The organism is Paenibacillus sp. Paensp38, from assembly GCF_059491915.1.
Window position 1 is genome coordinate 4,318,701 of sequence record NZ_CP168516.1, and the last position, 57,671, is coordinate 4,376,371.

A 57,671-nucleotide genomic window follows, 5' to 3' on the forward strand; every position below is an offset into this window, starting at 1 on the left:
CCAGTTTAAATCCGCCTGCGTCTTATCAAACAGTGTCAAGAAATATTGGTTTGTAGCCTCGTCATACTGCCAAGCTGGTCCACCAAACTTGGAAATCCAGTTGTTCGGAGGTCCTCCATCGGGTGCTGGGTCACGCCAGATATAATAGTCCCTGTACTCACTATCCTTAGAAAGCCGCGCCTGCTGAAACCAGACATGCTCTGTGGAAGAATGGTTAACCACGATGTCGATCATCAAGTGCATCCCACGCGCCCGAATTTCCCGGCTCAATTCTTCAAAATCCTGCATTGTTCCATAGTCAGGATTAATCCGGCAATAATCGGCTACATCATACCCGTTATCACGTTGTGGTGAGACATATACAGGCTGCAACCAGACAATATCGACACCCAGTTTTTGCAAATAATCCAGCTTTTGCGTCAGTCCTCTTATATCACCGGTTCCTTTACCCGTCGTATCGTTAAAACTTTTGGGATAAACCTGATAGACTACTGATTTTCGCCACCAGTCCTTATCTTGAGGAATCAAAGTCCTATTCGTTGCTTCCATTCATGCTCATTCCTTTCTTGCGAAATGAAATAGCGTAAAAAATAATATAACGCTTTCAACAACTTGTATATACAAGATTAAGCCATGTATATACAAGTTGTCAACAGCTTTATTTATTAAGGTAATACCCGTTTTGCAGCTAAATGATCAGGAGACTCATCCATTCTGTCCGATTGTATGTTATAACTCGTAAAATAAGCTCAATTCACACGAAAAAAAAGCTCCTGCCTATAGTCAGGAACCTCCCTTTTCTATGATGGATAGGGTATTCATTTACATCCATATCGATAGTGCACTATAAATCAGTAATAAGGCCATTATAATATTGAAGGAGTGCTCATACTTGTTCAAGAAGCGCTGAAACATAGCCCCAAAAACCGCCCAGCACACTACAGCTACAAAACCAATACAGGTCAGGAGTAATGAAATCGTAATAAGCTCTATATACGATACATCATAAGGCATTACAAACGTTGAAATGACCGTAATACCATACAAAATGACTTTTAAATTAATAAATTGCAGCAGCAATCCTGATTTGAAGGTATATCCTTCATTGTGATCATTGTTTTTCGCAGAAGGTTTGCTCTTCGCTATTTTTACTGCCAGATAAAGCATGTACAGACTACCCAGTACATTCATCCAGATTTTAACCCGTGGCAAAAAATGATACAAAGCAAGATTAAAATAGCAGGCTAACAGCATAATAGCGAAACAGCCAGCTGTTACTCCCAGCAAAAATGGGAATGCTTTTTTCAAACCTAACCGCCTGGCACTGTCTAAAGACATAATATTGTTGGGACCTGGCGTAAAGCTGGTAACAAGTGCATAAGAAAGGAACGGAATAAACGGCATACAATAATCAACTCCAGTGTGTTATAATTGAATAAAATGTACGTTGAAACGCACGAATGTACTTCATGATTGTACATTATGTTCTTTATATAGCACAATAGGGAGCGAAGAATTATGGAGAATATTAATCTAATTTTAAGTAAAAATCTAAAACATCTAAGAAATGAAAGAAAATTGAGTTTAGATAAATTAGCTGATCTGACGGGGATCAGTAAAACGATGCTCGGTCAGATTGAGCGGGGAGAATCTAATCCCTCGATTACAACCGTATGGAAAATTGCGAACGGCTTGAAAATCTCTTTCACTGCTCTGATTAACGAACCACCTGCAGATGCGGTAGTCGTTCCTAAAAGCAAAGTACACGTGCTTGAAGAAAATAATCACTATCGGTTGTATCCGTTTTTCCCCTATGAAGGAAACAGAAATTTCGAGGTTTACACCGTAGAGATTGAAGCAGGCGGGGAACTAAGTTCAGCCCCACACCGTGAGGGTACTGAAGAATTTATTACGGTATTTGAAGGTGAAATGGTGGTAAAAGTCAGTGAGGAAATGTACACGGTGAAAGCCGGGGATTCGATTCGGTTTAAAGCAGATCGCCCACATATTTACTATAATCTAGGAGAAACACTAGTACGGATGAATATGATTATTTATTATTCTGTATAGTTCCACCATGTGATCCTAAGTGTCCAAGACTTTAAATTAAATGATCCTATTAAAATTAGGAGCTCTTTTAATAGGATCATCGGTACAAATATTAAATGATTAGCCTGTATGCTGTTTAGGAGATTTCAATTTGTTTAATTATTCGCGCTGGATTTCCAGCTACAACCACATGATCTGGAATATCCTTGGTTACTATTGCACCTGATGCCACGACGACATTATTACCTATCGTAACACCAGGATTGATCACTGCTCTCCCGCCGATCCATACATTGTTGCCAATCTTAACAGGCTTTCCATACTCTGGGCCAGCGATTCGTTCAAACGGATCTATGGGGTGAGTTGCTGTGTAAATATGAACTCCTGGAGCCAGGAAACAATTATCTCCAATGCGCACTTCGCAAACATCCAAAATGGTACAGTCAAAGTTGGCATAGAAATTATTTCCAACATGGATGTTGTATCCGTAGTCACAACGTATGTTGGGTTCCATGCCTATATTTTCACCAGTTGATCCGAAAAGCTCCTTAAGTAACTTTTCACGGTACTCACGATCCGTCTCTGTCGTCTGATTAAAGAGACGGACACATCTTCTCGCATACTCTCTTTCACTCGTTAATTGAGGATCAGCAGCTACATACAGTTCTCCATCTATCATCTTTTGTTTTTCCGTTTTCATAGTCATGCGACAATCCCCTTTATTTTTTAATCTGATTTTTTCTTTCACTCCAATGGGTTGGGCTGCACCCGATATCAAACCAGCGACCATAACGCCAACAAGCACTACAATCAAGGCATGCAGAAGTTCCAACATGTTCACCTAAAAACCCTAAGCCTGGGGGATCTATAAGTAGTCCCGCTAAAGAAATGCAGCTAATCCAAAAATAATGATTCCCATTTCGGCAGTCGAGACATGTAAATTACCCCGTATAGTAGGCGTTCGAGATACCCAGGAAGCAAAAGCTACACCCGGTAAAGCGAACAACAAAAACAAGATATTACGAATTACCCGAGGATTCATGGATGATTCTACTGGCATTTACATATCTACTTATCACCACTTTTTATTAATGTTTTAATAAGTTATATCATAATTAGTCATTCTATTCGTATCCAAACTATTTGTCAAAAAGAGAACTATGGCTGCTTCCCCCCGACAGTTAGGTAAACACAAAAAAACGACCATAAGGTCGTTTTTTGCTAGTCTATGCTCTCTTTGAACGCATCCATAACATGATAGGAAGTAACGCCAGCGCCAGAATTCCTCCCGCATAAGAAAGTATGGAATAGCTTGAATTTGCTACGATCATCCCGGACAGTGCTCCTCCCGAAGCTCCTGCCAAAGCAATAAGTACGTCCACCGATCCCTGTACCTTAGCTTGATTAGATATTGTCGTCGAATCTACAATCAAAGCGGTTCCACTAATCAGTCCAAAATTCCACCCTATCCCTAAAAGAGAAAGCGCCACAATAAGCAAAACCATCGAATCAGTGGGAGCCAACGCAGCTACTACGCCAGCGAGAAGTAGCGTTACAGCTGAAGCCATCGCCATCGCTATACGACCAATCTTATCGACAAGAATACCCGTAACTAGAGACGGAAGATACATAGCACCAATATGAAAACCGATGACTAATCCTACTTCGCCGAGTCCATGTCCATGGTGCTTCATATGTACGGGAGTCATCGTCATAATCGCAACCATGACAATTTGAGTTATTATCATGATTAAAGCGCCAAGAATAATTCCTTTTCTACCATCACGAGTAGCCTCAAGATCAGAAGACGACTGGCTTCCTTGTGCCGCCTGATTCGCAACTGCTTTGGCCACCAATAAAGGGTCAGGATGAAGAAGTAGCAATAATATTATGCCTGCTAATGTATAGGCTACCGCCGCTAAAAGAAAAGGTCCCGCTAAACTGGGAACTCCAATGGATAACGCAAACTCTCCGGTAACGTTAACTAAGTTGGGACCGGCTACCGCTCCGATCGTTGTAAAGACCATAGCCATACTCGCAGCTGTTGCCCTCTGCTTTGAACTTGCGAGATCTGTACCGGCATAACGAGCCTGCAGATTTGTAGCCGTTCCCGATCCATAAACAAGAAGGGAGACTAGAAGCAGGGTAATACTATTCATAAGGGCTGCAACAACGACACCGATCGCCCCAACTCCCCCTGCAATAAAACCGAGTCCCAGCCCCATTCGTCGGCCGAATCTTTGGGAAAACCGACCAACGAGGAGCGCTGCAGCCGCTGAACCAAGTGTAAATAGTGCCGCAGGAATCCCCGTAAATTTATCCGTACCCAGCATATCTTGCGCCAACAACGCACCAACGGTTACTCCGGCAGCAAGTCCGGCGCCTCCAAAAATTTGAGAGAAAATAACGGTGATAAGCGTACGACGATACAGTTTTCTTTGCTTATCTGAAGATTCCGCATAGGAATTGATAAGCGCTTGCCTCTTCTGCGAAGCATTCGTCAAATTCATTAAGGCTAACTTCCTTCCCTGATAAAGTCGTTCCAATCATGAACACTCTTATCCAAGTGTCTAGCTTCGAAACCACGAGCCTGCAACAATGCAATAGCTCTAACCGCCATTAAGCAATACGGGCCTCTGCAATAAGCCACAATCTTCGAGTCGGCTGGCAACAAAGATAACTGCTCCGCTAATTCTTCAATTGGAACGGAAACAGCCCCCGGTATATGAGCAGTTTCATATTCATCTCGCGGCCGTACATCAAGAAGTGTGACCTCTCCTTTTTCCATCCGCATTGCCAATTCTTCCATTGTGACTCCTTCAACATCCGAGAATTGACCCAAAAATTGCTCCTTAATGTGCTGAACTTCAATTAACTGCTTTTCAGACAGGTCATACAGTGAATTTAAAAAGTGCAAAACAGATGAATCAGAAAGTTCATAATACACAAAGTTTCCCTGCTTTTTGGATTGAACCAACTTAGCTTGATATAGAGTTTGTAGATGCTGAGAAACATTGGCAACGGACATCGAAGTCATTTTAGATAGAACTTCAACTGATTTGGGTCCTTGTATGAGAATATCAAGAATTTCCAACCTTTTCGGGCTGGACAAGCATTTTCCGATCCGTGCGTATTCGGTGAAAAGCCCATCTTTGAAATCTCGTTCGTTCACTATTAAACACCCCATCCATTAAACTATTCAATTAATTTCTTTAATAGCGAAATTATAAAACTTTCTTATTTTTATGTCAATTCTGAAACCTACCTATATATAAAAATAAAAAAGACCAGCCCAGAAGCTGGTCAAGAGTAACAATAATACGTAAGCTAAAATACAATGTCTTTACTGAATCAACCTTGAATTGTCATTTATATTCTTGTTCCACTTTCAGCCTGGTTCCTCCCAGTAACCCTCCATCTGCTGATGCTTGAAGCAACAGCTCACCAGCCACATTCCCAGATTGTACAACCACAAGACACCTTCCTCTGTGTGTTCGTCTCTCATTCCCCTTGTAGGGTTCATCACTGGTGAGGTCCCCATTGTCTATTCCAAGGATGCGGCCATCACCATGCAGTTTAAAGGTTAATTCAACATCCTGGTTAGGTACAGTGATCCCGTTTGGGTCTATGACGGTTACTTCCACATGAGATATCTCATGCCCATCAGCAGGTAGAACCGTCCGATCGGCCTCCAACTTTAGAGCATAAGGAGTCCCGGCAGTAGTCAGTTCATGCTCACAAACCTTCTCGTTTCCATTACGACCCACAGCTCGGATTTTGCCCGGTGTATAGGGAAGCTCCCATAGGATTAAATGATTAGGGTAATCCACTAGCTTCCTCTCACCGTATAATTCATCATTCACGATCAATTCCACACTCTCACAATTGGTGAAGGTAACCAACCGTATCAATTTTCCACCGTAGTCAGGAAATGTCCAGTGATCTTCCATGGCCGGAGATTTCCAGTGCATTGTCCATGTCGGATTAAATTCCGATTTCATATGTTCGTTAAATGCGGCTATGTGCACAACAGGCTGATTAGACCATAAGCTTTGTTGGAGATAAGATACTGGTTTGCGGAATCCGCAAGTATCAATCAGGCCCGAAGACCACCCTTTGGAGGGATAGCTCGTTTCTCCCAAATAGTCAATTCCACTCCAAACAAATTGACCGATCACATAATCATGATTAGCGACATCAAACCAGGGATTCATAAGCAAATAACCTTTAACCCGGTTATCCTTGCCCCGATAGTATGGAAACGTCTCGGTTCCAAGGATAAGCATATCCGGCATGGCCGCCCTATAGTGCTCATACCACTGCTCCTGATAGTTTAACCCCAGAACATCCACTCGTTGTGCCAGCTGCTTAGTATGCTCCACTTTGGCCTCAATCGAACCCTCACGCAAGCTGATCGGTGTATTATGCGGCTCAAGCGCATATGTAACCGATCGGGTTGGGTCTTTTTCATGGCAGAAACCCACGAGCTGCTCCAACATTTTTAGCATGGATGGCTGCCCTTGGTTTTCCACTTCATTCCCAACGCTCCACATGAAAACACTGGGATGGTTCCTGTCTCTGAGCAACATTGCCTCCAGATCTTTTTCCCACCACTCATCATATAAATGCTCATAGAAAAGAGATTTCCACTTATCAAAAGCCTCATCAACCACCAAGAACCCCATCTGGTCACATAAATCTAATAATTCGGGCGCCATCGGGTTATGAGCAAAACGGATCGAGTTACAGCCCATTTCCTTCAGCTTTTGCAGCCTTCTTTTCATGGCTGTATCATGGTAAGCAGCCCCCAGACAGCCTAAATCATGGTGAATGCACACTCCCTTTAGCTTTAAGCTGTGCCCATTCAAAAATAAACCTTTTTGTGTATCCAGCTTCACTTCTCTTATGCCAAAAGAGGTACAATAACGATCCACCTCTGTATTGTCGCAATAGATCGTCGTCTGGGCTTCGTAGAGCACTGGGTTGTCCGGTGACCATAGTTCTGGCTCTAAAACTCGCGTTTTTTGCTCTATTTCCCCCGTTTCACAGCTCGAAAGAGTAACTCGGTTTTCCACTTTTCCTTGGATCTGTCCCTGTGGGTCCAGCATTTCAGTCATAATCGTACACTCTACGGCATGCGCGTGTTGATTAGTGACCTGGATTCTGACAGTCACCTTGGCTTCATCTGGCGAAATTTCAGGTGTGGTAATGTAAGTCCCCCATTCGGTTATATGAATATAATCCGTACAAATCAGCCAAACATTACGATAAATACCGGCCCCCGAATACCATCTGTCAGGTGAAAGAATCGTATTGTCCACTTTGACGGCAATCACATTTTCCTCATCCCACCGAATATATGGAGTCAAATCATATTGAAAGCTAACATATCCATAGGGTCGCTTGCCCACAAAATGCCCATTGATCCAAACCTCGCTGTTACTGTGAATGCCATCAAATTGTATGTATACGCGCTGTTTTGGAGAGGAGGGCTTCACATTAAAATGCTTTCTGTACCATCCGACAGACCATCTTGGCAAATAAGCCTGATTGCCACCATACAGCATATGTGGATCAAAGGACTTTTCAATGCTCCAATCATGAGGGACATGAAGGAGCCGCCAATGCTCATCGTTGTAGTCCATTTTCTCAGCACCCGCGTAATTTCCTTCTATAAATCTCCAGTCTGTTTTGAACGGCATAATCACTCTGCTTCCCATGATCTCGCCTCCATTTCATAAAGTGGATGAACGGATATAACAGCAGTGCTGGATGACCATCACAAAAAACGTGTTCTCATTACAATATTTGAAACACCGGGCGATCTTCAATAAAGTGTACGGGAAGCATCGGAAATTGGGCGGAAAGTACATCTGCGAGATACTTCATCCCAGGTGCTTCACTTTCAGCATGTCCCAGCATGATAAGTGCTCTACTGTGCCCTTGATAGACAGCATCTTTAACATATTCTGGTGTTTCCCATTCTGGGCCTTCACCGGCGATGACTACATCTACATTTTCATTTAGAAATAATGGAATGGCTAGATCGCCACCTCCCCTGTATCCTACTGAAATTCCCACTCGTTCACATGGCATGGAAACCTCGCCAGCCACCCGTACATAACGAATATGTAGTTTGGCTTTGATATATTCAGCGATCTCCTTAACTTTCATAGCTGGAATAGTCAAAATGGCGGCCGTCGGCTGCTGTTTCACCATGTAATTGTGCCAGCCAAGCGCCTGAAGAAGCCCAACCATCACTCCATCCGGTTGATAACGATGTATGGTGTCATGAAACCGATAAATGCCTATACCTGCATCGGCAATGAGGCGAGATTTTTGCGAAAAAACCGGATCATGTAGTAGACACTCATGCATCCTCTGATGACTATAAAAAATGCCTTCATGCGTAATGATAAAATTTGCACCTAGAGAAATAGCTTGTTCTATCACGTACTGTGAAGCGGAGAAAGCGGTTACAATTCCTTGCACCTCAGTATCTACAGATCCTGGGTCCAGCAGATCTACGGTGGTGTGGGGTAGGCTTATTCCCTTGGTCAGATGATTCACAATCAGACCCATAGTCATGGTCATACACGTTCCCTCCTCATGGATAATGCATAGCAATTGTACCATTTTATTTCAGCCATAGGCGCTATTCTTTCTAGCAAAACAGCCAGTTCCAGAGGAGCCAGCTGTTTTACGAATAATTCTATTATTTATACAGAACTCCTAAAATGGAGTCGATTCGTTCTTTTGCTCCTTGCCAGGATGTCATGACGGGGAACTCATATTGCTCTCTTGCTCTCAGATTCCATGGATGAGGAATACAAAGCACCTTTTTCCCCTCCTTTAGCGCAGGTACTAAATTATGAGGGCCATCATCAATCAGGAGATCATAGTTAATCAGGTTCTTTCGTTTACATGGGAAAAAGTTCTCGATCGGAATGAATGGCAAATGTCTTTGAAGCCAATTCCATTTCTCTACGACGGTCTTGGGCTCTGCCGCTGTCACAATAATGACATCAAAAGCATTGCAAAGCTTCTCCATTTCTTCTACAACATAATCGTCAAACAGTTCAAGTTCCTCAAACAAACCCGGTCGCCCATAAAATACATCATGCGTGCTTTTGGGATGACGTAGATGATCGGTGTTCCAATCTAACATTTCTTCATAACGAAGCGGATGAGTGGGAAATTCACTATTGTTATGGTATATGGCTCGTTTGACGAGATGACAGATGGTATCGTCCATATCGACTGCAATGATTGGTTTTCTCATCAGCTTGCCCCTATTCACTCTGGTAAAATTTTTCACAAGAATATCATACTATAATTTAATATCGCGGTGAAGCTTAGGTATTGCTGTCCGATAGATCTCACCTTTGTTCAAAATAATTAACCAAGAAAAACGTTAGGTCAACCTACACAAATTCGGAATATCACAGAAATATAGTTAGGTTATTTTTATCAATATAAACTAAATTTTAAACAAACATAAACAATAAATACAATGAAACCACAGAAAATAGCACTTAAATAATACATCCATGTGTTTATACTTCAAAAACACAAAAAAATAACCAAAATAACCGATTGAATAACAAAAACACAAATGATAGAATAACAAAAATAACTTTTTTCATATTTGAAAGCGCTTAATTTTGTGTTTAGCTTACTGCTATTTACACACTTACATACCTAACTTCATCTCTGTATAGCAGGAAGTTGAATAATATATTTAGGGAGGAATAAAAATGAAGGTATTGTTAAGAAAATCACTATTGTCTGGAATGATCGGCTTGCTCATCATGATTGGTTTAGGAGGAGTTTTCTCCAAGGTAGAAGCTGCTTCAGGATTTTATGTAAGCGGTACCAAATTGTATGATTCTACAGGCAAGCCATTTGTTATGAGAGGCGTCAATCATGCTCACACATGGTACAAAAACGATCTTTATACAGCGATCCCGGCAATTGCCCAGACAGGTGCTAATACCGTCCGAATTGTCCTTTCTAACGGAAACCAGTACACCAAGGATGATATTAATTCCGTGAAAGATATTATTTCTCTCGTCTCCAACCATAAAATGATTGCTGTGCTTGAAGTTCATGATGCTACAGGCAAAGACGACTACGCGTCTTTGGATGCAGCTGTGAACTACTGGATTAGTATAAAGGATGCTCTGATCGGCAAGGAAGACCGGGTTATCGTAAACATTGCAAACGAATGGTATGGTTCTTGGAATGGAAGTGGTTGGGCTGATGGATACAAGCAAGCGATTCCCAAGCTGAGAAACGCAGGTATCAAAAATACACTCATCGTCGATTGTGCCGGATGGGGACAATATCCTCAATCTATCAATGACTTTGGTAAATCTGTATTCGCAGCTGATTCTTTGAAGAATACGGTATTTTCCATCCATATGTATGAGTTCGCTGGTAAAGATGTTCAAACTGTTCGAACCAATATTGATAACGTTCTGAATCAAGGACTCGCTCTGATTATTGGCGAATTTGGCGGTTACCACCAGGGAGCAGACGTCGACGAGACAGAAATCATGAGATACGGTCAATCCAAAGGAGTAGGCTGGTTAGCCTGGTCCTGGTATGGTAATAGTTCCAATCTTTCCTACCTTGATCTTGTAACAGGACCTAATGGCAATCTGACGGATTGGGGGAAAACTGTAGTTAACGGAAGCAACGGGATCAAAGAAACATCGAAAAAGGCTGGTATCTACTAAACGTACTATCAGAAAGTAAAAAAGGCTCATGGTTGAACGACCATGAGCTTTTACATTTTTATACTTTATACTAAAAGTACCCACTGTGCGTCGAACTTACACTTCCTGGGTTATACGGTGAGTCGAATTTCATACACAGGCACGATGCTGACTGCGCCGATATCTACGATACGTTCCTTTGCCGTCTCTTTCCAGCCAGCCATAGTCGTATTGCTGTTGAGAACCTTACCTTTTTGTATTGGGGAAACATATACGTACAACCCTTGCTCGATGAGCCGATGCTCAAATGCTTTCAAGCCTATTTCCCAGGTCGTATGGTTGCAGAAATTATCGTTGATCAGTTCGCCATCCATAAAAGCATAACCGATATCTCCAGTATAATCGATACGCAGCAGAGCTTCCTTAATTCCGTGAAAGGCATCTATCTCAAAATCAATAGTAAGTTTATCGTCATTTATTTTTTTCAAATTGAAATGAATTTCTCGCTTAGGAGCCTTTAAACGATACGTTTTAAATACATTGTTTTCTGTTATGTCTAGCAGCTCTCCACCAGTAATAGATGTGATCGAGGCGGCGAAATCAGGGAATACACTCAGGGATACCATTTCTTGATCCGTCGATTCCAGCCTTAGATCGCCCTCATATACAAGTACATTGGCATTGGTCAAAATGACTCTGTCCCGGCCTTGCATGTTTACCTTCCAAAATGTAAGACTTTGCTCATCAGTCATCGTGTAGATGGCAACTTTTTTGCCACTTTCAGATACCAGATGGATGAGACTATCGTCCTCTTCAGCAACCTTAATGATCGTGTTCCCATCCAACTGCTCTATCGAGCCTTTGTCGATTGTGGCACTGATGATATCTTTTGACTCAATTTCATATCTTCCCTTCATCCCCTCTGGTACAAAGAAAAAGTAGTATACTTCTCCATCTTCTTCTATCCTTGTTATCAGCTGTACCGTAGCATATTTGAGCTTCATTCCATCTAAATTAAAGTTAAATGGCAATATAGCGAAACTTTCACGTCCTAACATCAGCTCACCTTGACTAGGGATTACAATCGTTTCCTCGGGCAGTTCAATGCTCACATTAAAATCGCACAGGTCGTCATTTTCGACATGGTCTTGGAAATTATTTAGAAACAGATAACCCGATCCAGCACTGGATCGCACTGCATATCGTAACGTATCCACATCATAAGGGTCCATCTGGGACGTATCCCCTGGCAGAATAGTCTTTGTTAGTGAGAATTGCTTTTGGAACGTTGAAAAAAAGTAATGCTGCAGCTTTGTTCTATGGTACGATTCCCTTACTTGACCGAATTCGCCGATCATGGCGTTGAAATCATAGGAGATTTTGGGGGTGGCTAGATCATTGGTGAACGGGTTAACCTTACCCCGAGGATTGGAACCCCCATGATACATGTAATATCCGATCAGATTACAGCCTTCTGCAACCTTCATGACAGTCATTGCTGGAACACTGCGGTAGGGAAATGCGAACCGATATTTATAAAACTGAACCATGCCGCCACCCATTTCACAGCAAGCGTACGGATAGTCTTCAGGTGCGTATTGAGGCTTAAAATTGTAACTCTCTGGAATCTTGTTATTATGCTTGTCGCGGAAAATGTATTCCGGTGTCGCAGGATGCTCCTCCATCCCCTCCAAACGTCCCTCTTCGTAGTAGATCCATGGCCAATAGGCATACCCGCCCCATAACGGCAGCATATCGGGTACAGGAGTTGTTGCTCCTCCCCATCCTGTGCACGTATAGATCGGAGTATCAATCCCCGCTTCCAGAGCTATTTCTTTAAGTTTTAACATATGCGAGTTACCGTCACTTCCACTGTTTAGCCACATATCATTAATTCCTACAGTCAATGCCCACTGGGCAGATGAATGATGATGCTCGTTTTCGATTTGGGTGCCGATAATCGGCCCCCCCTCCTTATATAACAGCCCTTTAACCTGGGTACCGATTTCGTTATACAATCTTCTTGTATAGAACAGATACCCCTCATCATTAGAACGAACCTCAAATGGTCGACCGAATAACCAATCTGGCATACCGCCGTTTCGAATTTCCCCATGATCAAAGGGACCGATCCGAATGATGGAGTATACCTGATGTTTGCCGCACAACTCGATGAAACGACGAAGATTCTTGTTCCCACTCCAATTAAAAACACCTTCAACTTCTTCATGTAGGTTCCAAAAAATATAAGTAGCAATGATGTTTACGCCGCCCATTTTTATTTTAATAATTTCGTCTTCCCAATAGCGTTCATCATAACGGGCATGATGGAATTCACCACAAATACCGAAAAAGGGCTCTCCGTCCTTCTCCATAAAATAGTTGGTGAATCCGATCTCCTCTCCTTTTGGGTTGGTGCCGCCAAGTTTGATATGTCCTTTAACAATATGCTTCTGATCGTCTTTAACCGCAACTCGATAGTTTCTCATGGAGTTCACTCCCCTCACTCGTTAATCTGAATTCAGGATAAATTGGTTCCACTTGCGCTGCCAAGCGATATCATTCCAGAATGGATGATGGGGAGCGCAGTTAGAACAGAGGGTCATTCCCCAGAACCCAAGTGCCATTCCTTTTCGCAACACATATTCAGCGATAAATTTGCCGACTGGGCCTTCTTCAAATTGGGCATGCAGCGGCGTGTAGCCTACATAACCTTCTCCTATGACAATTGGAATGCCGGAATGACGAGTCCATTCATGAATCTCTTCCAATCGGGTGTCGGCCTTCTGCAACATGGCCATTTTATGGTCTCCATACCGATCGTACAAAAATAAATCCCATTGATCGGGATCTACCCAGTCGTGCAAATAAATAAGTCTCATGCCGACTGGATTGCCTTCCATCCGCCAATTCTGCCCCGGAGGCAGGGTCCATTTTGCAAATGGAGGAGCGTCTTCTCTTAATAGGGATTGTACGAATGGATTGGGGAACGGCGCCAACTCATCATAAAGCGCTGCCGCTTCCATAAGCTCATTGAGCACCCCTTTAATATATAGGTGAAAATGGGCCACCTGCATATTGCGCGCGACGTAAGCCTTGGGGTAGGCTTCATTTAACGTATAACTGGCTGTCATCATCATATCAGGATGACATTGGCGAAGATATTCTATCGCTTCTTCTACGTAGGGCTGCATGGCTTCAATAAGCGCCGGTACATTCGTTTCGGCTATGCCTTCAGACGTTCCGACGGCGTTTAACTGCCCAAATTCCACTTCGTTATGCAGCTCTGTATAGATGATCTGACTCCTGTAGCCTTCTGCTGTGACGAAACGGATCAACTGATCCATTGATTTTGCAATGGCCATGAATCTCTCCTTAGGAGGAATTGCAGCTAGTTCATCTCTAAGCTCAGCATGAGCCAGAAAGCTGGGACTCTGCTGATATTCCCAAGAGGATAACATAATGTAACAGTTATGAGCCTTTGCTTGTTTGAACAGTTCGAGCAAATGAGCATGCCCGTCCAGTACTGCGCCTCCACGACAGTTATACCAACGCGTACGCTGGCCTACTTCCCCAAGGTTAGCAAACTCCAAGGGTCCGGGGCGTTTGCCATCCGCTGTAAACAACATGAATGGCATTGCACATATTCGGATCGTATTGTAGCCTCTTTCGACCGCTTCTTTAAAACGGGCTTCCAGATCGCTGTAGGGCTCACCTTCCTGTGTCATGGTATACCAAGAAAAGTCCCACATGGTGATCGTCAATTTGCGCGGTACAGTTCTCATGAGATTACTCAATTGATTTCCCCTCCCAGCTCCAGTCCATATGGTTCAACGCTCCTTGATGGTTAGCTTCTAGCTTAAGCACCGATTCAAAATGCAAGATGGCTTCGTCCTGTCGCCCTAATCCAAGCAAACCAAGTGCTTTCATATAAGTACAATGAACCTGATTACGAATATTCAGGTCATCTTCAAAGATGAGAAAGTCGGGTAACGAGACCGCGAAATAATCCATTTTCACGGGTTCGAATAAGTATCTATCGGCGTAATCAATGAGCTTGTTGAATCGACGATTGCCTTCCTTCGCATAACCAAGTTTCCGCCAGGCCAATCCTTGGTAAAATATCATATCTGGCTGTTGATCGTTATAATACATGGCATTAATGGGTTCCCCCAGTCCTTGAGAGGCCGTGGAAAAGGCCTGTCTTGCCTCATCTGTTAATTTCAATAGCTCATACGCGCAGCCCAAATAATAATAGATATCGTTATCTTGGGAACCCTCTAGCTTACCTTCGCCAAGATTCTCTGGATACACTAAAGCCTCCCGCAGCCCCTTTACAGCCTGTTCAATCCGCCCAGACCTCAGGTCGGACTTGGCAAGCTCTACCTTGGCCAGCCTATACTGTCCCGTTACCTTCCCCTCTCCGCCTTCCCATGGATGAAATATTCTCCCTGTCAGCAAGGACAACGCTATCTTATGCTGCTTCATCGTATTGTGAACGGTTACATATTCTAAAAACAGATCATCGCGAAGCTTTATGATTCCCGGATAACTCTCCATTAGATTCAATCTGTCGTTGGGCTTGATGTTCAGCTTCCTATACAGCTGGTCAAGCTCATAAAGAATACGTGCGTCTGAAGTATTGCACGCAAAGGCCTGCTCTAACGAATGGCGAGCCTTCTCTACTTGGCCTTGTTTGTTAAAATATCCAAGAGCAAGATTACGGTGAACAACGGGGTAAGTATCGTCAATGGAACGAGACATTTCCCAGCTGGAAATAGCATCCTGATGCCGTTTCTTATCATAGAGTAAATTACCTAAGTAATAATGCGCCTTGTCATCCTCCGGTCTTGTTCGAATTGCAAATTGTAACACATCCAACTCAAACAGACGGTTAGGAAAGCAGTAATCGGGTACTGCATCTGCGGCCTGAGCGAGAGCATTGTTCACCTGCTCAAGCTTGCCGATTTTAGCATAGCAGAAGGCCTGAACGTAATACAGCATAGGGTATGTTTTTGCCTGCTCTGGAGCTTCTTCCAGCACACATGCTGCATCCTCATAGAGTCCTGCCGCCGCATAGTCCGATGCTACCGCTATATAGTTGTGCACATCTCCACGCATCCATTTTTCCAGCTCTTCAAAGACCGTTTTAGCATCATCTCGTAACCCGAGAGCCTCTAAAGATAATGCTTGCTCACGGTAAGCTCCAAAATCGGCGATATCGAGCTTCATCGTTTCCTTGGAAAAGGCTATTGCTGCTTCGTTCCTGCCGAGCTTACGAAGAATAGCCGACTTCAGGTTGCGTGCCTTGTAATTGCGAGCATTTCGGATTGTCGAGCGCTCGACGAGTTCCAATGCTTCTTCATAGTTCCCTTGTTCTGTCGCAATCTGTGCCAGTGAGAAATACCCGCTGTCTTGCCATGCCGCACTCCATACTGATTTATAAAATGCAGCGAACGCCTCATCCATCCGCTCTTGGTGTTTTAGCGACAAACCAAGCTGGTAGTAGGCCTCACCATCATAGGGATTAGAGTTACGCCAGGTTATCCGCGAGATGGCTTTACGAAAGCACTCTTCACTTTCTGCATATAACCCTCTGCGAAGAAGCAACGTACCATATGCCATATTTATACGGCTGTCATTCTTATCTCTTTTCAGGCCCTCAAGGTAATACGCCTCAGGCTCAAAGGTAGCATGACGGTATTGCTCCAAGTGTTGTCCTGCTAAATACAATTCTTCGTTCGTTCTTAATTCCTCCGGTTGTGGCAGGGGGTCGGCAGCAGCCGGCATCTGCTCAACTTCCTTTTGCTTAGGCTGGTAGCTAATCAGCTCCCTTCCGGTCGCGTCTTTGACGCTTAAGCATAGATCATAATCCTCATCCTCAGCCAAAATAACTGTCTTCTGTATCAAGGCCTTATTAGGTGTCAGATCCAAGGTTTCTTGAATATAAACTTCCCGCTGGCTGCTTAATTCCACAACAGCCTCGCAAAATGACGAAGTTACATAGACGCCAATCTGTACTGTCCCTTCGCTGCGATTTAATTCCAAACTAACGGCTGCGTCAATTGAAGCGTTTTTGACCATACCAATATGTTTGTAAGGCATAAAATACTGCGAGAACGTCTTTTCTTCATACGGCTGAAGCCAAGTGAAATCTGGTTGATTATCGGTATACACTCCCGTCATCAACTCGATGTAGGGGCCGTCTTCGTCTGTTAGATTGCGGTCCCAAGCTTGGCCGAATTCGCCATTTCCCCATGTCCACTGCTTTTTCCCGGGAGAGATGTGATGGTTGGCCACATGCAAAAGCCCAGCTTGTTTCATATGGTCGTAACCACCTATGAAATTGTAATCCGATTTATAGGCCATATATGAAGTGGGAACAGGAATATTTTTGTATCGGGAGATATCTACGCCTTCAGAATAATCCATTTTATAATAAGTGCCTGTAGCAATCGGGAAACGGGATACATCTCGCTTTCCATGGTCGAACACGGCTGATACGTCTGGAGGAAAAACAGATTGCGTATGCTCATGTACTGCTACGGCTGGATTGGCCCACCATAAAAATGTTTGAGGCTCGGCAGTCCGGTTATATAGCTGGGCCCCCACTTTAAGGTATGCCTTATCCGGTTGAAGTGTAAAACCAGCTGTTACTTTCGTGCCGAACATACGATCAATTTCGCTCACCCATACCGTTGCGCTTCCGTCGTCGTGTTCTTCCAACTTGTATTCAACGGGTCCGTAAGTGTTGGGACGGTGATGCTGCGGCCAGTTGAACTCAATGCCTCCAGATATCCATGGTCCCAATAAGCCCACAAGCGCTGGTTTGATGACCCTGTTATAATAAACAAAATCATAACCGTTGGTCTTGTCGACCGCACGATAAATGCGTCCTCCCAGCTCTGGCATGATCTCAATGCGCAAATATTTATTTTCTAGGAAAACTATTTGATAATTTTCAAGTTTCTTCTCATCCTCAATTTTATCAATGACCGGATGCGGATACACTCGACCGGAACTTCCCTGATAGACACGTTTCTCCAGAAACATTGGATTTTTGTCGGGTTTGCCAATTCCATACGTGGGGATCTGCACGGTTTGCTCCCACACGCGTGCCCTAGCGTCGAAAATGCTCAATTCCATCACTCCCTCATAGTCGCTCTTATATTCAGAGCTTACAAGTAAGCGACATTACAGACAATTGACAATCTACTGTTTATGATGGACTATATACGTATTTCATCATTAGAGCCGCCTAAGGCTAGGAGATGGATAGATTATGAATAAGAAAGCTGATGGATTTGAGGGTGAAAAGTTATATGTCGTTCCACCCTATATACTGGATAAATTAAATATGAATCCGCTTACAAAAAATCTATATATTACGGATATAGGCTGCTTCAGCCATGCCCGCCATCATTTTCGTGAAAGAATGCACGGATGTGACTCTCATATATTCATCTACTGTACCAGCGGAAAAGGTTGGATACGAACAAAGGATGGCCTAACGATTGACATGACAGAGCGAGGCTTTGCGTACATTCCCAGAGACATGCCGCATGCTTATGGGGCTGACGATAGAGATCCTTGGACAATTTACTGGTTTCATCTTAAAGGGGACCAAATGGATGATTTTATAGCATTGTTTGAGCCTTTTAAAACGTATATTTCGATATCTGCCAGTGATGGAGTCAAACTACTGGAGCTATTTCATCAGTGTTACGACCTTTTATTGAATAAATCATACTCCATTATACATTTAGTTCAAGTATCGCAAACTGTCCGTTATCTGCTGAGTTTTGTTGTATCGGTTGCATTTCGCAAGGAAGACAGTACGTACCAGAGTCATGTGGATAAGGCAACACGCTATATGAGTGAACAATTGGAATCCACCGTTTCGCTTGAGCAGCTTAGTCGGCATGTTCAGGTATCCAAGCAGCATCTGAACCTGATATTCAAGCAATCCACCGGCTACTCTCCTGTCGATTACTATTTAAGAATGAAGATACAGAGGGCCAGTCAGCTTTTGGATTTGACGAATGCCTCTATTAAAGAAGTTAGCATACAACTCGGTTTTAGGGACCCTTACTACTTCTCCAGACTATTCAAAAAAATAATGGGCTGCTCTCCTTTGGAATATCGAAATAATTTGAAGGGTTAATCTATGTTCATCAGGAGCGTTCAAATTTGCTTCTATCGGGCTACCGCAAGGTCACAGATCATTTACGAATCACGGGTGCAAGGTCTATACTTAAGGTTAAAAAAGGAAGTTTTGTATGCTCCTCACGTTGAATCGTAGACTAAATGCAGCTATGCCGCTAATTACACCAATCAGCATTCTAATTGGCGTCCTAATCGGTACGCCGTTGTCAGAATATACCGAACTCTCTCCCTGGCTGTTTGCATTCATGACCTTCGCGGGCAGCATCAGTATGGGGTTTAAGGATTTTGTCCATGTGATCAAGCATCCTGGTCCGATGATCGCCTGTCTGTTTATTCTTCACCTGGCCATGCCGCTTCTCGCCATGATGCTGGGACATCTGGCCTTCAGTGATGATCCTTACACGATTACTGGACTTATTCTTGGTGCAGCTATCCCTACGGGCATTTCCAGCTTCGTGTGGGTCAACATCTATAAAGGCAATACAGCGCTGACATTGGCGATCATTTTAATTGATACGATTTTGGCCCCATTTGCCGTGCCGGGCATCATGTCCCTACTGATCGGAGCGGATGTGCAGCTCGATACCTGGGCGATGATGCAGAGCCTATTCTGGATGATTGTCGTTCCTTCGCTAATCGGCATGGTGTTGAACGAATGGACCAAAGGGAAGATCAAGCAGGTATGGGGACCACGGCTAGGACCGTTCTCCAAGCTGGCTATGGCTCTTGTCGTCATGATTAACGGATCTGTCATTGCGCCTTATCTGGTCGATTTTAATCTTAAGCTTGTCGGAGTATGCCTATCCATAATCGTCCTTGCCTCCACTGGATATGCGATCGGTTATCTGATATCAGGACTGATGCGGTGGAATAATGCAGACCGTACGGCGCTTGTCTTTAACGGCGGCATGCGCAATATTAGCGCGGGAGCCGTGCTTGCCATCACCTATTTCCCGGCCCCGGTAGCATTGCCCGTTGTACTGGGGATGATTTTCCAACAATCCACAGCATCTCTGGTCGGGTTTCTGCTGAGTCGTCGCGACCGCAGCAACGCCAAGGAAAAGCGCAATACGGCCTCTGTTTCCTAAGCAAAGGGAGCTAGCGGTCGGTGATTTCAGATGATAAAACTCCTCCTTATGAGGAGGAGTTTCGGAAGGGCGTTTCTATACGTACATGGTTGAAAGTCTAATTTAAATATGCATGCACAATCATGTAAATGGTCATTTTCCACTTCATAACATTACTATTGAATCGTGTAGGGTAATAAACTTAGCTTCCGTAAAGAGCCTTTCGCGGCACAACGTTCAAGCCATATATTACCCTAAGGAAACTAAGAACGATATACACAGGTTGCAAAGTCTAAAACAGCTTTTGCGTAAGATTTTGAAATTGTGACTTCACTCCATCTTTCTGAAGTTCTGATTGCAACACCTGATTAAAGGTTTGAAGTGCACGCTGGAATTTATTTTCACCTAGTTCCGTGATCCGAGTATACACACCTCGTCGATCATCCTCGCATGTATGCCTTTGTAAAGCCCCGCAGTTTTTGGCTTCCATTCTCACTACGAGTCTCGATGTCGCACTTTGACTTAATCCCACCAATTCTTGAAGTTGCTGCAGTCGTAATTTTTTTTCCTCGGAATTGGATATAAAACCTAAAACATAAAACTCCTTCAAAGATAAATCATAATTTTGTAGCAGGGCTTGTTCTAACTTATCATTTAAAGTGGAATGGATGTGAGACAAAGACAACCATACATCCAAAAGTTCGTTTTCATGTTGCAAGTTTAGACCACACCATTCTATATTGAAGTATTTCCAGTAAGTTTATCCTATTGTAACAAGCTTAAATGGAATGGTCAAAACCCATACCCTATTTTGAATATTACAATCCGTCGTCACCGAACCAGCATGCAAATGTAGCATAATGATTCTTGTTTCAGAGTGTCGATTTTATTGACAGTAGTCCACCCTAACTATCTTCCTATGTACATACATTGCTGCAATTAAGCTAATATAATGTGAGAAAGTGAAGATAGCAAAAAAACAGGTCAATCATGGTGGTATCTAACCATAATCGACCTGTTGAATGTAAAGGAATAGCATTTTCAAAGTGAGCGGTAACAACATCATGACGAAATGGAAGAACAACGTAGATCGTAGCAAAAGGAAGTCAGACAACAAATTTTCACATGTAGCCTTTCAAAAAGACGACACTGCATATCCAGTGTCGACTTGTTAGTGTTATTTTTAATTGTTTTTGTTTCGAAGCAACTTAATAAGGTGAACTTTGCAAATAAAACTCTTGGCCTGAACCCTGAAGACTTCTCGAACCAGTCCCTTGGGAATTCCCCCCTTCAGCCACTCTATCAAGATATATATAGATTCCATATCCTTTTACTGTATACATAATATGAACTGCAATCTTTTCATTGAATTATTCGGCTTGCCATATATCTTTCAATTTCCAATATGTCAGCCCATTTACTAGCGCCTCTCCACCCTCTGTTATGATTTCTATGCCTAGCAATTTCTCACTCGGATAGATGCGACTTGTCATCGTAGCTTGCCCTTCATTCGCAAACATTTCAATGGATGAACGATCCAGATATACATGCAATGTCAGCTGTCCCTCAGCATTGAAGGCTGTTTGACGTACTCCATCTGTCTTTTTACCTGATTTAGAACAATTAAGCATTAGTTTCTGCTCCGGAATAGAATATGTGATAACCGTTTCTTCTCGACCTCTTCCACGAAACTTCAAGCCTACCAGGTCTGCACTTGACTTCGTGAGATCGAACACTACCTTAACTTCAAGCAAGTCTTCTTCAACTTCCTTGAAGTAACTTCCAGAAATAGCACCATATTGATACAAAACATGTTTACTTTGGCGAAGTAACTTCATTTCTTCAACTGGAGTCATCAGTACTCTATTATTGTCACCCAACGTAATTAAACGTGGGATCGTCATTGCTCCACACCAGCCGTCTGCTTTCGTCGGCATATCCGATTCCCACATATCCATCCAACCAAGCGCTATGCGGCGACCTTGATCATCTAGAAAAGTTTGAACCGCATAGAAGTCATGACCAGTATCCAACTCGATGAACTCTCCATGCTTATATTCATTACTATCATAATTATATTCGCCAACATAATATCCCGTCTGGAACAAGTTATTGTACTTATCTCCTTGCGCATCAATACCTTGTGGGGAGAACATAAATATATGCTTACCGTTCAGTTCAAAGAAATCAGGGCACTCCCACATGAAGCCCATATTCTTATCTCCCTGCAGAAGCACACCATGATAGGTCCAAGTCCTAAGATCAGGAGATGTATATAGAATAACACGCGGCAGATCTTCTTTCGTGCTGTTACCTAGGATCATGTACCATGTATCCTCATGCTTCCATACCTTCGGATCACGGAAATGCTGTGAGCTATCAGTCGGAGGTTCAGCGATTACGGGATTCTGCCTTAGTTTTGTAAAATGAATGCCATCTGTGCTTACTGCCACATTTTGATTTTGGAAAAAGATATTGTTTGGTTGATCAATATAGTGATGACCAGTATAGATCAATGTCAGTTCGCCGTTATTATCTACTGCGCTTCCTGAGAAGCAACCATCAAGGTCACACGCATCTCCAGGCGCTAATGCAATCGGACAATGCTCCCAATGTACAAGGTCTTTACTCTTCACGTGGCCCCAATGCATTGGGCCCCAGTTCTCATCATAAGGATGATGCTGATAGAAGGCGTGATATTCACCTTTGAATTGAATTAATCCATTTGGGTCGTTAATCCAGTTTGCTGGTGCCATAATATGATAACCTAATCGGTACCGCTTGTTCATTTTCGCTTCTGCCTGTTTCAATGCTTCCTCAGCTTGCTTCGTATTGTTATTATATGTGTTCATCTTTCTTCCTCCTATGCTGTTTCAATATGCTTGTTAGGCTTGGGATCCAGCTTTTTCGGTTCTTTCTTTAAGGTAAAGATTGAGATTGTTGTAAAGACAAATACGAAAACACCCATAATCACGTACGTATTTGCAAAACCTCTAATGTCATAAGACATACCGGCGATTGGCGAGAAGATCGAAGCTCCTACCTGACTCATAAACTGGAATCCCACCAGATACAAGATCGAAGACAGACGCGTATCGAAATTTGCAGCCAAGTACTTAAATACGGAGATCAGCATGATTGGCAGTTCCAATGCGTGAATCAATTTCATAGCTGAGATTCCATAAGGTCCAATAACTAAGCCTGAACCCATGATCCGGAACGCCATCAAGAACCCTGCCAATATTAGACCCTTTTTTGCTCCAATTTTGTTGACAATGAAAGGCGCTAAGAACATCATGCCTGCTTCCAAGAACACTTGTAGGGAATTTAAGTAACCGTAAACTTGATTGCCTAATGCAACCGTTGAGAACGTCGATGAAAAGTAATTCGGGAACTGCTGGTCATACACATTGTAAATACAGGTAACACCAAGAACATATAAAATGAAGAACCACAAATGCTTATTTGCAAACAAATGGCCGATTTGCTTAAAGTTAACGGATTCTGCTCGCTCCATCTCGGAATCTGTCATTTCAACTTTAATTGTCATCATAATGATAAACAGAACGACAGCAGATACTGATGCAATCCAGAAGTTAATGTTAGGGTTGATATTAAAGAGCTGACCAGCGAAAAACGTTGCTGCTGCCCAACCTAGCGAGCCCCACATACGAGATTTTCCGTATTCAAAGTCATATTTTCGGCTGACTTTCTCGACATAAGATTCGATGGCTCCAATCCCTGCCAAAAAAGAAATACCCAAGTATAATCCACCTGCAATGGCACCGAGAAATACATTGTATTGAAGTAACGGCCCATAGATAAAGATATAGAAAGGACCAACAAATAAGAGCAAAGAACTGATTAGAAATAAAATATGCTTCTTTAATCCGATTTTATCAGATATATAGCCATAAAGCGGTTGCATACATAGCGCAAAGATAGCGTTTACAGTAAAGATAACACCTGTTTCAGCACCATTCAGACTGATTTCTTGCCCTAGCCAGATGGAGAACAATGAATAACTTGCTGACCAAGTAAAGAAGAAAAAGAAGAAATAGGCACTTAGTTTCCAGTACATGCTCTTTGACTTTCTCATATCGAACGCTCCTCAAGTTGAACATTTAATGTAAATGAAAGCACTTTCGTATTTACAGATCGATTATATGTCAACCGCTTTCATATGTCAACCGCTTGACATATTTTCGAAAGAAAAAGAGCTCTCCTCTTGATTTCAATTACTCTAATAAGGATAGCTCCACCTTCTATCACAATGCTGAAAACTATGGAAACTGTATTAAGCCGTACTAGCTTCAATCAGTTTCACTGGTAGATAGGTTTCTCGCGGGACATCACTGAATCCACCTTCAATTTCTTTAATAAGTAACTCTATGGAAGATCTGGCAATCTCCTGTATTGGTTGCTGAATTGTCGTTAATTCAGGGAGAAGATTGCGGGTTGTTTCTGTTCCGTCATATCCAATTACGCGAATATCTTCAGGAACACGTTTTCCTCTTCTTCTTGCTTTAGCAATAAAAGACGCAGCCACCAAGTCATTACTCGCAAACAATCCATCTACTTCAGGATGTTCATCGAGCAAGCGTTTAATCGGTTCGTCGTGATTCTGTTGGTGGAAGGGATCATGTACTTCATAGGTAATTGCCTTTCGACCATACTGCTCCATCACATCTTCATATGCTTTTCTTCTTAAGCTTGCTGGTGTTTCCAATTCAACAGGGCCATTTATGTGTAAGATATGCTTGCACCCTTTTTCAATAAGTAGTTCTGACGCCAGTTTTCCACCCATATAATTATCCGATCCTACAACTGGGATTGAATCGGATAGGAAGCGATCGATCGCAATGACGGCAATGTTCTTCTGTTCATAATTTACGATACCCCGATTGTGTGTACCAACGATAATACCGTCAACTTGATTTCGCATAAGCATATCCACATATGATTCCTCTTTATCCAGCTGATTCAAACTGTTACAAAGCAACAGCTTATAGCCTAATGACGCACAAATATTCTCTATATGAAAAGTCAGCTCTCCGAAAAATGGGTTGCTTGTAGTTGGAATGATTAATCCAATCAGATTTGTTCGTTTACTAAATAATGACCGAGCCACATCATTTGGAAAGTAATTTAGCTCTTGCATCGCTTTATGAACTTGATCCTTCGTTTCTTGACTGATATAGCCACGATTATTAAGTACGCGAGAAACCGTAGTCGGTGAAACTCCTGCTAATTGTGCAACATCGTTAAGTTTTGGTTTCATTGATTCTCCCTGCCTTCTCTCCATGCCATATCTCTAATTTTTTTCATTTTAACATGGTTAAATGTTAAAAAACATGCTTGAGCATTCTTATGGATTATTCTTCAGATTTGTCTCCCTCTAAGAATCTCCTTGGCGACAGAAGAACTGGTCAAAGAAGACGCTAAAAAACAAGGATATGATAGCGAATTTGTTGATCATTACATCATAGAAATGAGCAAAAATCCTCCTGAAGAAGCTTACACCGTATTGCCTGCGGCTGTAACCATTTCGTCGAATCGTGCCACTGCTTAATAGGCTCTATCATAAGATCATTTCAATTTTAATGATAATGGAAAACTAAAGCCTAAGCAGTCTCATTTCCCCAGATGCATGTCAGATGATAATTCAACGATCATTTTCATAATTAATGGAAACTCATTGACTCGAAGTTGTACTACTTCTTCATTGTCAATTGTTAGCGAATAATAATTTTTTAGACTAAACATTAAAGAACTAGACTGAGATAAGTTATAGACTGGCGACGCGTGGCCCGCATGCGCGGCTGCAGTTGCGCTCTCCAGCTCTTCCGGAATGAAGTCCAGCTTTGCGATCGGCGCGCTAGCGACTGCGCCCGTGTAATTAGAAAATATAGTCTTAGACTGGAAAATAAAGTATTAAAGATATAAACTACGAATATGCTTTTTTCTTGAACCCTCTCATATGATGAGAGTAATTCAGTATTCGAGGAGATGATCTTGATGAACAAGAACATAGGGATTAAGGATACTTTGGTAAGGTTCGACGAGATTTCGAAGCATTATGTTCGGGAGCTGGACAAGTATAGTCTGGCGGAACTGTGTCGCAAGCCAAGCGAAAACGAATGGTCGCTTGGGCAAATGTACCTGCATCTGCCCCATTCCACGCTGAACTTGCAGCTCCGTCTTGCGGAGCAGTGCATGGCGCTGGGTGGCGGCAACGAGGAGGGCGACGGGAAGACGTAGGCCGGTCATGCCGTGTTTGAGCAAGGGAGCTTCCCACCGGTTCGCATTCAGGTACCGGCCGACTTGCAATATACGCCCCCACAGCCAGAAAGCAAGGAGCAGCTTGTCGCCAAGCTGGAGGAAGCAAGGCGCCGCATGCATGAGATTGGGGCGTCGCTACAGAACATAGACCCAGAGCGGCTGCAGCGAAAGGCGACTCATCCGGCCGTAGCCTTCGGCGCGTTAAACGCGGTCGAATGGTTCACGATGGTGGAGATGCATTACCGTCATCATCTTCTTCAAAAGGAGCGGCTGGACGCTTTCTTACAAACTGCAGAGTTATTAGGCTAACAGGACACGATAGTTGAATGTTGACCACAACAGCGGCCAGTCTAGGAATTTATTTTCGCGTCCTTATCTGCCGCTGTTGCATTTGTCGGATCAGTCTAAAACTTTATTTTCTTCGGACAATAAAGTTGTATACCAAAATCCAATATTTGTAATTTTGATTCTTTTATCAATATATAAAAATATGTACGTTAAAATGGGGTAATACCAGCGAAATTGATACAAACCGCAATTTGTTTCCTCTAAGCTTTTAGAGGCTGATCGTTTGGACTGCTTACATCAACATAAACACGAACATATTCACTGTTTCTGTTCTGATAGGCCTTTGAACGCTTCAGCACTCTGTAGTAGTCCTCGAAGTGCTCCAAAAACTGATCAATCTCTTCAGGTATTCCTTCAACCCGTATTTTTAGCATCCTCTTTTACAACTCTTCTTTTAGCGATGAGCTTGGAGCATTTTCAACCATTTCGTTTGTGATTCCGTGGATGGCGGTCGCTTCTTCTGGAATGAGGGATACCGGCTTGATTAACGTTTCAAAAAGAGGATTTTCGTCAAGATCAATAATTGCAATCTCTACGATCTCAGAGTCGCCATCTAAACCGGTGGTTTTCACATCTAAAATGATATATTCTGATTTTCTTTGGCTAACTGAACGGTTCGAGCTTTTTGTATTGCTGCTAGTTGTTTCTCTTATTTTCACAAAAAACCAAGCTGACGATTATAAGATGGACTTTTTCTTGTACAAAAAAGAGTCTGCCCTTGGGCAGACCCGATACAAATGAACAGACTCGTGCAAGTTGTGCTCAGTCAGATTGAACCTGCAGGATAGAGGCTGTTTCAATTCGGATTTATTTTGTTAACTTGATAATAATGTGCTTCTACCCAACATCGTCTCTAATTCGAAAACATTTATTCCATCTAATGATCTTTTAATGGAATAACCTAGCTGACATTTTTAAACACCTCTATTGACACTTAACACTATCATCAATACAACACTTCGTTAAGCCACATTATTACAAATTTATTGATGTAGTTGAGATGGACTCACTTTTTGAATTTGAACAAGTATATCAAACGTTTTACCTAATGATATATCAACAGTTTTTGGTATAGCAGGGCCTTCTTTAGTTATTCCAGCAAAAATTTGATGTTGTTCGTTTAACCAAGTTTTTGTCACTCCGTTCGCCTTACGTAAATCAATAAAAAATTGATCTTTTTTGACCTGTCCAAAAATGTAATTATAACTGTTTGGATCATCTGATTTTAATATTCCATATGGGCCAAATTCACCATCATTATTATAAACATTATATTGTCCTTTATAAACTGATGTTCCAATAGATACATACCGTTTTCCATAATATTCTGCTAAATGCTGCCCAGCTACTTTAGGGTATATAAATGGAATCATATTTGTTTTCGAAACGTGTCCATTATGTCCCCAAACTATGGTTTTCCCTAAATGTTCTTCAGTCCACTTCGCATTTTCATACATTGCAATATCATGTTTCAAATAAAAATCCGATGGTTTATCAGGGGATGTTCCTCCTAACATTGTAGTAAACTGTTCAATAATACGAGCATTTTGTTTTATCCATGCGAACTCTTTGGATTTTCCGTTCAGATAACTTTTATTTTGTTCTAATAAAGCACTGATTTGTTTAGCATCTGAAATATACTTTTCTTTTTCTTCTTTCGTAAGGCCCTCAAAAGTAGTCATATCCTTTGTTACAGGAATGAGACCTTTTATCTTCTCTTCTACTCTAGGCACAAGATCTGAATTGTTTCTTTTTATATATTCTATTATATTATTATAAACATTCTCGTTTACTGATTGAATGTCCATCCCAATGATACGCACTTTAGATTTATGTTCTGGATTAGCATTATATTGTCGAATCCAACTAAGTAGATCTAACATTTCTTTTGTGTTAAATACAGGTGATAGATGTTGGCTTGGGTTTCCCTTACCAGTAAGAACATATCGATCAAGCTCCAGAGCTCTGTCCCATCCCTCTTCTAAAACTAAGTTGATGAATCCCTTTTCAGATACTAAATAATTAACAATGCGTTGTTTCATTGTAAAAACTTCATGAGCCCCATGCGTAGCTTCACCTAAACCTACAATTGAAGCTGAACCTACCATATTCTTAAGTGGTTTTAAATCATTAAAAGATGCAGTTGGATTAGTTGTTTTTAAAGGCTTTGCATGCATTTCTAACCATTCCGTTATTTGATTTGTATTGTAGGGAGCTGTAACAGAAACTCCTGTTTTCGAGTCTGCATAAGTACTTCCTACAAAATTAGTCAGTATTATAGCAAAAACACCAAGTGCAATAATCATTTTCTTTTTCATAATACCCTCCTAAAATACTTACTTGTTAGTTTTTTGACATGCTCTAAGGAGCCCATTTTAAACCATTTTTTTCCTTTTTTCCTACTTGCTAAATTCAGCAAGTAAAATATTTTTAAATGGATCAGGACTATCAGCTTTAAAGCTGTTCAAATTGACGACCAATGTATGCTTGCCTCCAAGTGTGCCACCAGCAAAAGTGGTAAACCCTAGAACTCTACCTTTGTGTCCCCATATCGAGACACCGTTTGGAAGCTTAGTTTCAAAGATCCCAAGACCATATCCGGTTCCTTCTCTATCTGTAGGAACTGTAGTAAGCATTTGTTTTAGTTGCTGTTCCTTCAGTAATTTACCACTGAGTAAGTAAGAGAAGAATTTGTTTAAATCGTCAGCAGTAGAAATCATATCTCCATCCGAGCTACCTGGGTTAATATAAGTAACGTCTTTTAGCTCACTTGCTCCGTCTAGTTGGAAATAGCCACGGGCATGCTTGGTGCCTGGAATCACGCTTGAATTGCCAGGTAGGAATGTATTTGACAAATCAAGCGGTTCAATAATCCGATTTTCAACCTCTTCCGCATAGCTGTTTCCAGTTACTTTTTCAATAAGGATCCCCAGTATTACGTATCCTGTGTTTGAATAAGACCAACCCTTTCCTGGGGCAAAGTCTGGGGGAAGAGAAATCCCCATCTTTACGAATTCTTCAGCCGTATACGATTTTTTTGTATCCGTATAATCAAAGTCTTTTGAATTTACATAGTCAGCGATACCACTTGTATGATTCAATATCTGCCGGATAGTAATTTGGTTACCATCATATCCGTTTCCTTGAATGACACCAGGCAACCATTTTTCAATGGAGTCGTCTAGATTCAAGCGGTTCTCTTCAGATAATTGAAGTAGAACTGTTGCAATGAATGTCTTCGTTACACTACCAATGCGAAAGCGAAAATCTGTTTTCATTGGTTTCTTGGTGCTCAGGTCCGCTAACCCAGCGGCATAACTCCATGTTTTTCCACCCTCAGAAGTTTTAGCAAGTATCCCAGGATATCCAAGTTGCAATGTATCCCGCATTGCCTCTTTGACGGAATTACGTTCACTTTGAGTGCTTGTTTGTAACGGACTAGATACATTTTGAATGGACTCCGCTCTTACAATTGAGGTTGGTGTTGTGTATAACAGAGAACTTCCAGCCATTAAAAGGACTAAACCTGTAGATGCAATTTGACAATGCTTTTTCATAAAGATATTCTTCTCCTCTATTCATATTGTATCGGCAGTTATTTGCTGTTTTAGGGCAAGAGTGGATTTGCAATTATCTTTACTCATTATTATTTTCACAAACGCTATTGTGTCCTAACAAACGGTAAATTCCTTTTTTTCCACATGTATGTTAACCCTAGAAATTACTTATTTTCCTTAAAACACTCTTGTTACTGGATTGTTTTTCATAAATAGGTCATACCTGTTTCCCCTTTCACGCCTCTTTATTTTTTATCATACACAATGAAAATCTCTCCTCCTCGTTTATTGTTAATGTGTTAAACTGCCTCTATGATTCTAAGTATTTTTCTGTCACATACGGTAGTGTCAAAATGTCACACTATTAAAAATCCTAATATTATTCGGAGTGAATATCTCAATCCAGATGTCGCTATCAGTGAAGCTGGTGATTTGGCTGTGTCTTATTCGTATTCCCAGTTGCTCCATAACCTCTCTTACCGGAACTCTTGCCAATCTCAATTCAATCGCTTGCATTTTTCTAGGGGGTAACTCACTCTCGTTGCCAACGTAAAAACACCTCCAAGGTTATCTCCATATCTTACGACATGGCTTGATTCTCTTGAAGGTGTTTTGATTTGTCTCACGTTATGGGGTCAGTCCCCTTGATCTACAGTCGAAAAAGGTTCTTTATCTAACTTTACCAATCGATCAAAAACCTTAATTTCAAATCCCGATTCATTTCTCAACACTTCAAACCGGATGTTCTCCTCTACCGCCGGATTGATGGCTGAACCGAAACATTGTTATCTCCTGACTACAATCAATCATTTTAAGCCCATTATCTTCAAACAGGCATTCAGCATATCCTTGTTTTTATAGATTACAACAGTAATCTCCTGTCGTGCTCTCGTTAGCATTTGGTACAAACGCAGCCCCGTTGTTTCTTTGCACTCCACCTAGGCGACATTCTTTAGCTTGGCGTATTGTTGCAGGTGTAAGGCTTTTGCCGATGCCCAACCGCCGATGACAAATTGACATCGGACAATTTGTCCGATATAATCAAAACAAAACGGACAAACTGTCCGAATTTATAATACGAAGGGTGAAACTGGGATGCATATCAAAAAATTGTATTTTTTATCTGTAGGTGAATGTTTCCTAGATCAATCGGCAGTTAATCGAACCCTTGCCCCCGGGAAATTAGTCGGAATGCCTGTGTGGTCTTTTCTATTGGAAACGACCAGCGGGCCGATACTCATCGATACGGGAATGCCCGACGCTTTTATCAACAATCCCGATTACTACAAGGGGACTAGACGTGAAGGGCGCGTCGTCCCCAACATGTCTGACGGCGACTCGATCGTAAATGTGTTAAAGCGTGTCGGTTATCGACCTGACGATATTCAAATGGTCATTAGCTCTCATTTACACTTGGATCATTCTGGGGGAAACGGGCATTTCCGCAATACGCCGATCCTTATTCAAAGGGCAGAGTATGATGCGGCCATAAACAATGAGGATTACTCTCCATTAGAGTGCAGGCTGCCCGATTTACAATATCAAATCATTGAGGGTGACCATGAATTGATTCCGGGGGTTCAAATTTTATTCACTCCGGGTCATTCCCCTGGCCATCAATCAGTCCTTGTCACAACGGAAAAGTCGGGTCCAGTGCTACTGACAATTGATGTTGCTTATACTCGGGAGAACTTCGAGAATAGCGTACCGTTCTTGACATTCGATCAAGAGATGGCTGCCAAATCGATTACTCGCATGCAGGAGTTAATTCAGGATGTTCGGCCGTCCTATGTTTTCTTGGGACACGATAGAGATCAGGCGCAAAAATGCCGCACCTTTCCTGACTTCCTGTAATGGATAGACAGGCTATGGATACTCAATCAATGGCTTTATCCGGCAATGAGCGGAAATTAATGGGGACACTTTGCTTGCTCATTATTTTCGGAAACATCAATATGACCATGTTTAATTTGTCTATACCTTCGATTTCCGCTGACTTTGCCCTGACCTCCTCGCAGGTGAGCTGGGTTATGGTCGGTTACAGCATTTTGATGGCTATCGGCGCCGGTACTTACGGCAAGTTAACGGAGTCCTTTTCCTTTCGCCAGCTGTATGTCATTGGTTTAATCCTTTTAGCTTTCGGCTCTATGATCGGCTTTTTTGCAGCTTCATACTTGCAAGTCATCATTGGAAGACTACTGCAGGCAGCAGGGGCCTCATCCATCTCTCCCCTGTCTTATGCGGCAGTAACCCTGTATTTTAAGCCTACAGTCAAGGGACGGGTGCTGGGAACCTTATCCGCCACAATTGCCTTTGCTTCCGGCTTCGGGCCTGTGTTCGGCGGTTTCGTAGAGCAATACTTTGGCTGGCGTGCTTTGTTCATCGTGTCCAGTCTGAGCCTATTTGTTATCCCTTTGATATTCAAGTATGTTCCTGACAAGAAACACGACCGCGGTTCATTCGATTTTCTCGGAGCTGTTTTGTTCTCCGCGGGACTGGCGTTGGTATTGCTAGGGGTTACGAACTATTGGTTTATGCTCATTGCAGGAGCAGCAGTTCTTCTATGGTTCGGTACTCATATTCAGAAAAAAGAACATCCATTTATCGATGCATCTTTCATGAAAAATGCTCCTTACCGACGAATTCTAGGGATTGGATTCCTTACCTTCGTATGCAACACGGGGTTAACCTTTACTCTTCCTGTCATGATGAAGAATTCCTTTCATTTACCAACTAGTAAAATCGGTCTGCTGATGCTTCCCGGTGCCGCCTGTGCAGCCTTGCTCGGATCCCGGATCGGAGGTTGGACAGATCGTTTCGGAAGCTCCCGTGTGCTTGTCATATCGCAAAGTCTCGTCATCAGCGGATTTATACTACTGGGGGTATCCGTACATTTGCCGCCATGGATCGACGCTTTATTGATCATTATCCTTATGATTGGATTCAACGGTGTCCTCACCTCTAGCAGCAATTTAGTTTCGACGACACTCCGTTCGGCTGAGTTGGGTGTGGGGATGGGTATTTTCACACTGGCCTATCTCCTAGGCGGAGCATTCGGCCCTGCGCTGGTCGGCCGACTGATTGATCTAAAGATGCCTTTTTCTGTTGTTTATTTTACCATTTCCCTGTTGGCAATCCTGACATACTTATTCGCAAGAAAAGCAAATCCTAGCGGAAGCTATGGTAATTAGTTTGGTAGACTTACGACATGTCCGAAAGATACGGAGGATGAATAGATGAGTAAATTAAATTTCCAACTGTCCTTTGCTGCTATTCATGAGCTGGCCGAGGGGATCCGAACAAGGGAAATATCCCCGGTAGAGATTACAGAACATGCGCTTCACCGCATCGAACGTTTGAATCCGAAACTGAACGTTTTCGTTACCCAAACGTCCGAACTGGCGATTGAACAAGCGAAGCAATCGGAACGCGATATTATGCATGGTCGGTACAAAGGGCCCCTTCACGGGATTCCCATCGTTCATAAGGATCTATATTACACTAAAGGGATCCGAACAACTGCCGGTTCAAAAATATTGAACAGCTTCGTCCCCGATTACGATTCGACGGTTGCAGCTAAGCTACATGAGGCTGGAACAGTTCTGCTAGGCAAAGTACAGACTCACGAGTTCGCTGCGGGATTGACAACAACTAGCCCGCACTTCGGTCCTTGCCTCAATCCGTGGAACACTGAACTTGTAACGGGAGGTTCAAGCGGCGGCTCGGCTTCTGCTTTAGCAGCTGGACTTACTTATCTGGGCACAGGCTCGGATACCGGAGGTTCGATCCGCATACCCGCTGCTTTGTGCGGTGTCGTAGGGATGAAGCCGACGTACGGTCGGGTCAGTCGGTATGGTATCATTCCAATGGCCTGGTCATTGGACCACTCGGGTCCGTTGACCCGCTGTGTCATGGATGCGTCCCTGTGCTTGGATGTGATGTCTGGCTTCGATCCAAAGGATGAATCGACTGTCGATCTGCCTGCGCCAGGTATCAAGATGTATCCGAATGGTCTCAGGGGTGTGCGTATCGGATTGCCGACAAGCTACTATTACGAGGATTTGATGCCGGAAGTGGAAGCTGCGATGAAGGCCGCTATCAATAAATTCCGAGAACTGGGAGCAGAAATCATCGAAGTTAGCCTGCCCCTGATCAAACATGTTAGAAGTGCGACGATGGCCATTATGATGACGGAAATGTACTCGTACCACGAGAAGTGGCTTGAGACAGAATTGGAACAGTATGGACCGGACGTCCGAATGTTTCTTGAAAGCAGTAGAGATATTCCGGCTTCCATTTACCTTCAGTCTCAGCGGGCCCGGCAACTAATTGTCAATGATTTTTTGAATGCATTGTCCGGAATCGACATCTTGTTGACGCCGGCAACACCGATCACTGCGCCGCGTGCAGATGATGATGCTAGTGTATTCAGATTGAACTCATTTACGGTTCCGACCAATTTGACTGGCTTGCCTAGCCTGAGCATGCCTTGCGGCTTCTCACCTTCCGGTCTGCCGATTAATATGCAATTGATTGGCCGCCCCTTCGAAGAAGCGACAGTACTAGGTATCGGCAATACTTATGAAATGAATACAGACTGGCACAAGAGACATCCGGATTTGTAAGCCTGACTATATTTGATGGAGGGTAATCTATGGATCAAAAGCAACTTAACTCTGAAGTTAGCAGGAAAGCATCAACCGAAACCGGAACAGATACGACGAGCGACAAGAAAAAAGCATACGAGCAGTTTATTCATACGATCGCAAGTTTAAAGGAACTGGACCTATCGGGCATTGAACCGCATTTGCCTCCAATTTACAAAAAGCACTATACCAAGAAATAAAAAAAGCTCATCGGTCACCCAAATGAATGTATTTTTAATTTTTCACGAAATGTATTATAATTATGAAGACGGACAACATGTCCTATACACAAAAAACGGACATATTGTCCGTTTTTCGTGTTAAATAACAGTTAAATTAATGATGAAGGGAGATGTTTATGGTGAATTCAGAATCGCAATCTGTCTCTCTGAAAATTCCCAGAGAGGAGTTAAACCGAAGACGAATTTTGGCGGCGGCTAGAGAACTTTTCATCAAAAAAGGTGTTGACAATGTCAATATGCATCAGATTGCGAAGACTGCTGGAGTAGGACAAGCAAGCCTATACCGCCGCTACTCGGATAAGGGCGACATATGTCAGGAGATCGCGTATGAAGAATACCAACCTTTGTTTGATGAAGTTCAAGCATTTCTTGATCAATCCCCAGAAACCGCTGCCTTGGACCGGCTTTACCATGTAATCGTAAGATATGTCTCTTTTTTAGAGGCGAAAGTTCCTTGGCTCTGTGAGGTCAGCCGGGCCTCAACCGGGCATCGTCCGTTACAATCTCCGTTATGTCAATGGATGCGCAATATAAGCAGAGATCTGCTAAATGAGGCCGTTGAACAGGGAGACGTATCCGGGGTGGACATTTCATATACTATTGAAGCCCTGCTGGCCGTGCTTCACAATATCGATTACCATCTCCAAGATGAAGGCTTTACAAGCCAACGAGTTCTTGATGGATTACACCGCATATTTATTGAAGGTTTAAGAGCTAATAGACATTAATTGAGGGGCTGGCCACAAAGCCACATAACATGGATGAGGGATAGTCCTGCGTAACTCCTCTTTTTATCTCATAATGGTATATTGAATGTACAAAGAAACCATATCCTTTCAAATGGTCGGGTGGTACCTCCATTTTACCCAGGAACGGTTTCTTATTGTTTTACAATTGGAGAACAGGACGTCCCTAGTCATTTTTATGACTTATGGGACAACCCTTTTTTTCTGCCAATGGCTGCTACGCGAATTGTCCGGATCGGACTTCCATGGCACGCTCTCCTTATTCGGTCTTCTTATCATCAGCAGCGCTCTTTCGTCTACTTCCTGTAGGCTTCGTAGCAGCAGGCTTAGTAGCCTGAGAATCCATGGAGAACAAGCAGGTTTTCATCTTATGTATTCCAAAATTGCAGTTGAAGAGATTTGTACAACACTTGGGGATTTTATTAACTCATCTTCCAAACTCCACGTCCAACTTCTCCAATCCATAACCAAACCACCTTTACGAAAAGTATCAATTATGATCGTAATTTGGATTCGATATCGATAATACCATATGTTAACATTTATAGGATATATAGAGTAAATAGAAACACAAAAAACCAATAGAAACAAGGGGCTTTGTTTCTACTGGTTTAAAAATGTCTCAAACATATACCCAAAAATGTCTCGGTTATCAACCAAATCAGTCTCAATTATTACCGTTACTCACTGTGTGGTGTCATAATTAATGAGAATATCCACATTGCTTAAATGCATAAAAATACATCCACTTGTATACATTATTTTACCATCGAGTAACCCTAAAGATACAAAAAAGGGCACAAAAAATGCCGGTTGGCAACTTTCTTTGTTCAACATATATTTATGAATCTCGGTTAATCCTTCACCGATCGCTACAATATACTTCTCATTTTCTTTTTTATTCTCCGTTTCAAAATGGATATAAAAAACATATGCAGTTCCATCATTAAATACAAAGATGCAGTAGCTGGTAAATCTTCAATTAATTTAATTTTTGAGTCTGTTATGAGGTATACAATATTGTTTGGATCATAGAGGTACCAGTCATCTCTCATCACTTACGATATATCCGTTAACTTTTTTATAGCCAGCAGCCATTTTCTCCTTATAAGCTTCATCACGTAGTCTTTTTATTCTTTCCTGTTTTAATACCTCTCTAGCTGCTAATTTTAGTTTATTGTACCTTCTATTGAGTTTATCTAACTGATAGAATGCAAACACATTGCTAAGCTTAGGCCTTTCATCGAGAAGGGTTAATAACTTAGGAATTGTGACTGAACTGTAAAACTGCCCCAAACTCTTTGGATCTAGCTCTTAGTTTTCTTCTGTATTCTGTTCTTTGCGTTCTAAGAGTATCTATCTCTTTCAACAGTTCAACTTCACGTCTAGCCAGATGGTTTCTTTCAGTTTCAACTTTAGTAATATTTCTTTTCAGAGGCTCTCTGAGTTATGCCCGATGATTTCTTTCATCACCAGCAAATTTTGATTTAGATCTGCTGTAAAAGGAACGACTAGTTGAGGTATTTCTTGTTTCATGAAACTTTTTTTGATCAAAGCTGAACCAGTGTAAATTTCTCCCGTTCCCTGTATGCAACCATTGAAATACTCTTGATACTCCAAACGGAAGAGCAAATGGGAAAAAAGTTCCTAACCATATATCCGGTTTAATAAGATAAGTTAGTACCTTTTGCAGAATGATGACGGTCTCACCCTTTCATGAAAATCAAGAAATTCCATATTTGCTAATTTAGCATACCCAGCCCCATTATTTTAATTCAAACGCTTAATTGCCCTTGTCTTAACACGAGACAATATCATTTATCTGTAAAACAAAAAGCCGCCAAATTGGCGACTTCATAACCACTGCAAGTTCTTGTCCCGAACTGAGAACAAGAACTAGGTACCCCCTTGGGAAAAGAATATGATCTTATTGTCAATCATCATATTATTATAGGTAAGATGCAAGGAAAGATTCTTACGCCCTCTTACCACTGTAAAACTATATTATGAAATTCTCCGTGTTAGTCTTTCGATTTCTGCTAACTTCTAAGGATACGAACCCCCGGTACGGTTGTGAGCCGACGGGAGGTTACGTGTCCAGGCATAAGATAATACTTTAATTAGTTTTGGAGACCAGTTTAGATACGGATATAAGCAATCGGGCTGTAACCATTTCGTCGAATCAAGCCGCTGCTTAACGGGTTCTGTTGTAAGAACGTTTCAATTGGAATGATAATCATAACTACTGTCTAAACATTCTCATTTCCCCAAATGCTTACCAGATCATTGATCTGAAGCGACACGACCCTCAGTTCTCCACCAATGGCGTAGAGTTCTAGTCCCTTACTTTCGAAGTCCGGGAAAATCATGTCTGAAATGATTGTTTTTCCATGATTGCCGAAGACTTCGACACTTGACCAATCCAGATAAATGCTCAACTGTATCCTCTCATGCTCTGGCTTCATAGTGGCCTTGTGTATTGCTGTGAAATCTGAATGAAAATCAGTGGCGCTCGACTTCGTCCGATCGACGAACAATTCCTCATTCGAGATATTATATCCGATGATCGTCTCCTGATTGGCGGACTTCCGTACTTTAAACCCGAATTCCATAGCAGTACCGATTTCAAATTCTGCAATAATTTCTGCCTTGGCTGCGGAAATATCAGACAACACGTTCATATCTGGCTTAATCGTCAAGTCTTGTAGAGACAAAATCGGTTTTCTTAGCTGACTTAATTCATTTATGGGTGTTTGGATTAGGCGAAGTCCCTCGGGATAAGTCCTTAGCTGTAGCTCCCGGGGAATTGATGTCTTGCCACGCCATTCCTTTGAAGGAAGCGTGGTAGCATAACGCCAATTATTCATCCAGCCGATCCAAATCTTTCGTCCGTCTTCGTTCGAAATGCCATTCCAGGACACGGCCGCGTAAAAGTCTGATCCATAGTCTACCCATTTGATAGTATCGATGGATTCCAGCGCTTCATCTGGCGTGAACGACTTACCGTCAAAGTTGCCTACAAAATACATCATGCCAGAACCGCCTGCCGGTGGTTCCGGATCGTCTGGATTCACACCATTTCTATCCCCGACGCTTAGCATCAGAATCCACTTCGTGGTATTAGGATCCTCATCCACTTGGATTCGAAATATATCAGGACATTCAAATATCCCTCGGTGTATATGTGGAATGTCGGAACCGAATTCGCTTGCAAAAGACCATTCTTTCAGGTTTGGAGATGTGTAAAATTCTACACGGTCCCTTACGGCAAGAACCATGATCCACATTGATGATTCATCATGCCAAATCACCTTCGGATCACGAAAGTCTAGCGTGTCCGTTGGAAATAAAACCGGGTTACCTTCATATTTTGTCCAGGTTCGACCTTTATCCTTGCTGTAAGCAATGCTTTGCACCTGCGGTTTTCCAGGCTGAGCCTTGTTGCCCTCATTTGTATAAATGGCCACCAATCCTGATCCTTCCTCTTTGAAAAATCCGCTGGTATTGTTCTTATCCACCACCGCACTCCCCGAGAAGATCGCTCCGTCCTCCCCAGGTGGAATCGCTGGTGGAAGCTCAGTCCAATGCACTAGATCCTTGCTTACCGCATGCCCCCAATGCATGTTGCCAAAATCAGGCTGCGTATCATGGGGCGTATGCTGGTAGAACAGGTGGTATTCTCCTTCAAAGTAAACCATGCCGTTGGGATCGTTCATCCAATTTTTCTCCGGTGAATAATGAAATTGAGGCCTGTACGTCTCACTATAGTTACTTTTTCTCTTTCTGCCGCTATAGTCGTCCGTTAGGTTTAATTCTTTCATAGTATCCGCTCTCCTCTTGATTGTTGATAAGGTATTTAACATAATAATTTGAGTTGCTCGTTTGCAAATGAATTTGAAATACTACCATTTAAATGTTTCAGCTTTGATCTTTGAGATATCTGTCATAGCCTTTCTGTTTGATTTCCAGCCATTTATCTAGCCCCAGTCTGGACAGCTCGGCTTTATATTCGGTCCATTCTTCTTCCACTTTACCCGTCTTGATCCATTCCGCCCGCTTGCGGTTAACGTAAGCAAACAAATCGGTTTCCAATGTGGAGATCTGCTTCTGATCCTCCAGAGAGAAGAAGACTTTCGGGAAATTATGGTCAGCCTTCATATAAGGAACGAGTCTTTCCTTCATGAGCTTAAGCCGTCCCACTGCATCATCGGGCTTAGTCGTAACCGTTCCGTAATACTCGTCAAGAATTGCTAATGGACCACCGATGTTCGTTTTTTGCCGTAGCTCGACAGGGGCCGTTCCCTTAAGCGGAAGATGCTTCAGCATATGACTCGCTTCATCGTATTCAAAAATGTTCTGTTGAGTTTTGTCGCCGTAGGTACCCCAGTTGTCTTGCACGGACTGGATAGGATCATACAGCTGGTCAATCCATTTTGCCGTAAGCTCGAGATTTTGGTTGTCACTGGTAATCACCATTCTCCCCCGGTCAAAGCCGAGATTGTTCGTGCGGGTCACATTGACTTCACCGCTTGGTCCGGCGAGCGGATTCATCAGTTCATATTTATCGTTGTCTCCTGAAATATTCGCCTTATCCCATTGGAAGTAGAGGCCATATCTTTCACTCTGACCTTTGGCTAGATACGTGTTATAATCCTGCTCGAATGATTCCTCGTCGATCAGGTTCAGTTTATACAGCTCATTAAGATATTTAATCCCCTCTTTGTAACCGTCCTGATCGGCAGTGAAGACCACTTTCCCCTCATTGGTCACTACCGTATGATCGCCGTTGTCCCCAAGACCGAATGATCCGAACAGAAAATTCAGGTCCTCATTGCCGTTATTGAGCATAAAGGACAGCGGGATTTCATCCGCTTGGCCATTTCCGTTAGGGTCGCCATTTTTAAATGCGAGCAGAACTTTTTTTAAATCCTCGGTGGTTTTTGGCATTTTAAGTCCCAGCTTTTTCAGCCACTCCACATTGATCCATGGCATGTCGTTTACAGAATGAATGCTCTCCTTCTCAGAACCCAGTTCTTCAATCCAAGGAAAGGCATAAATGTGCCCGTCCTGTGCGGTTATCATGGATCTGTACTCAGGCGCTTCCTTTAATACCTTCTGCAGATTGGGCATATATTTTTGAATCAAATCCTCTAAAGGGATAATAGTTCCATCCTTTCCGAGGTTCAACAAATCGTAATCGGAATATCCGGCATCCAGTATGGCATCTGGAAGATCTCCACTGGCAACAGCAAGGTTTCTTTTTTCAATGAAGGAATCGGAGGTGAAGTTGGTAAAATCGATATGCACCCCTGTTTTTTCTTCCAGTCTTTTATAAATCAACTTTTCATTTGGATCGGAAGGTGCCAGCGGCGAGCTTTGAGTCATAAAATGCAAAGTAACTTTCTCTTTAAGCGGCAGAGTAACATTTTCCAGCTTGTAATCTTCGGATGCCGCAGAATTATTGCCCGAACCGCCGCATCCGGCAAGCAGTGAAGTAGAAAGTGCCAACACAGACAAGGTTAGTAATGTTTTTTTCATCTCTATTCCCCCGATTTGTTATTTGATCGAACCTACCATGACACCCTTTTCAAAATACTTCTGGAAGAATGGATACATGACAATCAAAGGCAGACTTGATATGACAATGGCAGAGTATTTAATCATTTCAGACAATTTCTTAAGCTCCGCTTGTGCCATCGCATCGGCAATCATGCCGGGCTGAACCTGATTCTGTATCAAAATGGAGCGCAGTACCAGTTGAAGCGGAAACAGCTTCGGATCATCCAGATAAATCATGGCGTCGAAATAAGAATTCCACTGTCCGACAAAAGCGTATAAAGCTAGAACAAAAATAATAGGCTTGGAAAGCGGCAGGACGATTTTAAAGAAAATACTGAGCTCAGAAGCTCCGTCTATACTCGCCGCCTGGAACAGCTCTTTGGGAAGCCCCTGGAAATAGGTCTTTGCCAGAATAATATTGAATACGCTGATCGAGCCGGGCAGAATAATGGCCCACACCGTATTCAACATGCCTAAATCCTTAATCACTAGATAGGTAGGAATCAGACCGCCACCGAAAAACATCGTTATCAGGAAAAAGATCATAATGGACCGTTTCCCTACCAACTCTTCAATCGCAAGCGGATAAGCCGCGAAGACGGAAAATAATACGGTTGCGAACGCAAAGGCTGCTGAATAAAAAATAGCATTAAAAAAACCGCGGATCATGGCACTGTTGCTTAGGATTTTGGCATATCCCGTGAGTGTCCAGTCTGATGATGTAATGGCAAACCCTTTGGTAATCAGGGTATTTGGAGTTAAAAAGGACGAAAGCACCACATAAACCAGCGGTAACAGAATAGCGAGAACAAACAAACCAAGTAGAATATAATTGATGATGAGCAGAATCCGGTCCTTCCCGGTGTAATGAATATCCATAAATACCTCCTTCTTTAATACAGCCCTTCTCCTTCGTTCAGCTTCTTGACGACGGTATTTACGAAAATCAACAGGAATACATTAATTACGGAATTGAACAACCCGATTGCCGTAGAATAAGCATAATCGCCGGATTGCAACCCCACCTTGTATACGTAAGTCGCGATGATTTCCGAGGTAGGTGTGTTCAGAGCCGTCTGCATTAGGTAAGCCTTTTCATAGCCGATCGACATAATACCTCCTGCAGCGAGAATGAACAGGACGGCCATGACGGGTTTAAGAGCTGGCAGATCAATGTGGAAGATTCTCTTCATCAATGAAGCACCATCAATTGTTGCAGCGTCATGCAACTGCGGGTCCACATTGGCTAAGGTGGCCACATAAATGATAGAGGACCAGCCCGCTGTTTGCCATATACCAGACAAAATATATACCGTTCGGAAATAGGCAGGATCAGTCATAAAAGCAATCGGCTTGCCGGTGAAGGTTGTTACCAAAGCGTTCACTATTCCAGCTGGCGATAGAAAAACAAACAGCATACCGGCAACAACAACAACCGAGATGAAGTTAGGTGCGTATACAATAAGCTGAATATTCTTCTTGAACTTCGCTCCTCTGACCAGATTTAGCATTAAGGCCAGAATGATGGGTACTGGGAAGCCGAGAATAAGACCGTAAGCGCTTAATTTAAGCGTATTCATTAATATGTCATAAAAATTTGGTGATGAAAGAAACCGCTGAAAATGTTCAAATCCAACCCATTCGCTGCCGAGGATGCCTTTTCTTGGGCTGAAATTTTTAAACGCAATGATCGAGCCGTACATGGGAACATACTTGAAAATGACGGTAAGAATTATGGACGGAAGCAGAAACAAATACAATATATAATTTCGAAGCATATAGCTTAACCAATGGTTTCTTTTTTTTGTTTCTGAAGCCTTTAATCCCCTTTTTTGAACGATCGAATTTGCCAATATTTTCCCTCCTACTGTTCACGGCTTGTTATACGACACAAAATATAAGCCATGTTATGTCATCTCTCTGACATAATTAACCAAGATGTTTTTCAAATACTTGCTTGTAATATCCACACCTCCAACAGAACGAGAATTTTACACATTCCCAAAATGAATGGGCTTACAATTTACATTTGAACATATTTCACTCTTACAATTTATCAGATGTACATTTAATTAGTCAATATAATTCGGGTGAAAAATTCATTCAAAAAGCGTATTTCAAGATAATTATAATGTTTTTAGCAAAAATACATCAAAAATACACAATATAAATAAACAAACGTAAACATTTATTGTTCATTTGAATAAATACATTGTTAAAAACATGAAAATACTATATATTTAGAAATATGAAGAATCTTAATTCGGAGAATAAGGTGAACAATATGACGAGAAAGTCAAAGGTTACGATACAAGATATCGCTGATGCCTTGGGAATTTCCAGAAACACTGCATCCAAGGCGCTTAATGGAGTGGAGAGTATTCCCACCGTTACTAGGGACAAGGTGGTCAAAAAAGCAATGGAGCTTAAATACAAACAATTTTCTTATATGGAAACAGCTTCTGAAAAACAAGGCAATATCGCACTTTTGACCTGTAATCTTCCTAATAGCTCACACTTTGGATCTTTGTTGATCAGCGGACTGGAGAAGGAAATCAGCAAACAGGGCTATACTTTATCCATTTATTTTGTCCGTGAGAATGATATCAATTCGATGACCCTACCCGGCAATTTTGAACCTTCGAATGTGGCTGGCATTTTCTGCATCGAAATGTTCAGCAAGGAATACAGCAAGCTGATCACAGATCTTTGCATCCCAACCATTTTTATTGATTGCGCTGCGGATATGATGTATCCAGAATTGAAGGCGGATCTGGTATTAATGGAAAATGAACACAGCACATACTGTGTTACCCGGAAATTAATCGATCATGGCTATGAAAGCTTCGGTTTTGTAGGCGATTACAATCACTGCAAAAGCTTCAATGAACGCTGGACCGGATTTAATAGGGCCTTAGCAGAAGCAGGAATCGCCGTAGATCCTGCCCATAGCATTGTAGCGCCTGACCGCAACTTCTTTATAGAGGAGAACTGGATGGAACAGCAGTTGGATGCTCTGAGGGAGTGTCCCTCCGTCTTTATTTGCGCCAATGATTTCATTGCCATCAACGTGATCAAATCTTTAAAAAACAAAGGGATTAAAGTCCCAGAAGATGTTGCTGTCTGCGGGTTCGATGATGCTTCGGAATCCCGGGTTGTCGAGCCTCATCTTACAACCGTGCATATTTACAGTAGTCAGATGGGTATTATTTCAGCCGAAATGTTATTGTCCAGAATCAAAGACAATACCATGCCATACCGAGTGACTCATGTTGCAACGGATATCGTATACCGGGACTCGACCCCTGTTCTAAACTAAATCTACCAAGAGGTGAATCAAAGTGAAAAATGACAGAACGGTTCTTTGTGTGGGCGAGTTGCTCATTGATTTTTTCTGCACGGATATTGATGTTAATCTTGCCAAGGGTCAGCATTTCTCCAAGCAGGCTGGCGGTGCTCCGGCAAATGTAAGCGCAGCCGTAGCCAAACTCGGAGGAAAAGCGTCATTCTTGGGGAAAGTCGGGGATGATCCCTTTGGCATGTATCTGAAGCAAACGTTGGATGAGCAACATGTGGATACGTCCATGCTCCTTTTTGATCCGGCCACGCCGACTACACTAGCCTTTGTTTCCCTTGCCGCTAACGGCGAACGGGATTTCGTGTTCAACCGCGGAGCTGACCGTCAGCTGTCTCTGCAGGACATTGATAGAGAATGGACTCGACAGGCTGCCATTCTGCATTTTGGCTCGGCAACGGCCTTGCTCGCCGATCCTTTCCGGGAAGCGTATTTGTCTTTATTGGACGAAGCGAAAGCCAATGGGCAATTTACCTCCTTTGATCCCAATTACCGGGGGGACCTCTGGAAAGATAGGCTGGAGGAGTTTATAACATTGTCCAGAAGAGGAATACACAATGCGGATTTCGTAAAGGTAAGCGAAGAGGAATTAAATATCATTACGGGGCTGACTGACCGCAATGCTTCATTGGATCTTTTGCATGGGTTGGGAGCCAAAACGGTGGCAGTTACCTTGGGGAAAGAAGGTACTCTCATCTCAAGCGGTACCTCCCGTTCGCTAATCAGCAGTATTACTGTTAAATCGATCGATTCTACCGGTGCCGGTGATGCCTTCGTCGGAGCTATGCTGTATCAAATCAGCCAGCTGAGTCAGCCCAAGGCATTTACCTCCGATTGGGAGCAACAGCAGGAATTTATAACACTTGCCAATCAAGTCGGCGCTATCGTGTGCACTAAAGTTGGAGCGATTGCAGCCTTGCCATCGTTGGAAGAAGTTAAGCATTTCATAGAGCAACAGGGTGAAACAAAAATCGAACTGTAAGAACAGCAAAGGTGTCCCGACGATCCTAGGGTCGCTGGACACCTTTTTAGTTATTCCTTGGAAAGTGAAGTGAGGAAACTAAATCATATCAAGGGAGTTTAATCAAAAGGAAACTACTACTATCCTATGTAGTAGCTCCTTGTATTTAAGACAGACCAAAATATTTTCGATTGCCGATAATATTCCATTTTTATTTGACTCAGATGTTTTCATAAAACATTTTAATTCACATTGCTGTGCTTATTGTAGGTAGTGATTTGAAGCTTTAACAACTGTATTTAGTGTTTCACTTCTTGTACATTGTGGATCAAATAAAACAGGAAATAAATCCTCCATGCCTCTCAGGTGATCTCGATCTAAATACTCTGATCGAATTAGTCCATCTTCGGCAAACATAAAGAAAACCTGGTTGTAGGCAGAAATTCCTCTTAAAAATGCTGGTTCCATAAAGGTATCGACGATAATGGGCTTCTTTTTACCCATTTGTTATAACTCTAAAATAATGAACTCAACACTTTCATCAAAGACCGAAGAACCATTGACTCTATCGTTCCCACAACCTAAGAAAAACCACTCCCAATCGATAAAGTGACTTAAAATTGCCGGATGGTCCTGAGGGTTAGCTTTGTCCTGATAATCAAAGGTATGGTCATCAGAAGAATAATACTCCCCACTTGGAGGCTTTCGTCTTAGTCATAGTGCTTTTTACCGCCGTAAGGCCCCCGCCACAAATCCAAGCAAATGTGATTTAGATAAAGCCTTAATACTCGATCTGAAATTTTCAAAGTACATCATTCCCCTGTCTAAAAATTGTTTCTTACAAGGGGAAAAGTCTCATTCTGAAAGCACTACAGTAATTTCTCATCATCCATATTCATTAATAATGCCCCCATCGTTAAGTTATGTTTGGTTTATTCGATTCCGTCCCACATTCCACACAAAGTCTATCCATACCTAAAGCTCTTTTCCCTTGGCTCCTACAAATCCATTTCATTTTATCCTATTCGTTCCCTTGGCCTCGTGGTTTATCATCATTTATTATTCACCATTTCTTTTGATTTTTTATATTCTCGTTGCACATAATAATAAATCCGTCCAAATCGGCATGCCAAATCACCACAAGCAACATCTGGTGCTTGCAGCATGGACATCTCAACGGGTCTTGTTCATATGTCTCTATCACTCAGTCTCTATCACTCGCTGGCGATACGAAAAGCGAAAGAAGCTCGACGCTTTCCTGACCAGCAAGAAATTGATTTTCCTAACCTGACAGAAGTAAGCTGAAGCTGCATGAACACAATAACAAATCCGCCTTTTGCCAAAAGCCCCTCTACGCCAAGCGAAGGGGCTTTTCTACAGGATAGAACTAAAAATCAGAGCTTACTTTCCACCTATTTCGTCGCATTTCATCCGTTGGAGGAGTCTCTAACGTAAGCTTTGAACCATCCTCGGATATGGTCAAAGCCCTATTATGATAAACTGAGATAATGACAACCGAACCATCCCTATTTTTGTGGACAATCCACCGCTGATTATTGTAGCCCAAATAAGAATAGAGCTGAATTTTATTGCGCTCCGCGTCCAGATCCAGCGCCTGTCCGGAGGTCGTTCGGATGGAATAGGAACCTGCATCATCTCCGGTCGGCACAAACACCCATTTTTGATCCGAGGCTTCATTTGCATCCTGTACACTAACTGCTTCGCCATTTGCCAGGCGGGCTGTATATATGGATTTTTGGAATGCTACGTTCACGAGGCTTGATACCCTCAACTTGGCCGGTTTCCCTCCTGTCACATTTACATTCTGATAAGAGACAGAGCCGCCAAAGACATGAAGTCCGAAATGACCTTCGGCAAAGGTCCCATCCTTCAGATCCATTATTTTCAGTCCTCCCATATGTACCACGATATGCGGGCCTTCCGCTTGAATCTTTATTTTATAGGTTTGGCCTCGCTGGATGAAGGCCGGGACTTTCGCCAGAACCTGTCGTTCCTCGAATCGTCCATCTATTTTGTAGAACAGGCGAATAGACTTCATGTTAGGATCTAGATTCAGGTAGTAGCCGCTGTGCCCATCCTCGCTTGCACGGAACAGAAGTGAACCAGCCCCGCCGGACGTGCCAAGCTTCAGTTCAGCTTCATAAGTAAAATCCCCAGCCTGCTCCTGGGCCATATAATTCGCGTCGCTTGAGTACCTTCCACGAATTCCATCCTTGCTGAGTACCCATGAAGCCATTGACGGATCTGGGGTCCAGCCGCTGAGACTGGTATGAAACTCGCCGCCAGAGACTTTTACAAGAAGGCTGGCGGATGCCTTTCCATTCGGGGTGGATACAGTAATGACGGACTCGCCCTCTTTTTTGGCCATAAGAGTTGCCTGAGAAGCGCCGGCTCCCTTTATGCCTACCACCTTGGCATTACTGGATTTCCACTCCAGCGGGTGAACACCATTGCCAGACCCATTCTCCACTGCCGCCCGCAGCGTTTCGCTTTGCCCTATCCCTAGTTCACGGTCACCCGTGTCCATTGCAATCCGTAGTGGCGAATCGTTATCCGAATTCCACACTGATCCAAGCTTGTTTACCGACAGAGAAACAATCTTCACATTGCCACCCTGATTATAGAAGCTCATCTCCCTACTGGCCGGATCAGGAAATATGACCTCGGAGAAAACCACCTTGCCTCCATTAGCGAAGACCTCAACAGAGGATTCATCCACCAAAATCCGCATCTGGATCCGCTTGTTCTCGGCTTTCATCCCCGTTTCATGTCTTGTGGTAAACAGATTGGAGAAATCCGTAGCTCCGGAAGCAGAGCGATCCACGAACAATTTACTTTCGCCTGGCTTATAACCCACCACAGTCTTCTGATTCGCACCTTCACGTAGATTAAAACCAAACTCTGTTACGTTACTTCCAGCCGGAATCTCCAGTTCGGCTTCAATCTCATATGCTCCAGAAACAAGTCCCTTCAGCAGGTTTGGAGAAGATGGATTGATCATCTTGTCAGTTACAGAGAACAGCCTGCTGCGCAGATGTTCCATCTCCTTGATCGGACCCTGGGCGAGACGGAGTCCGTCGGGGGTCATGACCAGAGCAACCTCTCTCGGAACAGTCAGTCCCCCCTTCCAGCCCGAAGTCGGAAAAGCGAACGGATAATCCCAGTTGGACATCCACGCCAACATCACTCTGCGCCCATCCGTCATGTCCGAGAAAGACATGGATGCATAATACTCCTTGCCAAAATCCGTTCTCAGCACCTTTCCTGCCGGATTGTCATTTACGAATTTCCCCTCTGCAGTCAGACTTCCCACAAAATATTCAGAATCCGATCCTCCTGTTGCCGAATTCGCCCCTGTACTGATCATGAGAACCCACTTCTTCTCTGACGTTTCCTGCACGACCAGTGGGAACAGGTCAGGGCATTCCCACACACCGCCACGAACATAATCTCCATAACCCCAATTGTCGGTCAACGTCCAGTCCAGCAAATTAGCCGATGTAAAGAACCGGATATGATCACCACCGGACACTACCATGACCCAGCGATTATGCTCGTCATCGCGAATCACCTTAGGGTCGCGGAAATCCCATCCCCCCGGTTCTTCCCCGTTCTTGCCGGGGTTCTCAACCACGATCGGACGATTCTTGGCATAATGCCACGTACGCCCCTGATCCTTGCTGTAAGCAAGGCCAATGCGCTGGTTGCCATTAGGACCATCTGGGTTATAGGAAGTATAATAGGCGATCAGACCTTTGCCGCCCAAATCCGTAAATAAGCCTGAAGTATTCGTTACATCCGCCACAGCAGATCCGGACCAGATATGCCCGTAATCATTCCACGGAAGTGCAATCGGCAGACGTTTCCAGCTCAGCATATCCTTGCTGACGGCATGGGCCCATGTGCCTCCATCCTGATGGAAAAGATGGTATTCACCTTCGAAATAGACCAACCCGTTCGGGTCACTGGCGTACCCACGGATCGGTGTATAATGATACTGGGGACGATAGGTTTCAGTATAATAATTATTAGACTCCGTGACATAAGCATCCTGAAAGTAAGCGCTTCCCTTTTTCACAACAAGACCAGCGTTTCCTGTTGAATACGAATGATCCGTTACATCGATTGCTGGTGGAGTATAACCGTCCACGAAAACTTGAATCCGGTTACCCATTGCCTTTACTTCCATATAATGCTTCGCCCCCGCTAAGCTCGGATAAGGTCGCTCTGAGCCTGCAATTGCAGTTCCATCCGCTTTCGTCAGCGATACGCGGACCTGCTCTCCTTCCTTCACCAGAGTAGCTTCATATCCACGTGTTCCATCGGTAGAGGACCGGAAAGCTAGAGCGGCAGCAGCATCGGAGCGGAAAACGATTGTTCCTTCATATACAAAGTCAGCAGCTTGCCTACTATAGATTTGCTGAGCCTTGCTCTGGTTCACAGACGTTCCTTTTTGGCCGCTGAGGTCAGGCTGCCACTGTCCTTTTTTCACAAGTACCAAACCCAGATTCCCTTTCAGATCGCTAACGGTTATGTTTTGGAACAAGGCTGACCCATCCCAGACGTGAAGTCCAAGGCGGCCAGATCGGTATGAACTGTCTTGAACATCAATCACAGGCTTATATTGAGTTCCCCAATATACTTTCAGCGAGGCCCCTTCAGCTTTTACCTTGAGATGATAGATCTCCCCTTTCTTGAGCGAAACCGGATGCTCTTCATTTAATTTACCTGCTCCACTGCCCGCATCTTTTAAACGGATAATACCGGACTGCGGTGCAATTTGAAGCATATACGAATTCAATCCGTCTTCATTGGAACGGAAGAGCAAAGAAGCATCCGCTTGCATATCCTTGATCATAACATCGGCTTCATACAGGAAATCATCTGCTATTGTTTCTGAGATGGCCATCACGTCCTCCTGCGGATCAGATGTCAGCAGGAGCCCTTCTGCGGCATCTCCCCACTTGCCATTTCCTTTTACCTGCCATCCTGTCAAATTTGTATTTAGATTTATAACGTTTTCAAAAATAGAAAGACCCTCCTTTTCCGATTTTCCTGTGTTATCTACCGCCCGTGCAGCCCAGCCGGTATCAGGACTAGCGGCGTAAACTCCAGATGAAGTCATAATAATAGCCATCACCATGAGGATGTGCAGCACAGCTTTGAATTTCTTTTTCATCGATTACCCTCCATTTCTACTCTACGGAATAATCATCTTCTACCAAAAAAGTAGAAGGCGGCCAGTTACAGCACAGTAACTGGCCGGAATAGCATATTAAATTTGTTATAAAATATATAGAGCTTGAACTTGTGATTTCTATTTTAGGATTTGAACGAGACTATTGGGAATGTTCAAACTCCGACTCCCCTCTCTCTTTCCCTTTTTGTTAATTTTCAATAATATCCGAGCCCGGTGGAACACTATACTCATCCTTATGCTCCAAGATGGCACTTAAATTGAAATAACCGTTCAGGTTCCGGAGCACAACCTACCGGTTCAGCGGGAAAATCAGCAGCAGCTGCATAACGCCGCCCAAAAAATTTTGTGAGTTGACAAAAGTAAAATGACACGGGTTTATGGACCAGCAATATAGAAGGCTTCCATATCTAATGCGATATGGTTCAACGGCAGCTCGTGGTCCTTTTTCTCATCTGGCTTCAATGGCCTTCAAGGCGTCCCTATGTTAACGAATTCATCTTCAGAATGCCGTCTGGTCAGCATTTGTCCACTCTTCGGATATACAAGTATATGTATAATTTCACCTTCCGAATAAACACTAACACCGCCCCCCCGTACCTACGATATATTACAAGCAGTAGGAATCCTTACGCAGCACCCCATTTAAATCTCGCTATAAACTGCTGCATTGACATCGGTTTCCCAGCCAACGGGAACGGCAAGACCCGCCGCAGAATACTCAGTGTTTGTAATTTTCGACCCCGTCTTAGGAGTTGTGTAGCGAATCTGTAATTTGGCTATCCGGCGGAAAAGCTCAATAAAATCACAGCCGGTTATACAGAGCTCATTTTAGTTTACCTCCATCCTTACCCTCAAAATACTTATACTTGTGCATTTAATTGTTCATAAAGTTTACATTTATAATCAATATTTATAAACATTAATTTATATAGCCAAAAGTATAGCGCTTTCAAAAATAAAAAGCAATGAAAATCCTACTCACTCTGTTACTTGTTTAAGTTTATATATTTCCTTGATAGCAAACCCTCACGAGAAGGGGTCTAGCTCTCTTTCTTTTCTTAGAAGAACACCGATTTATCCTAATAGTATAGAATCTTTTTTATCTAACTCTTACTACAAAAAAGGCAAAGAGTAGTGTAGTATAAGAGGGGAATGTTTATTAGCAGTATGCAAGATCAAAGAATTTTTTTCAAGCTAAAAACCACATTCACATTTACATTTGAATAAATTTTTGTTTATCATTTAAGATTTTATGAAGCAGGATAAAAAGGAGCTTATTATGGCTGAGAAAGTAACGGTTCAAGACATCGCGGATGCAATGGGGCTGTCTCGAAATACCATATCCAAAGCCCTCAACAACCATCCGCAAATTCCAGAGGGCACAAAAAAGAGAGTAATCCAAAAAGCAGCGGAGATGAAATACAAAAACTACAGTTTTATGAATGGAGGCAATATTGCTCTTCTTACACGAGGGGACATTAACGCCATCAGCTTCTACTCTGAAACGATTAAAGGAATGGAAACCTCCCTGCGCGCTGAAGGCTTTAATCTGATCTTATCTCTTGTCAATCCTGAGGATATCCATTCATGCACACTGCCCTCCAATATTAACCAATCAAATGTGAACGGAATTGTTTGTATTGAGATCTTCCAAGAAGCCTATATTGAAACTATTCTAAACACGGGCATTCCAACGGTATTTATCGATTTTTTGCCAGAGTCGTTGAACTCTCCACACAAATTCGACATCCTCTTGATGGAGAATCACCGCACGACATACAATCTTACTCGTTCTCTCATTGGACGCGGCCATTCGGAGATTGGATTTATCGGAGACCACAATCACTGTCGAAGCTTCTATGAGCGTTGGCTTGGTTACGATCAAGCCCTCCGGATGCATCGCGCTTCATCTGGAGAGACGTTCAGCATCAAGCTTGAGGACAACAATCCTTATCTATCTGTTGAGTGGATGCTTGAACAGTTGAAGCAGCTTCCAAAGCTTCCGACAGCATTTGTTTGTGCCAACGATGATATTGGAATTTCGGTTATTCGTGCGCTAAAGGAGTTGCACATCGATGTTCCTGGACAAATCGAAGTAACAGGTTTTGACGATATTGCTAATGCCAAGATTATCGATCCTCCGCTCACGACCGTACATACTTATCCGTACGGACTCGGTACACGCGTCGTTGAGTCCTTGTTGGCTCGATTGGAGCAGCCGGATCGACGGAATGAGACCATTCATCTTGAGACATGCATCGTTCATAGAGGCTCCACGAAGTCTTCCTAATCAAGTTGTATGTAACAAAGATACAGGGAACCATTTTTATTCAGAGCATATACACTGTTATTTTTAAGCAAGGTAAGATGAATAAGATTTTCAGATACCAAGGTAGTATGAATGAGAGAGATAGCAAAACTAAAAAATTAATCTTTCTCACATTCTTATGTTTTATTTTTTTGCTCCTTATAGTTAATAACCAGAGTGTACTTCAATCATTACAATATAGACATAAATAAATAAGAAATTGAATCAGCACTTTGATTTTCAATGATATTCCTCCAAATAAGTTATGTTTTTCGCGTTAATTAAGTTTTGATGTGTAATGAATTTTTCAGATGAGTAAGCGACCGAACTGTAGAAGGTATTTTGGTAACTAAATTAAAATGAGTTAAGAGAAGCATTTAGCGTAGATCTCATTTTTAAAAAGACGAAAAACCTCTTCACAATTCAGCCCTATCTCCTTTCTAATTATTGCATTTGCGTAAAGTTAGGCTTATAAGTAGCAGTTTATACTTAAATGAATCTGATATAAATAATACGTTTATATTAGATTTTCTTAAAAGATATATTTAAAAATAAATTGTCCTTATGTCGCATAATACAAATAATTTTTTTATTTATAGAAATAGCTATAACTGTATTCAATGAAAAAAGGTAGGTTCGCAATTGAACCTACCTATTCGGAGAAATTACATATTATTTACTTTCTTATCCTACTTAAGACTCCGAGCCCATCATTCTCCTGGCTTCTTTTAGTATTGAACCTGTTGTACTCATTAGCCATCCCAAAGAATCAGTAGTACCACAATACTCAATAACATCAGCGCATTTTAATTGTCAGGAGAAAATAACGTTCTAGACTAAAAAATAAAGTGTTAGACTCAGCAAATAAAGTTGTAGACTGAGAAAATAGAGAGACTGACGATGCTTCATTAAGCTAACGGACAGATAGGTTAACCATGAGATTTCAATAACTAGTATGGTTGTAGCATTGTAAAAAATATTGATCCCTCATAAGGGGGGAGTGATTTATTATTGAGTCTTTATGTTAAAATTACTATATGGATTGTGAATAAATGTACTTGAATTAATGCAGCAGATTAGTAATGGTAGATTATACCATGTGGATTATATGGAGGTTGCTGTAATGTTTGGAAGTATATGTGTTTCTAGTGATTGCGATTTAGGGACAATAGCAGAGAAAGCAATTTTTTATGATAAGGTAAAAATAATCGTCAATGAGAATCTGTTAAATCGTTTGTTTTCACAAGTCCATCCCGCTGAATTTATTCCATTTTTAGAAGAACATAAAGAAAATATTGAATTAGTTTATTTCTGGGTTGTACCAGTTACTAGAACTTTCCACCACGATGATAAAACAGAAATAATGTTTACCTCAATGGATGAAGATGATGCTCTTTTAAAAAGATATGAATTAGAACATAATATTAGTAAAGAGATAATTGACCCTCTCTCATTTCTAGGAAGTTATTTTTCGACTTTTTCTAGCTTTGAAGTATGGTCAAAGCACTCATCGGATTTCCAATTAAGCCCATCATCTTCTATCTTAATTGCGAACAGATTTGATTCCCTTTATAACAAAATCGTTAGTGGAAGTAATAGTATAGAAACATTTAATAATTTTGTACTGAAAACTGGAAATGTTAGAGGAGTTTTGAATTCCGGGGAAAAGACTTTTTCAGAGTATATATCTATATATGAAAATAGTAGAAAATTCAAGGAGTTTATTGGTGATTTACCCCCAGAAGCTAATTTAATACAGGAATACTTTAATGCTAATAATGCAAATACTTGGGCTGAGAAATTACCATCTAAAACAATCAGGTTGGGCTGTTTACAGGTGCAGGTTTACTTAATACAGTAGGTGGCTCAGGTGCTGGCACTTTATTAGGAATTTCATTGAGTGCGGTAGATACATTTTTAGTAGATAAGCTAATAAAAGGATGGAAACCAAATCACTTTATAGAAAATGATTTAAAAAACTTTATAAATAGTTAAATATGTAATGTTAGACTAACGGGAAACGTTAGTTTAACAACAACAGCGGCAGTCTAAGACCTTATTTATCAGGTCTTGTTCTGCCGCTGTTTCATTTAATGGATTAGTCTAAAACTTATTTCTCAAAAGTTGACGGTTCTTCAATTCGAAAACGTTGTTAAGTCAACGACTCCAGTCTATTACTTTATTTTTACAGTACTAATCCTTTTCTTTTGTCATTTTAAATCATTCCCCTCAAATAGTTTATTTCTTCGCCATCTTCTTATATTCGGACACCATACAATAACTCCACCGATGTATACTAGTGTATAAATATTCATTTCTCATCAATTATGAAATTTTTTTCTCATTAATTATGAATACATTCTCATTAATTATGACACCACACACTCACATGTATTGCTAAAAATTTAAATCTTGTAAGCCTTCATAGCTTTTCTTAACTCTTTGAACGAAGGACGTTTACCATACATTAAGACACCCGTACGGTAGATCTTGGCGGCCAGCCAACCGAACATCAAAATGGAGGCGACCAGAATACCAAGTGACAGCCAGATTTCCAGCAGGCTCGCCCGTTCCAGACCAATCCGCAACAGCATGACGGTTGGCGAGAAAAATGGGATGTACCCGGCAACCTTTACGAAAATCGTATCAGATGCGGCGATATTGAAGATACCGATATAAAAGGCTGCTAGTGACAGCACGGTAATCGGCATGATCGCCTGTCCCAACTCCTCGGTACGGCTAACAATGGAGCCCACCGCGGCGAACAGTACTGCGTAGAGAAAGTAGCCGAGGATGTAGAATACCAGACCATAACCCAACACCGCGATATTCAGTTGCGACAGATCCAGCCCGGCTGAGCTAAGAATGACATTATTATGCGGCAGCATAAGGTTGGCACATACAGCGGCTGCAAAGACAGCAATTTGCAGCAGGCCGACCAGGAAAATGCCGATAATTTTTCCGAACATCTGGGTCAACGGTGAGACACTTGTGATGAGAATCTCCATGATACGTGAGCTTTTTTCCGATGTCACCTCTGCAGCAATCATATTCCCCGTCATCATGGAGGAGGTGAAGAATAAAATCATCAGTACATAGACCAAACCATAGTTAATCATAGAGGTCTCTTTTTCCTCTGTCCCCACAGCTCCCCCTGCCTCAGACGAACCGTCTACTTCCCTGCTGTCCACTATTACAGGTGTGCTAATCTCACGAATTTGATCACTGGTCAATGCATTGCCGCCCATAATGGCTTTGACCTTAGCTTCCTGAAGTCCCGTCTGCAACAATGTAATTACAGCAGGAGATGGCTCTTTTTCTACAGAGACATATTCCACTTTAGGAAACGTGTCTCCCTTGTCGGTAGGCTCCGTGAACTGTACGTAACCTTGCAGCTCCCCATTTTTCAAGGCTTGCTGCATGGCTGGTGTTTGTACGTTGTCATAACGCTTCCAGATGGCTGCCGGGTTGGATTGCTCCTTGGTGAATTTATCCAGTTGATTCGCCACTTCTATCCGGCTCCCGGCAATCAGTCCCAAGCGATGATGCTCGGCTGCCGTCGTGCCCGAACCTCCTGTCCCATCTGCTTTAAACAAAGAAATCAAATATGGCAGATTCATACCAAGCGTAATGAGCAAGGCCAGTACCAGCGTTGTAATGATAAAAGATTTGGTTCTCGCCTTCTGACGAAACGTAAAACCGATTACCGTACCCAGTCTATTCATGGGAATCACCCACCTCTCTTATAAAAATCTCGTTCAGCGTAGGTTCCTTGATCTCAAAATGCTCTACATCCGTTTGCTCCAACGCCGTTTGTAATACCAACTTCGCCGCATTCGGCTGCTCAATATGCAGCATCCAGCCGCGATCCATAGGCTCTACACGGCGCACGCCGGGCAGCTGTTCCAGTCCGTTCACTTCACCTGTAGTGATGAGACGAACTTTTTCACGCGGGTAACGGCCCTTAATCTCCTGCACACTTCCCTGCACAACTGTATTTGAGCGATGCAAAATCGTAATATGGCGGCACAGTTCCTCCACATGCTCCATGCGGTGGGTCGAGAATAAAATCGCAGCCCCATCGTCCCGCAGCTCTTTCACCGTATCCTTAAGCAATTCAACGTTTACCGGATCAAGCCCACTAAAGGCCTCATCCAAAATGAGCAGCGTCGGGCGATGCACAACGGCGGCAATAAAGCCCATTTTCTGCTGATTTCCCTTGGATAGCTCCTCAATCCGCTTGTCGTAATATTCGGGCACCCCAAAGCGCTCCAGCCAGTAGCGTAGACTTTTGTCCGCCTCCTTAGCCGACATTCCGCGCAACCTGCCCAAATAGTTAATTTGCTCGCTCACCTTCACCTTGGGGTACAACCCTCGCTCCTCGGGCAAATAGCCCATCGTCCGCTGAAGCTCCTTGCTGTAGGGCTTGCCCTCATATTGAATG

41 protein-coding genes and 2 pseudogenes (2 of these 43 cut by a window edge) are annotated in these 57,671 nt (G+C 42.6%); 15 read left to right on the forward strand and 28 right to left on the reverse strand.

Annotation, left to right across the window (positions count from 1 at the left end; genetic code table 11):
• Together treC and ACEN8J_RS19120 are read right to left on the reverse strand one after the other, a co-directional pair.
• On the reverse strand, positions 1–549 hold the start of the coding sequence (gene treC, locus ACEN8J_RS19115; RefSeq protein WP_165148214.1) for an alpha,alpha-phosphotrehalase. 1,191 nt of this gene lie to the left of the window's left edge; 549 of the gene's 1,740 nt are visible here — the first part of the coding sequence; it begins with the start codon at positions 547–549; its stop codon lies off the left edge, out of view.
• Between the two features lie 273 nt (positions 550–822).
• Positions 823–1,404 (reverse strand): LysE family transporter, encoded by a 582-nt coding sequence (locus ACEN8J_RS19120; protein WP_209949385.1) that lies wholly within the window; start codon positions 1,402–1,404, stop codon positions 823–825.
• Positions 1,405–1,518: 114 nt separating this feature from the next.
• Here ACEN8J_RS19120 and ACEN8J_RS19125 point away from each other — a divergent pair, with 114 nt between their 5' ends.
• Complete coding sequence (locus ACEN8J_RS19125) at positions 1,519–2,070, forward strand: helix-turn-helix domain-containing protein (RefSeq protein ID WP_209949383.1); 552 nt, start codon at positions 1,519–1,521, stop codon at positions 2,068–2,070.
• Between the two features lie 115 nt (positions 2,071–2,185).
• Here the strand turns inward: ACEN8J_RS19125 and ACEN8J_RS19130 are convergent, their stop codons facing one another.
• The 7 genes and pseudogenes from ACEN8J_RS19130 to ACEN8J_RS19160 form a co-directional block, all read right to left on the reverse strand.
• Positions 2,186–2,755: a sugar O-acetyltransferase gene (locus tag ACEN8J_RS19130; protein ID WP_280921448.1), complete on the reverse strand. Its 570-nt coding sequence runs from the start codon at positions 2,753–2,755 to the stop codon at positions 2,186–2,188.
• Positions 2,756–2,938: 183 nt separating this feature from the next.
• A pseudogene (locus ACEN8J_RS19135) lies at positions 2,939–3,091 on the reverse strand (MFS transporter); the annotation flags it as partial.
• 184 nt (positions 3,092–3,275) lie between these two features.
• A complete protein-coding gene (locus ACEN8J_RS19140; protein ID WP_069010922.1) occupies positions 3,276–4,559 on the reverse strand; it encodes an MFS transporter in 1,284 nt (427 codons plus the stop codon).
• A gap of 5 nt (positions 4,560–4,564) precedes the next feature.
• Positions 4,565–5,221, reverse strand: a complete 657-nt coding sequence (locus ACEN8J_RS19145) for an ArsR/SmtB family transcription factor (protein ID WP_029515896.1) — start codon at positions 5,219–5,221, stop codon at positions 4,565–4,567.
• A 193-nt stretch (positions 5,222–5,414) separates the two neighbouring features.
• Positions 5,415–7,769, reverse strand: coding sequence for a glycoside hydrolase family 2 TIM barrel-domain containing protein (locus ACEN8J_RS19150; RefSeq protein ID WP_029515897.1), 2,355 nt, complete (start codon positions 7,767–7,769; stop codon positions 5,415–5,417).
• Between the two features lie 79 nt (positions 7,770–7,848).
• Positions 7,849–8,643: a Nif3-like dinuclear metal center hexameric protein gene (locus ACEN8J_RS19155; protein WP_029515898.1), complete on the reverse strand. Its 795-nt coding sequence runs from the start codon at positions 8,641–8,643 to the stop codon at positions 7,849–7,851.
• A 121-nt stretch (positions 8,644–8,764) separates the two neighbouring features.
• Entirely contained in the window at positions 8,765–9,331 is a 567-nt protein-coding gene (locus ACEN8J_RS19160) for a 5' nucleotidase, NT5C type (RefSeq protein ID WP_483594328.1), read from the reverse strand.
• Between the two features lie 475 nt (positions 9,332–9,806).
• Here ACEN8J_RS19160 and ACEN8J_RS19165 point away from each other — a divergent pair, with 475 nt between their 5' ends.
• The gene (locus ACEN8J_RS19165; protein ID WP_029515900.1) at positions 9,807–10,790 is read left to right on the forward strand and encodes a glycoside hydrolase family 5 protein; all 984 of its coding nucleotides are present in this window, start codon (positions 9,807–9,809) and stop codon (positions 10,788–10,790) included.
• Between the two features lie 110 nt (positions 10,791–10,900).
• On the opposite strand, the gene ACEN8J_RS19170 is transcribed toward ACEN8J_RS19165, so the two are convergent.
• The 3 genes from ACEN8J_RS19170 to ACEN8J_RS19180 are packed head-to-tail and all read right to left on the reverse strand — an operon-like array spanning position 10,901 to position 17,915.
• Positions 10,901–13,258 carry a beta-galactosidase gene (locus ACEN8J_RS19170; protein ID WP_241113468.1) on the reverse strand — a complete coding sequence of 786 codons (2,358 nt, stop codon included), beginning with the start codon at positions 13,256–13,258 and terminating at the stop codon, positions 10,901–10,903.
• A 21-nt stretch (positions 13,259–13,279) separates the two neighbouring features.
• The gene (locus ACEN8J_RS19175; protein ID WP_029515902.1) at positions 13,280–14,566 is read right to left on the reverse strand and encodes a cellulase-like family protein; all 1,287 of its coding nucleotides are present in this window, start codon (positions 14,564–14,566) and stop codon (positions 13,280–13,282) included.
• Positions 14,559–17,915, reverse strand: coding sequence for a DUF5107 domain-containing protein (locus tag ACEN8J_RS19180; protein ID WP_449291934.1), 3,357 nt, complete (start codon positions 17,913–17,915; stop codon positions 14,559–14,561). Before ACEN8J_RS19180 ends, ACEN8J_RS19175 begins: the two co-directional genes overlap by 8 nt.
• 136 nt (positions 17,916–18,051) lie before the next feature.
• Between ACEN8J_RS19180 and ACEN8J_RS19185 the strand changes: the two genes are divergently transcribed.
• Entirely contained in the window at positions 18,052–18,933 is an 882-nt protein-coding gene (locus ACEN8J_RS19185) for an AraC family transcriptional regulator (RefSeq protein ID WP_165148193.1), read from the forward strand.
• A gap of 115 nt (positions 18,934–19,048) precedes the next feature.
• Positions 19,049–20,023: a bile acid:sodium symporter family protein gene (locus tag ACEN8J_RS19190; protein ID WP_449291933.1), complete on the forward strand. Its 975-nt coding sequence runs from the start codon at positions 19,049–19,051 to the stop codon at positions 20,021–20,023.
• A 271-nt stretch (positions 20,024–20,294) separates the two neighbouring features.
• Here the strand turns inward: ACEN8J_RS19190 and ACEN8J_RS19195 are convergent, their stop codons facing one another.
• The 4 genes from ACEN8J_RS19195 to ACEN8J_RS19210 all read right to left on the reverse strand — a co-directional run bounded on the left by ACEN8J_RS19195 (position 20,295) and on the right by ACEN8J_RS19210 (position 25,283).
• Complete coding sequence (locus ACEN8J_RS19195) at positions 20,295–20,720, reverse strand: MarR family winged helix-turn-helix transcriptional regulator (protein WP_025719952.1); 426 nt, start codon at positions 20,718–20,720, stop codon at positions 20,295–20,297.
• A 652-nt stretch (positions 20,721–21,372) separates the two neighbouring features.
• Positions 21,373–22,854 (reverse strand): glycoside hydrolase family 32 protein, encoded by a 1,482-nt coding sequence (locus ACEN8J_RS19200; protein WP_029515907.1) that lies wholly within the window; start codon positions 22,852–22,854, stop codon positions 21,373–21,375.
• A gap of 11 nt (positions 22,855–22,865) precedes the next feature.
• Positions 22,866–24,101, reverse strand: a complete 1,236-nt coding sequence (locus tag ACEN8J_RS19205; RefSeq protein ID WP_029515908.1) for an MFS transporter — start codon at positions 24,099–24,101, stop codon at positions 22,866–22,868.
• 198 nt (positions 24,102–24,299) lie between these two features.
• Positions 24,300–25,283 (reverse strand): LacI family DNA-binding transcriptional regulator, encoded by a 984-nt coding sequence (locus ACEN8J_RS19210; protein WP_029515909.1) that lies wholly within the window; start codon positions 25,281–25,283, stop codon positions 24,300–24,302.
• A 129-nt stretch (positions 25,284–25,412) separates the two neighbouring features.
• Between ACEN8J_RS19210 and ACEN8J_RS19215 the strand changes: the two genes are divergently transcribed.
• Complete coding sequence (locus ACEN8J_RS19215; protein ID WP_161626974.1) at positions 25,413–25,574, forward strand: hypothetical protein; 162 nt, start codon at positions 25,413–25,415, stop codon at positions 25,572–25,574.
• A gap of 446 nt (positions 25,575–26,020) precedes the next feature.
• Positions 26,021–26,593: pseudogene (locus ACEN8J_RS19220) on the forward strand (DinB family protein).
• Between the two features lie 239 nt (positions 26,594–26,832).
• Here ACEN8J_RS19220 and ACEN8J_RS19225 read toward each other — a convergent pair.
• The 4 genes from ACEN8J_RS19225 to ACEN8J_RS19240 form a co-directional block, all read right to left on the reverse strand.
• Complete coding sequence (locus tag ACEN8J_RS19225) at positions 26,833–27,006, reverse strand: DUF3970 family protein (RefSeq protein ID WP_080658577.1); 174 nt, start codon at positions 27,004–27,006, stop codon at positions 26,833–26,835.
• Between the two features lie 6 nt (positions 27,007–27,012).
• A complete protein-coding gene (locus ACEN8J_RS19230; protein ID WP_080658578.1) occupies positions 27,013–27,291 on the reverse strand; it encodes a 3'-5' exonuclease in 279 nt (92 codons plus the stop codon).
• Between the two features lie 324 nt (positions 27,292–27,615).
• Entirely contained in the window at positions 27,616–28,950 is a 1,335-nt protein-coding gene (locus tag ACEN8J_RS19235) for an erythromycin esterase family protein (RefSeq protein WP_069010912.1), read from the reverse strand.
• Between the two features lie 81 nt (positions 28,951–29,031).
• Entirely contained in the window at positions 29,032–30,189 is a 1,158-nt protein-coding gene (locus ACEN8J_RS19240) for a serine hydrolase domain-containing protein (RefSeq protein WP_341071616.1), read from the reverse strand.
• A gap of 1,095 nt (positions 30,190–31,284) precedes the next feature.
• On the opposite strand from ACEN8J_RS19240, the gene aiiA reads away from it, so the two are divergent.
• The 5 genes from aiiA to ACEN8J_RS19265 all read left to right on the forward strand — a co-directional run bounded on the left by aiiA (position 31,285) and on the right by ACEN8J_RS19265 (position 35,805).
• Positions 31,285–32,043, forward strand: coding sequence for a quorum-quenching N-acyl homoserine lactonase AiiA (gene aiiA / locus ACEN8J_RS19245; protein ID WP_029515914.1), 759 nt, complete (start codon positions 31,285–31,287; stop codon positions 32,041–32,043).
• Positions 32,044–32,057: 14 nt separating this feature from the next.
• Positions 32,058–33,380: an MFS transporter gene (locus ACEN8J_RS19250; protein ID WP_029515915.1), complete on the forward strand. Its 1,323-nt coding sequence runs from the start codon at positions 32,058–32,060 to the stop codon at positions 33,378–33,380.
• 45 nt (positions 33,381–33,425) lie between these two features.
• Positions 33,426–34,814, forward strand: coding sequence for an Asp-tRNA(Asn)/Glu-tRNA(Gln) amidotransferase GatCAB subunit A (locus ACEN8J_RS19255; RefSeq protein ID WP_029515916.1), 1,389 nt, complete (start codon positions 33,426–33,428; stop codon positions 34,812–34,814).
• A gap of 29 nt (positions 34,815–34,843) precedes the next feature.
• Positions 34,844–35,035 carry a hypothetical protein gene (locus ACEN8J_RS19260; protein WP_029515917.1) on the forward strand — a complete coding sequence of 64 codons (192 nt, stop codon included), beginning with the start codon at positions 34,844–34,846 and terminating at the stop codon, positions 35,033–35,035.
• Positions 35,036–35,193: 158 nt separating this feature from the next.
• Complete coding sequence (locus ACEN8J_RS19265; protein WP_341071612.1) at positions 35,194–35,805, forward strand: TetR/AcrR family transcriptional regulator; 612 nt, start codon at positions 35,194–35,196, stop codon at positions 35,803–35,805.
• Between the two features lie 2,267 nt (positions 35,806–38,072).
• Here ACEN8J_RS19265 and ACEN8J_RS19270 read toward each other — a convergent pair.
• From ACEN8J_RS19270 to ACEN8J_RS19285, 4 genes are all read right to left on the reverse strand, one after another.
• The gene (locus tag ACEN8J_RS19270) at positions 38,073–39,644 is read right to left on the reverse strand and encodes a glycoside hydrolase family 32 protein (protein WP_081317544.1); all 1,572 of its coding nucleotides are present in this window, start codon (positions 39,642–39,644) and stop codon (positions 38,073–38,075) included.
• Positions 39,645–39,741: 97 nt separating this feature from the next.
• Complete coding sequence (locus tag ACEN8J_RS19275; protein ID WP_495593858.1) at positions 39,742–41,361, reverse strand: ABC transporter substrate-binding protein; 1,620 nt, start codon at positions 41,359–41,361, stop codon at positions 39,742–39,744.
• 18 nt (positions 41,362–41,379) lie between these two features.
• Positions 41,380–42,261: a carbohydrate ABC transporter permease gene (locus ACEN8J_RS19280; protein ID WP_013309484.1), complete on the reverse strand. Its 882-nt coding sequence runs from the start codon at positions 42,259–42,261 to the stop codon at positions 41,380–41,382.
• A gap of 14 nt (positions 42,262–42,275) precedes the next feature.
• Positions 42,276–43,160 (reverse strand): ABC transporter permease, encoded by an 885-nt coding sequence (locus ACEN8J_RS19285; RefSeq protein ID WP_230584986.1) that lies wholly within the window; start codon positions 43,158–43,160, stop codon positions 42,276–42,278.
• 506 nt (positions 43,161–43,666) lie between these two features.
• Between ACEN8J_RS19285 and ACEN8J_RS19290 the strand changes: the two genes are divergently transcribed.
• Positions 43,667–44,701 (forward strand): LacI family DNA-binding transcriptional regulator, encoded by a 1,035-nt coding sequence (locus ACEN8J_RS19290; protein ID WP_029515925.1) that lies wholly within the window; start codon positions 43,667–43,669, stop codon positions 44,699–44,701.
• Positions 44,702–44,723: 22 nt separating this feature from the next.
• On the forward strand, positions 44,724–45,719 hold the full coding sequence (locus tag ACEN8J_RS19295) for a carbohydrate kinase family protein (protein WP_483595859.1): 996 nt from the start codon (positions 44,724–44,726) through the stop codon (positions 45,717–45,719).
• A 240-nt stretch (positions 45,720–45,959) separates the two neighbouring features.
• On the opposite strand, the gene ACEN8J_RS19300 is transcribed toward ACEN8J_RS19295, so the two are convergent.
• Complete coding sequence (locus tag ACEN8J_RS19300; RefSeq protein ID WP_340954082.1) at positions 45,960–46,202, reverse strand: hypothetical protein; 243 nt, start codon at positions 46,200–46,202, stop codon at positions 45,960–45,962.
• Between the two features lie 883 nt (positions 46,203–47,085).
• Positions 47,086–50,898 (reverse strand): GH32 C-terminal domain-containing protein, encoded by a 3,813-nt coding sequence (locus ACEN8J_RS19305; RefSeq protein ID WP_495593859.1) that lies wholly within the window; start codon positions 50,896–50,898, stop codon positions 47,086–47,088.
• A gap of 1,300 nt (positions 50,899–52,198) precedes the next feature.
• Between ACEN8J_RS19305 and ACEN8J_RS19310 the strand changes: the two genes are divergently transcribed.
• The gene (locus tag ACEN8J_RS19310; protein WP_029515929.1) at positions 52,199–53,209 is read left to right on the forward strand and encodes a LacI family DNA-binding transcriptional regulator; all 1,011 of its coding nucleotides are present in this window, start codon (positions 52,199–52,201) and stop codon (positions 53,207–53,209) included.
• Between the two features lie 1,141 nt (positions 53,210–54,350).
• The gene (locus tag ACEN8J_RS19315; protein WP_495593861.1) at positions 54,351–55,088 is read left to right on the forward strand and encodes a hypothetical protein; all 738 of its coding nucleotides are present in this window, start codon (positions 54,351–54,353) and stop codon (positions 55,086–55,088) included.
• Positions 55,089–55,632: 544 nt separating this feature from the next.
• Here the strand turns inward: ACEN8J_RS19315 and ACEN8J_RS19320 are convergent.
• Positions 55,633–56,952, reverse strand: a complete 1,320-nt coding sequence (locus tag ACEN8J_RS19320) for an ABC transporter permease (RefSeq protein WP_495593862.1) — start codon at positions 56,950–56,952, stop codon at positions 55,633–55,635.
• A protein-coding gene (locus tag ACEN8J_RS19325) for an ABC transporter ATP-binding protein (RefSeq protein ID WP_029515932.1) crosses the window boundary here: on the reverse strand, positions 56,945–57,671 show its 3' portion. The gene runs 176 nt beyond the window's last position; 727 of the gene's 903 nt are visible here — the last part of the coding sequence; its start codon lies beyond the right edge, outside the window; the stop codon is at positions 56,945–56,947. The genes ACEN8J_RS19320 and ACEN8J_RS19325 overlap by 8 nt, the downstream gene beginning before the upstream one ends.

Coding starts and splice junctions, on each gene's coding strand:
- ACEN8J_RS19120 (WP_209949385.1), bottom strand. CDS start 1,404: ATGCCGTTTATTCCGTTCCTTTCTTATGCACTTGTTACCAGCTTTACG.
- ACEN8J_RS19125 (WP_209949383.1), top strand. CDS start 1,519: ATGGAGAATATTAATCTAATTTTAAGTAAAAATCTAAAACATCTAAGA.
- ACEN8J_RS19130 (WP_280921448.1), bottom strand. CDS start 2,755: ATGACTATGAAAACGGAAAAACAAAAGATGATAGATGGAGAACTGTAT.
- ACEN8J_RS19140 (WP_069010922.1), bottom strand. CDS start 4,559: ATGAATTTGACGAATGCTTCGCAGAAGAGGCAAGCGCTTATCAATTCC.
- ACEN8J_RS19150 (WP_029515897.1), bottom strand. CDS start 7,769: ATGGGAAGCAGAGTGATTATGCCGTTCAAAACAGACTGGAGATTTATA.
- ACEN8J_RS19155 (WP_029515898.1), bottom strand. CDS start 8,643: ATGACCATGACTATGGGTCTGATTGTGAATCATCTGACCAAGGGAATA.
- ACEN8J_RS19160 (WP_483594328.1), bottom strand. CDS start 9,331: ATGAGAAAACCAATCATTGCAGTCGATATGGACGATACCATCTGTCAT.
- ACEN8J_RS19165 (WP_029515900.1), top strand. CDS start 9,807: ATGAAGGTATTGTTAAGAAAATCACTATTGTCTGGAATGATCGGCTTG.
- ACEN8J_RS19170 (WP_241113468.1), bottom strand. CDS start 13,258: ATGAGAAACTATCGAGTTGCGGTTAAAGACGATCAGAAGCATATTGTT.
- ACEN8J_RS19180 (WP_449291934.1), bottom strand. CDS start 17,915: ATGGAATTGAGCATTTTCGACGCTAGGGCACGCGTGTGGGAGCAAACC.
- ACEN8J_RS19185 (WP_165148193.1), top strand. CDS start 18,052: ATGAATAAGAAAGCTGATGGATTTGAGGGTGAAAAGTTATATGTCGTT.
- ACEN8J_RS19190 (WP_449291933.1), top strand. CDS start 19,049: ATGCTCCTCACGTTGAATCGTAGACTAAATGCAGCTATGCCGCTAATT.
- ACEN8J_RS19200 (WP_029515907.1), bottom strand. CDS start 22,854: ATGAACACATATAATAACAATACGAAGCAAGCTGAGGAAGCATTGAAA.
- ACEN8J_RS19205 (WP_029515908.1), bottom strand. CDS start 24,101: ATGAGAAAGTCAAAGAGCATGTACTGGAAACTAAGTGCCTATTTCTTC.
- ACEN8J_RS19210 (WP_029515909.1), bottom strand. CDS start 25,283: ATGAAACCAAAACTTAACGATGTTGCACAATTAGCAGGAGTTTCACCG.
- ACEN8J_RS19225 (WP_080658577.1), bottom strand. CDS start 27,006: ATGCTAAAAATACGGGTTGAAGGAATACCTGAAGAGATTGATCAGTTT.
- ACEN8J_RS19235 (WP_069010912.1), bottom strand. CDS start 28,950: ATGAAAAAGAAAATGATTATTGCACTTGGTGTTTTTGCTATAATACTG.
- ACEN8J_RS19240 (WP_341071616.1), bottom strand. CDS start 30,189: ATGAAAAAGCATTGTCAAATTGCATCTACAGGTTTAGTCCTTTTAATG.
- aiiA (WP_029515914.1), top strand. CDS start 31,285: ATGCATATCAAAAAATTGTATTTTTTATCTGTAGGTGAATGTTTCCTA.
- ACEN8J_RS19250 (WP_029515915.1), top strand. CDS start 32,058: ATGGATACTCAATCAATGGCTTTATCCGGCAATGAGCGGAAATTAATG.
- ACEN8J_RS19255 (WP_029515916.1), top strand. CDS start 33,426: ATGAGTAAATTAAATTTCCAACTGTCCTTTGCTGCTATTCATGAGCTG.
- ACEN8J_RS19260 (WP_029515917.1), top strand. CDS start 34,844: ATGGATCAAAAGCAACTTAACTCTGAAGTTAGCAGGAAAGCATCAACC.
- ACEN8J_RS19265 (WP_341071612.1), top strand. CDS start 35,194: ATGGTGAATTCAGAATCGCAATCTGTCTCTCTGAAAATTCCCAGAGAG.
- ACEN8J_RS19270 (WP_081317544.1), bottom strand. CDS start 39,644: ATGAAAGAATTAAACCTAACGGACGACTATAGCGGCAGAAAGAGAAAA.
- ACEN8J_RS19275 (WP_495593858.1), bottom strand. CDS start 41,361: ATGAAAAAAACATTACTAACCTTGTCTGTGTTGGCACTTTCTACTTCA.
- ACEN8J_RS19280 (WP_013309484.1), bottom strand. CDS start 42,261: ATGGATATTCATTACACCGGGAAGGACCGGATTCTGCTCATCATCAAT.
- ACEN8J_RS19285 (WP_230584986.1), bottom strand. CDS start 43,160: ATGCTTCGAAATTATATATTGTATTTGTTTCTGCTTCCGTCCATAATT.
- ACEN8J_RS19290 (WP_029515925.1), top strand. CDS start 43,667: ATGACGAGAAAGTCAAAGGTTACGATACAAGATATCGCTGATGCCTTG.
- ACEN8J_RS19300 (WP_340954082.1), bottom strand. CDS start 46,202: ATGGGTAAAAAGAAGCCCATTATCGTCGATACCTTTATGGAACCAGCA.
- ACEN8J_RS19305 (WP_495593859.1), bottom strand. CDS start 50,898: ATGAAAAAGAAATTCAAAGCTGTGCTGCACATCCTCATGGTGATGGCT.
- ACEN8J_RS19310 (WP_029515929.1), top strand. CDS start 52,199: ATGGCTGAGAAAGTAACGGTTCAAGACATCGCGGATGCAATGGGGCTG.
- ACEN8J_RS19315 (WP_495593861.1), top strand. CDS start 54,351: ATGTTTGGAAGTATATGTGTTTCTAGTGATTGCGATTTAGGGACAATA.
- ACEN8J_RS19320 (WP_495593862.1), bottom strand. CDS start 56,952: ATGAATAGACTGGGTACGGTAATCGGTTTTACGTTTCGTCAGAAGGCG.